Origin of the sequence: Kitasatospora sp. NPDC048194, from assembly GCF_043202455.1 — a bacterium.
In the GTDB taxonomy this organism is placed as follows: domain Bacteria; phylum Actinomycetota; class Actinomycetes; order Streptomycetales; family Streptomycetaceae; genus Kitasatospora.
On record NZ_JBIDAK010000035.1, the window covers coordinates 1 to 56398 of the forward strand.

Consider the following 56398-nt stretch of genomic DNA (forward strand, 5'->3'; position numbering starts at 1 on the left):
CACGCCAGTCACAAGGAACAGGGCAGCATGATCCGCCGCTACATCATCTGGCGGAACAACCACGCCGCCGACCAGCGCCTACGCGAAGTCGTCACTAGGGCGAACGTTGCCTGATGTGGCACTAGGCATCCTCCCGGGTGGCCAGGGCGAGGGTGGAGCCGTGGCGGCCCTTGCGGACCATGAGCTGGGCCGGGATGCGGCTGCGCAGGTCGGCGACGTGGCTGACGATGCCGACCGCGCGGTCCCGTTCGCGCAGGCCGTCCAGGACGTCCATCACCTCCTCCAGGGTCTGCTCGTCCAGGGTGCCGAACCCCTCGTCGATGAACAGGGTGTCCAGCGGCATGCCGCCCGCCTCGTCGGTGACCACGTCGGCCAGGCCGAGGGCGAGGGAGAGCGAGGCGAAGAAGCTCTCGCCGCCGGAGAGGGTCGCGGTGTCCCGCTCGGTGCCCGTCCAGGCGTCGACCACCCGCAGGGCCAGACCGGACCGCTTGTTGCCGCCTCCCCGGTCGTCGCTGTGCACCAGGGTGTAGCGGCCGCCGGACATCCGGACCAGCCGGTCGCTGGCCGCCGCCGCCACCTGCTCCAACCGGGCCGCCAGGACGTACGACTCCAGACGCATCCGCAGCCGGTTCTCGGTCGAGGTGCCGGCGGCCAGCGCGGCGAGCCGGTTGATCCGCCCGTACCGCTCCAGTGCCGGGGCGAGGTCCGCGGCCAGGGCGGTCAGTTGCCGCCCGATCTCGGCCAGCGCGGCGCAGCGCTCCCGGGCCGCCGACCGGGCGGCGTGCGCCTGGCCGAGCCGCTCCGTGGCGGCGCCGAGCGCGGCAGCGGCGGCGGAGAGGTCGACCGGCGGACGGGCGGCGGCCTCGGCCAGCTCGGGCAGCGCCAGCTCGTGCCGTACGGCGGCCGACTCCGCGCGGTGCCGCTCCAACCGGGCCTCCAGCCGCTCGCGCTCCTCGCGCGGCAGCAGCACCGCGAGCGCCGCCGCGGCGTCCGGGAAGCCCGCCGCGGCGGCGGCCTTGGCGAGTTCCTCCGCGGCCTCCCCCAGCCGGGCCCGCGCCTCGGCGCAGGCCCGCGCGGCGGTGGCGGTGGCGGCCACCTCCTCGGTGAGCCGGGCCAGTGCAGCGGCCCGGTCGGCGACCGAGGCGGCGTCTCCCCGGGCCGCCGCCACCCTGGCGGTCAGCTCCCGCTGCTCGGCGTCCACCGCCTGCAGCCGGTCGGTGAGGACGGCGGCGCGCTCCTTGGCCTCGTGCAGTTCGTCCAGGCGACGGGCGCGGTCCTGGGCCAGCCGGCCGATCTCCTGCTCGACCCGGCCGAGCGCCTCCGCCTCGTGCAGCGCCGCGCGGTGCTCGTGCTCCACCTCGGCCAGCGCCTGCGCGAGCGCGTCCGCCTCCTCCGGCCCGGCGGCCCCGGCGGCGGTCGCCTCCCGGACCCGCAGCGCGGTCAGGGCCTGCTCGGCGGAGTCCCAGGCCTGCTCGGCGGCGGTCTGGGCGCGACGGGCCCGCTCCTCGTCCTCGGCGCTCACCCGCCCGACCGTCCCGGCCTCGGCGGGTGCCGGGTGCTCGGGCGAGCCGCAGACCCGGCAGGCCTCGCCCGCCCTCAGCTGCTCGGCCAGCTCGGCGGCCATGCCCGTCAGGCGGCGGTCCCGCAGGTCCAGGCTGTGCTCGCGGGCGTCCAGCGCGGCGGTGCGCAGCCCGGCGACCCGCGGCTCGGCGTCAGCGATCTCGGCGCGCAGGGCGTCGCGCTCCCTGGCCGCTTCCAGCCGGGCGGCCAACTCGGTGCGCCGGCCGTCGAGGCGCTCGACCCGGGCGGTCGCGGTGAGGGCCCGGGACTGCTGCTCCTCCAGCTGGCGCAGCTCGTCGTCGAACTCGGCCAGCCAGTCCTCGGCCTCCTCGGCCAGCTCCTCGGCGGCGCGCCGTTCCCGCGTCAACGAGCCAGCTTCTCCGGCGAGTTCCGTGCAGCGCCGCTCCTCGGCCCGGGCGGCCTCGAGGCGGACCACCTCGGCCCGCAGCCGCAGCTCGGCCTCGGCGAGCTCGGCGGCGGCGGACGCGGCGCCCGTGTCGGTACCGGACTCCGCCGGCCCGGTGCCGGCTCCAGCGCCCGTTGCGGGTCCGGCCGCTGCTGCTGCCTCCTTCTCGGTGCCGGTCCCGGTGCCGGTGCCCGTGCCGGTGCCGGTGCCGACTCCGGCGAGCCTGCGGCCCTCGGGGCCGAACCGGGCGAGCGCCTCCCGGCGCCGCCGCTCCGCCTCCCGGGCCCGCCCGAGCGCCTCGGCCGCGCTCTCCCGCAGCCGCAGCGCGGCCTCCACCCCGACGGCCTCCTGCGCGGCCGCCAGCCGCTGCCGGTCCCGGGCCGCGGCGGGCTCGAACGCGGCCAGCCGCTCCGCCTCGGCCAGCGCCTCACGGTGCCGGCGCTGGCGCCCGGCCAACTCCTCCGCGGCCTCCCGGCCCTGCTGGGCCTGCTGCTGCGCGGCCTCGGCGAGGGCGAGCGCGGACTCTGCGACGGCGAGCCGTTCGGCCGCCTCGCTGCGCAGCACCGCGGCCCAGCCGAGCACCCCGGTGGTCAGGTCGGCGTGGTCGTCCTCGGCCGGCACCCAGCCCTCGGCGGCCTCGGCGCCGGGCCCGGCCGCCTGCTCGGCCTTGCTGGCGAGGTCGCGCAGCCGGCGCCGACCGGCCTGGACGGCGGCCTCCTGGGAGCGCCGCTGCTCACCGAGCCAGGCCTCCACGTGGCCGTACCGCTCGGTGTCGAACAGCTGCCGCAGCAGCTTGGCGCGCTCCTCCGAGTCGGCCCGGAGGAAACGGGCGAAGTCGCCCTGCGGCAGCAGGACCACCTGGCAGAACTGCTCCCGGCTCATGCCGATCAGCCGGTGGATCTCCTCCCCGGCCTCCTGGTGGGACTTGCTGAGCGGCCGCCAGCCGGGCGAGCCCTCGCCCGTGTCGGCCGTCCATTCGCGCAGCAGGGTCTGCGGCCGCTCGACGGTGGTGCCGGTGCCGACCTTCTTCGGGCGGCGCTGCTCGGGCAGCCGGGTGATCTGCAGCCGTCGGCCGCCGAGCGTCAGCTCCAGCTCCACCTGCGTCAGCCGCTTCGGGTCCGCGTGGTCGCTGCGCAGCCGGTTGGCCCGGCGGGCGTTCGGCGTCTCGCCGTAGAGGGCGAAGCAGACCGCGTCCAGCACGCTGCTCTTGCCCGCGCCCGTCGCGCCGCGGAGCAGGAACAGCCCGCCGGCGGCGAGTGCGTCGAAGTCGACCGTCTCGGTGCCCGCGAACGGGCCGAAGGCGGTGACGGTGAGCCGGTGCAGCCTCATCGCGGCAGGTCCGCCTTCCGGTCGGCGCTCTCCCGGACGCGCTCGAAGCCCTGGCGCAGCCAGCCGAGCTCGTCGGGCGCCGGCTCGGCGCCGGGGCGGACGTGCCGCAGGAAGCCCTCGGCGATCTCGAGGTCGTCCCGGCCGCTGACCCGGGCCGCGTAGGACTCGGACGGCCCGGCCGCTCCCCCCTCAGGGTCGAAGAGGAGTTGGAGGGTGTGCGGGAAGCGGCGGCGCAGCTTCTCCATCGGCTCGCTCGGGCGGACCGCGTCGGTGAGCGTGGCCTGTACCCAGGACTGCTCGTGCTCGGCGTACCTCTCGTCGGTGAGCAGCGCCTCGAGCGTGTCGCGGAGGGTGGCGAGCGGGCGCGGGCGGGGGCAGTCGATCCGTTCGGCGGTCACGGATCCGTCGGCGGCGAGGTCGACCAGCCACATGGTCTTGCGCTGGTGGGCCTCGGAGAAGGAGTAGGCGAGCGGGGAGCCGCTGTAGCGCAGGTGGGGGGCGAGCGTCTGGCAGCCGTGCAGGTGGCCGAGCGCGGCGTAGTGGACGCCGTCGAACACCGAGGCGGGGACGGAGGCGACCCCGCCGACCGCGATGTCCCGCTCGCTGTCGCTCGCCGTGCCGCCGGTGACGAAGGCGTGCGCCAGCACCACGGCCCTGGTGCCCTCCGGACGCGTCGCCAGGTCGGCCCGGACCTGGTCCATCGCCGCGCCGAGCACCGCCGCGTGGCCTCCCTTGGCCAGCCCGAACCGCTCGCGCACCAGCGTGGGCTCCAGGTACGGCAGGCCGTACACCGCCACCGGCCCGTGCTCGTCCGCCAGCAGCACCGGCTCGGCGCACTCGCCGGGATCGGTGCGCAGGTGGATCCCGGCCCGCCCGATCAGCCCGGCGCCGACCCCGAGGCGGCGAGCCGAGTCGTGGTTCCCGCTGATGAAGACCGTCGGCACCCCGAGGTCCGCCAGCCGGTGCAGCACGTCGTCGAACAGGGCGACCGCCTCCAGGCCGGGCAGCGCCCGGTCGTACACGTCCCCGGCGACGAGCACGGCGTCCACGCCCTCGGACCGGACCACCGCCACCAGGTGGTCCAGGAAGGCGCGCTGGGCGTCGTGCAGGCTCTCCCGGTGGAAGGAGCGCCCGAGGTGCCAGTCGGAGGTATGCAGGAGTCGCATGGTCCTCGACCCTAGCGCCCGGCACCGACAATCCCGCCGGGACCGGTTGTCGCGCCGGTCACTCGGGTCCCGCAGGGGTGGGCGGTTCCGGAGTCGGAGAGCCGGCGGCCGGTCGGCCGAGGGGCCCGGGACCGTGCCGACCCGGTCGCGGACGGGCGGAAGCGGTCGAAATCAGTCGGAAGCGGGCCGGTTGCGGGCGGGAATCGCCAGGGTCGGTCGGCGGACGGCCAGCCCGAAGCGGGGGCGGCTGACCTCGTCCGATCACCAGGGGTGGATTGTCAGTGGCTCTGTGTATGTTCCGTGGCGTCGGCGACTCCGGGAGTCGGAGCCGGCGGCGTCCTCCGGTGCCGTCCGGCGCCGGGTTAGCGAACGGGAGGGAATCCATGACCGTACGGGAGTCGGTGTACGAGGTGCTGGCCGCGGCGGGGGTGCGCGGCGGTCCGACGCGGGCGCGGCGGGCGCTGCTGCTCAGCGGACGCAGGTCGGGGTCCGCGGTCGGCGCCCCGCCGGCCGGAGGTCCCGGCGGGGCGCCGCCGGGAGGTGGACGGCCGCCGGGCGGGCGGGCCGGTGGGGTCGGCGGGGCCGGGGCGCGCGGGCGGCGCGGCGGCCGGGCCCGGGGTGCGCCGCCGCAGCCGGTGGCGGTCGCGCTCGCCGCGGAAGCGGCGGACTTCGCCGGGCTGGCGAAGTACGGGATGTTCGGCGCGCTCGGGCACCAGGAGTACCTGCGCCGGGCGGAGCAGCAGCTGAGGGTCCTCCAGGGGCAGGGGCTGGAGGTGCATCTGAGGGTGTTGGAGGCGGGTGACTTCGAGGACTACTGCGCGGCGGTCGGGCTCGATCCCCGGACGGCCGCCGCCCGGGTCGCGTACGCGGGCGATCCCGAGCTGGCGGGGGAGCCGTTCGTCTACGCGGGGGAGCGGTTGGCGGAGCTGCTCCCGGTACTGCTGGACGATCACCGGGCGCGGGTGCGGATGTCCGTCGCCTGCGCGGCCCTGCTGGACGCGCTCGGCGACGACCCGGCCGGGCAGGCGCGGATGGCGGCGGTGATGCAGTACGTGACCTCCGTCTACCTGGCGCTCGCCGAGGGCGCGGGAGAGGGCTGCCACCTGCTGACGCTGCGGTGCCACGGCCCGGAGGACGGCGAGGAGCTCACCTCGGCGGTGGACGTCTGCGTGGAAGGGGGGCGTCTGCACCCGGCCGGGCGGGACACGGAGGCGTTCTGCGTCACGCTCGCGGCCGGTGTGGCCTCCGGTGGTGCGGGGGCGCTGCTGCTGCACGGCGATCCGTCGAGCGCGCGGCCGAGCGCAGGGCCGAGCGCACGGTCGAGCGCCGATCCGGAGGCGTCGGCGGCAGGCCCTCCCGAGGGGGCGCCGCCCGGCCCGGTGGCGGACCGGGCGCCGGCGGCGTTGGGGCCGCTGGGGCCGTTGGTGCGCGGGTGGGCCCTCGCCGACGGGCGGCTGCGGCCGATGACCGCCCATGAGGTGTTCGACGAGCTGGCCGACGACGCGGCGCGCGGGCTGCCGTTCCCGCCGGGGGTGGTGCCGCGGCCGGGGTTCCCGGTGCCGGGCTTCCGGGAGGCCGGTGAAGGAGGTGGGCCGCTGGGGTGATCAGGGTGGTCGCGGCCTCCGCATCCGCCATGCGGCGCTGGGGACTGTTCATCGACCGCCTGTTCGGGGAAGATTCGGAGAAGATCAACAGCAGGAGCGTGCGGTACCCCACGCCGCCGCTCCGGCCGCTCCGCTCCGAACCGTGCTCCGCAGGTCCGGCGAGCCCGACAGCGAGAGGGGGGACGCACGGCATGGGCCGGATCGAGTTCACGGCGGAGGTCGCCGAGCTGCTCGGGAAGGTGCGGCGGCGTCCCACCGCGGGCTGGCCGTGGCGGCCCGGTGAGCAGGTGCCGGAGGGCCTGCCGGTGAAGCAGTCCTGGGGCTGGCTGTTCGCCCCGGACGGGCGGGTGCTGACCCTGGTGAACCCGCGGGACGGGATCTGCTCGCTGCCCGGCGGCTCGCTGGAGCCGGAGGACGACGGGGACCCTGCCGCGGCCCTGGCCCGCGAGGCGAACGAGGAGGCCCAGGCCGTCATCGGCCGCCCCTACTACCTCGGCTACCTCTACGACCGGGTCGGATCGGCCAACGGCGGTCACGAGTGCGCCCGGGTCCGGATGGCGGCGGCGCTGCGCTCGGTCGGCCCGAGTGCGGCCGACCCGGCCTCGGGCCGGCACTACCGGCGGCTGCTGGTCGCACCGGGGCTGGCGGTCGAGCTGCTGGGGTGGGGCGCGCCCGGACTGCGCCAGGCCCGGTCGGCGGTCGCCACCGCCGTCCGCTGGCTCGGTGTGCCCGCTGCCGCGAACGAGACGATCGAGGAGCTGCCGGTCGAGGGCTGCACGGTCTTCCCCGGGACGGTGTACCCCGGAGGCGGCCGGTCGGCGGGGGGCTGATCTCACCGGCGGGCCGGCCGACCGTCCGCTGAGCCGCGGCTCCGGACGGGGCGGAGGGCAGAGTCGCACTCGGGCCTGCCGTTCGCCTTGAGCCGCTCCGTGCCTGCCTGCCTGCCTGCCTGCCTGCTCTGCCTGCGTGCCTTCCTGCCCGCCCGCCTGCCTGCTCGCCCTGCCCCGCCCGGCGCCCGGACCCGCTTCCTGCCCAGCCTCGCCCGAGCCGCTTCCTGCCCCGGCAGCCCGTCCATGGCCGCTGATCAACGTTCCCCGGCGGCAGAGGATTTCGCTCCCCCGACTCGGCCGCGCTCCGGCCGCGCGTCAGTCGTGGGCTGACCGCCGACTGACGCTGCGCTGACTCATCGGATTTTCTCATCTACACGCGATGATCGACGGGCGTCGACATACACCATCGCCCACCTGGGTGAACTCACGCTCCGTCGGGCTCAGTTCACTTCTGCGCTATCGGACGGGCCGTCAATGTCTTTGGCATGAGCGCTTCCGCGTTCAGCTACTGCCTGGTATCCCTCTCTGTGACCCAGGTCATACCAGGAGGTGCAATGCTCCGCCCCGCCCGCGCCCTCTCCGTCGCCGCCACAGCGGCTCTCCTCTCCATGACGACGCTCATCACGGCGTCATCCGCCCACGCGGCCGGCGTCAACTACGTCGCTCTCGGGGACTCCTACTCGGCCGGTGTCGGTGCCGGCAGCTACCTGAGCGACAGCGGTAGCTGCAAACGCAGCACCAACGCCTACGCCTACCTCTGGAAGAACGCCCACAAGCCGTCGTCCTTCACCTTCGCGGCCTGTTCGGGTGCGAGAACCGGTGACGTCCTCAACAGCCAGATCTCCGTCCTGAACTCCGGCACCACGCTGGTCAGCCTCACGATCGGCGGCAACGACGCCGGCTTCGCCGACACCATGAAGACCTGCGTGCTGGGCTCGGACAGCGACTGCCTGAGCGCCGTCAACGCGGGCAAGGACTACGCCCTCAACACCCTGCCCGCGCAGCTGGACCGGGTGTACTCCGCGATCCACGCCAAGGCGCCCAACGCCCACGTCGTGGTGCTGGGCTACCCGCACCTGTACAAGGTGGGCGGCTCCTGCATCTTCGGCATCGGCGACACCAAGCGCGCCGCCATCAACGCCGCCGCGGACACGCTGGACGGCGTCATCGCCAAGCGGGTCGCCAACGCGGGCTTCACCTTCGGCGACGTGCGGAGTGCTTTCACCGACCACGAGATCTGCGGCTCCTCGAGCACCTGGCTGCACAGCACCACGCTGCCGGTGGACGAGAGCTACCACCCGAACGCGGCCGGTCAGGCCAGCGGCTACCTCCCGGTCTTCAGCCGCTCCTGAACCGAGCCCGTAGCACGGTGACGCTCCGCCAGGCGATCCGGCCGCCCGGTACCGGTGCCGGTGGCGGTACCGGTGCCGGTACCGATGCCGTCCGTACGGTGTCCGGCCGCCGCCTGGAAGATCCACTTCGTGACCCACATCACCAGGAGGTGCAATGCTCCGCCCTGCTCGTGCTCTGTCCGTCGCTGCGACAGCCGCACTCCTCGCGCTGACGACGCTCTTCACGGCGTCGTCCGCCCACGCGGCCGGGATCAACTACGTGGCGCTCGGGGACTCCTACTCGGCCGGTGTCGGTGCCGGCAGCTACCTGAGCGACAGCGGTAGCTGCAAGCGCAGCACCAACGCCTACGCCTACCTGTGGAAGAACGCGAACGCCCCGTCCTCCTTCTCCTTCGTCGCCTGTTCCGGTGCGAGAACCGGTGACGTCCTCAACAGCCAGATCTCGGCCCTGAACTCCGGCACCACGCTGGTCAGCCTCACGATCGGCGGCAACGACGCCGGTTTCTCCAGCACCATGCAGACCTGCGTACTGGGCTCCGACAGCGACTGCCTGAGCGCCGTCAGCACGGCCGAGTCCTACGCCCGCAACACCCTGCCCGGCCAGTTGGACCAGGTGTACTCCGCGATCCGGGCCAAGGCGCCGAACGCCCACGTCGTGGTGCTGGGCTACCCGCACCTGTACAAGGTGGGCGGCTCCTGCATCTTCGGCATCGGCGACACCAAGCGCGCCGCCATCAACGAGGCCGCGGACACGCTGGACGGCGTCATCGCCAAGCGGGTCGCCAACGCCGGCTTCACCTTCGGGGACGTCCGCGACGCGTTCTCCGGTCACGAGATCTGCGGCTCGCTGGACACCTGGCTGCACAGCACCACCCTGCCGATCGACGAGAGCTACCACCCCAACGCGGCCGGCCAGTCCGGCGGCTACCTGCCGGTCTTCAGCCGCTCCTGAGGGGCCGGCTCCAGCGCTCCGCCGGCTGAGCGTCCGTGACAGCGGTGGCGCCGCCGTCCCCTCCCTCGTGCTGGGGGGGGGGGCGGCGGCGCAGCCGTGTCAGGCGTTCGGCAGGGCGGGCCGGACCGGAGGGAACGGGATGCCGGCGAGGGCCGGCAGGAGTTCGGCCTCCTCGTAGTCGAGGTGCGCCTCCAGCTCGGCCGACATCCGGTCCAGCTCGGTCCGGAGCAGTTCGGGCTCGCTGACCGCGCTCCCGGCCAACAGCGCCACCAGCTCCTCCTTGATCCGTCCGATCGCCCGGTGCTGCTCACCGAGCCGTTCCAGCACGGCGACCAGCTCGGGATGGCTGCGCGCGAGGGCCGGGAAGATCGCGGCGTCCTCGCCGGTGTGGTGGTGCGTCAGTCCCTGGCAGAACGCCAGGCAGTGCTGCCGCAGTTGCAGCCCCAGCCCCGCCGGACGGCCGGGGGAGTGGACTCGGGCCTCCGCCCGGACGTGGTGCAACTGGGCACGCAGCCAGGTGTGCGCCTCCAACAGCTTGTCGGCGAGGCTGTGCACCTCGCGGGGTGCGCCGGCCGGCGGCTCGGGCCGTTCCAGGACGACCACGGGCAACTCGCGTTCGGTGTGGGCCTGGTAGTCGCCGTAGCCGGGCGCCTGCCGGACGATCTCGGCGAACAGCCTCTCCCGGTGGGCGCCTTCGGCGGGGACGGCGATCGCGTCGAAGGTTTCGGAGCCGAGCTCGACGCGGGAGACGGGATGGGCCAGCAGGTTGCGGTACCACCGGGGGTGTTCCGGGGCCCCGGCCGCCGAGGCGACGACCAGCAGCAGCCCCTCGGCCCGGACGTAGCCGAGCGGGACGGTGTGAGGACGCCCGCTGCGCGCGCCGGTGGTGGTCAGCAGCAGCAGGTCACCGCCCTCGAAGGGGCCGCCGACCCGGCCGCCGTTGGCGCGGAACTCGTCGATGACCTTGCGGTTGAAGGAATGGGCGGGGTTGGACGACATGGGCATGGGTGTGTGGTGGAGTCTCCGGAGATTTCGGGGGAGTCGCGGCCACACGCGGTACCACGCGGCAATGGGCGGACACCGCGGTGACCGCCTGGGTCAGATCAGGGCAGCGGAGCAAGTACTCATCGCGCATCGTCCCCTGGGAAATCAGGTGCTGGCTCGGCTGCCGGCCGGCCCACTGCTCTGTGGCCGACGCCGCGCTGCACGCCCCCATTAGAGCCACGCCGTGGTCCTGCTGTCAACGACCAAGATCGTTGGCGAGCAGGGTGCGGGCGTGTCACGAAGGCGTGCAGCGAGGGTGTGCAGCGCGGGTGTGCCACGAACGCGTGCCGCGCGGGCGTGCCGTGAGGGGTGTGCCAGCGTGCCACGAGGGCGTGCGGCGCAGCGGCCGGCTGGGTGCCCGTCAGCGCAGGTAGTCCGTCAGCCCCGCCGGCCTGAGACCGGCGGCGTCCGCGGCGGCGAGGGCACGTGCCAGGTCGGTGGCGAGGGTGTCGGTCCAGTGCATCAGCACCACGTCGCCCGGCTGCAGCGGGCCGGGGTGCCAGACGGCGGAGGCGCCCCAGCTGAAGTCGGCGTCGGCGGTCAACACCGTGCGGATGCCGCAGTCGGCCGCGGCCTGCAGGGTGTCGGTATTCCAGGCGAAGGACGGCGGACGGAACACCACGGGCGCCGTGCCGAACAGGCGGGTCATCGCGTCGCGGGCGTCGCAGATCTCGACCTGCTGCTGGTCCGGCGGAAGCTTGCTGAGGTCGGAGTGGGAGACGCTGTGGTCCTGGATCGAGGACCCCGGCACGGCGGTGACCCGCCTGAAGAAGTCCGGGTCGCCGCCGGCCGGCATCGGCAGCGGGAAGGCGGTGATCGGCAGGTGGTGGTCGGCGATGAACCGCTCCGCCTCCGGGTTGCGCTGCCAGCCGTCGTCCACGGTGAAGAACACGACCTTGTCCTCGGTCGGGATCGAGCCCCGCGCGACCGCGGGTGCCGGCGCCGGGCCGTCCACCCGCACGTCGTCCACCGAGAACGGCCCCTGCTGGTACCAGCCGTGCACGTACAGCCGGATGCTGCGGGCGTCCGGCCCGGTGGTGAAGCGGGTGGTCAGCTGCTGCCAGCCGCCGCCGGTGGTCTCGGTCCAGGCGGGGGCGACGTCCCGGCCGGTGCCGGTCGCGCCCAGGTGGACGAAGTCGCCGCGCACCCAGGCCGAGGCGGTGTACGTGGTGTCCGGTTGGACGGAGACGGTCTGCGCGCACTCCCCGGTGGAGTCCTCGCCGGCGGGGGTGACGGTGAGCGCTGAGCCCCCGGAACGGGGGGCGGTGGTGGTGACGGCCGCCTCGGCCGGTCCGCCGGTGCAGTTCCACCCCGGGATGCTGCCCCAGTCGGCGAGGTTGGGGGAGGGCAGCTCGAACCCGGGGTTGGTGGCCAGGTTGACGGTCTGCCCGGTCTGCCCGGTCTGGCCAGTCTGGCCGTTCTGACCATTCTGCCCGTTCTGCCCGGTCTGCCGGGCCGGATCGCCGGTGGCTGCGGAGGCCGCCGGGACGGCGACGGCGGCGAACAGGACGGCGGAGGCGGCCAGCGCGGACAGGCGCGTGGACATCGACACGTGAGGACTCCAGCGGGTGGGGCACGCCCGTGGGGAGGGCGTGAGCGGAATCGGGACCGTGGGACTTCCCGGAGGGACGGGAACGAGCTGTGCCGGTGCGCCGCACGCGGACCGGAGAGCAACAATGGACTGGACCAATGAGCCCGTCAAGGGATCGCTCGGTGGACCGTCCGGCCGCGGCTCAGTCATCGCCCCTGTCCGGGCACTGCATAAGACGCAACGTCAGAGCAGTTCGAGCCGCGGATAGTTCAGGGCGAGAGGTACAACTCCTCGATGTCGGAGGCGTAGTGCTGGGTAATCGCCGCCCGCCGCAGCTTGAGCGAAGGTGTCAGCAGCCCCTGCTCCTGGCTGAACTCCCGTGGCAGCAGCCGGAACGCGCGGATCGACTCGGCCCGAGACACGGCCGTGTTCGCCGCGGCCACCGCCCGCTGGATCTCGGTGTGCAACTGCTCGTCCGCGAGCACCGCCCAGGAGTCCAGCTGCTCCCGCCCGTGGGTCTTCAACCAGTGCGCCAACGCGGCCGGGTCGAGCGTGATCAGCGCCGCCACGTACGGACGGTCGTCGCCCACCACCAGGCACTGGGAGACCAGCGGATGCGCCTCGACCCGCTCCTCCAACGCCGCCGGCGCGAGGTTCTTCCCGCTGCTGGTGACGATCAGGTCCTTCTTGCGCCCGGTGATGGTCAGGTAGCCGTCCTCGTCCAGCCGGCCGAGGTCGCCGGTGGCGAACCAGCCGTCGACCAGCGATTCCGCCGTGCACCGGGGGTGGTTGAGGTAGCCGCCGAAGACCGACCCGCCGCGCACCCACACCTCGCCGTCGTCGGCGATCGCCACGGAGGCGCCCGGCAGCGGCTTCCCGACGGTGCCGAGCTTCTGCCGTCCGGCCGGATTGGCGGTGATCGCGGCCGTGGTCTCGGTCAGTCCGTAGCCCTCGTACAGCTGGAGCCCGGCGCCGGTGAAGAACAGTCCCAACTCACGGCGCAGCGAGGAGCCGCCGCACATCACGCTGCGCACCTGGCCGCCGAGCACGGCGCGCAGCCGGGGGTAGACCGTCCGCTCGTAGGCGAGGTGGCGCAGCCGCAGTCCCGCGCCCGGGCCCGGGCCGCGGCCGAAGGCCTTCTGCTCCCGTCCGGTCGCCCAGTCGACGGCCACCTGCCGCGCCTGCTCGAAGAGTTCGCCCCGGCCGGTCTCCTCGGCGGTCCGCCGGGCCTGTTGGAAGATCTTCTCGAAGACATAGGGCACGGCGTGCAGGAAGGTCGGCTGGAAGGTCTTCAGTGCGGGCAGCAGCGCGTCGGTGGAGACCTCGGGGATGTGGCCGATCCGGAAGCCGCCGCGGATCGCCGCGACCTGCACGGCCCGCCCGTAGACGTGCGCGAGGGGCAGGAAGAGCAGGGTCGCGGGCTGGCCGCCGCCGGTGTCCCGGAAGACGTCACCCCACCCGGTGAGCAGCGCGTCGGCCTCTGCGGCCAGGTTTCCGTGGGTGATCAGGCAGCCCTTGGGGCGGCCGGTGGTGCCGGAGGTGTAGACGACGGTGGCGATGTTGGCGGCCGCGACGGCGAGCCGCTGGCGGTGCACCAGCGCGACGGGGACGTCCCGGCCGTCCTCGGTGATCGCCGCGACGCAGTCGCGGTCCAGCTGCCAGATGCCGGTGAGGTCGGGCAGTGCGTCGCAGACCGCGCCGACGGTCATCGCGGCGTCCTCGTCCTCGACCAGACAGGCCACCGCCTGGGTCTCGGCGAGGATCCAGCGCACCTGTTCGGGCGCGGAGGTGGGGTAGACCGGCACGGTGATGGCACCGATCGACCAGAGCGCGTAGTCGAACAGCGTCCACTCGTAGCGGGTGCGGGACATCAGGGCGACCCGGTCGCCGTAGCGCACGCCTCGGGTCAGCAGACCCTTGGCGAGGCCGAGGACCTCGTCGCGGAACTGCCGCGCGGTGACGTCCTCCCACCGCCCGTCGGCGGCGCGCCGGGACAGCTGGACCAGGTGGGGCGTGCGCTCGGCGGTGTCGTACAGGGAGTCGGCGAGTCCTCCGGCGGCCTCGCGCCCGGGCGGGGCGGGGGTGGTGAACTCGCGCACAGTCCTCCCCAGTTCGCGTCTCGCGGCGCTGTCTGCCGGACCCGGTCGGCGGGCGCCGGAGTGGCGGCGCCCGGTCGCGCGGGTGGAGCGAAACTATCGGATCGTCCTGTCACTGCCCAGGGTTGTGGCGGGGACGCGACGAGATCGGCACGGCTGCGCTCGAGCGGTGTCGTGATCGGGGAGACGGGGAGGAGGAACCGGGGGAGGCGGGACGGAGGCCGAGGGGACCGGAGGGGCGAAGCGACGGGAACCGGGGCCGGGGAGCCGGTGGAACGGGTCGCGAGCCGGGAGCTGCCCAAGGGCCGGGGGCCGGGAGCTGCCCCCGAGTCGGGAGCGGGAGCTGCCACGGGCGGCCTCTGACGTGTCCTGGGCAAGGTGAGGACGCGGGTGGTTCGACCCTCGAACGTGTGGTCACGGCGTAGTAGAGTCTCGCAGACCCGCGGCCGGGAGCCCTCCGCAGCTTCCTTCCCATACCTTCGCAAAGTCCGTCCGAGCCCCTCCCTCCGCGCCAAACCGAACCGTCCGAGCCCGCCCGATCCCCGACCCGACCCGACCCGGCCCCGCCCCGACCCGGCCGGATCCTCCGCAGTCCCCGCCTGCCCGGCACCTGCCGCCTCCCCCGGCTCCCCGCTCACCCCGCCCTCCGTTCCCCGCTCGCCCCGCCCTCCGCTCCCCGCTCCCCGTCCGCGCCTGGCACTTCCCGACCGAGGACTCCATGCGTCTGCGCAGCAGCTCGATCCGCGCGAAGATCATCGCGCTGCTCCTGGTGCCCATCGTCGCCCTCACGGCCCTGTGGGTGTACGCGACGCTCGCCACCACCGGGGACGCCCTCGACCAGCTGGCGATCAGTCGTACGTACAAGGAGTACGGGCCGGCCGTCGACCAGTACGCGAGCGACCTGCAGGACGAGCGCCGGGCCGCCGTGCAGCGCCTGGCCGACCCGAACTCGCCGGTCGCCCGGGACGCCTTCGAGCACGCCAAGGCCGCCACCGACCGAAGCCTCGCGGTCCTGCGGCAGAAGAAGGACAGCGCCCGGGGGGAGCTCTCCGCCGCCCAGCGGGCCCGCCTGGTGCAGATCACCGCCGCCGCCGACCAGATCGCCCCGCTGCGGGCCCAGGTCGGCCGCCTGGCGCTGAACTGGGAGTTCGCGCTCGGGCAGTACAGCGACCTGGTCCGGCCGGTGTTCGGCTTCCGATCCGCCTACGTGGCCCGGCAGAGCGGGCAACTCCCGCGTCAGGGAACCATCCTGATCGAGCTGGTGCGCGCCCGCGAGTACCTCTCGCAGGAGGACGCGGCCATGGAGGGCCTGCGCACCGGCACCGGCAAGCCCACCGCCGAGCAGTACCAGGCCGCACTGGACGCCCTGCACAACCAGCAGGCGCTGTTCACCGTCTACATCGCCGAACTCGAACCCGCCGACCAGGCCGACTACATCGCCCTGCGCGGTGGCGAGGCCTGGGGCGCGCTGGCCCGCGCCGAGGCGGACTTCGTGGGCGCCGGCGGCCCCGACCGGGTCGTGCAGGCCCTCAACGGCGACAACTGGCGCCAGACCGCCGACCGCTCCCTCGGCGATCTCGCCTCGATCGACGCCAGGATCGCCGCCGGGCTGGACGACCGTGGACGGTCCACGGCGATCGCGGCGCTCTGGCGCGGCGGCATCGCCGGCGGGATCGCCCTGGTCGCCGTCGTGCTGACCATCATGATCTCCTTCCGGATCGGTCGCGGCCTGGCCCGCGAACTGATCGGCCTGCGCAACGCGGCCAACGAGCTGGCCAGCACCCGACTGCCGTCCGTGATGCTGCGACTGCGCCGCGGCGAGCCGGTGGACGTGGCCGCCGAGGTGCCGGAACTGCACTTCGGCCAGGCGGAGATCGGCCAGGTCGGCCAGGCCATCAACGCCGTCCAGCGGGCCGCCGTGGAGGCCGCCGTGGAACAGGCGGAACTGCGGCGCGGCGTGTCGGCGGTCTTCGTCAACCTGGCCCGGCGCAGCCAGGTGCTGCTGCACCGGCAGCTGACCCTGCTCGACACCATGGAGCGCCGCACCGAGGACCCGAGGGAGCTAGAGGACCTGTTCAAGGTCGACCACCTCACCACCCGCATGCGCCGGCACGCCGAAGGCCTGATCATCCTGGCCGGCGGCTCGCCCGGACGCGCCTGGCGCAAGCCGGTGCGGATGGTGGACGTGGTCCGCGCGGCCGTCGGCGAGGTCGAGGACTACGCCCGGGTGATCGTCCGGCCCTTCCCCGGCACCGGTCTGCTCGGCAGCGCCGTCGCCGACGTGACCCACCTGGTCGCCGAACTCGTCGAGAACGCCGCGGTGTTCTCGCCACCGGCCACCCAGGTCACCGTCCAGGGCGAGGTGGTCGCGCACGGCTTCGCCCTGGAGATCGACGACCGCGGGCTCGGGCTGAGCGAGCAGCTGCTCGCCGAGATCAACGAACGCCTGGCCGTGGAGCAGGAGTTCGACCTGGCAGACACCGACCGGCTGGGACTGTTCGTGGTGAGCCGGCTCGCCCGCCGCCACGGCATCCGGGTCCACCTGCGGCCCTCGCCGTACGGGGGGACGACGGCCGTGGTGCTGATCCCGCGCGAGCTGCTGGCGGAGGCGCCGGACGGCCTGCCGGAACCGCCGGCCCAGCCGTCCGGGGCGGCTGCGCCGGGCCGGGTGCCGAGGCGGGCGGCGGGGCGGCGCGGGCGAGACCTGGTCTCGGTGCCGGGCACGGCCGAGGCGGCGCGTACGGCCACTGCGGCAGCCACCACCGGTACGGGTGGCACGGGTGGTACCGGTGGCACGGGTGGTCGGCACCGGGTCTCCGGAGGACCGCGCCCGTCCGCGCCCGAAGCGGGGCGTACGGCCAACGGGCTGCCGCGCCGGGCAGCGCGGACCAAGGGCGGTCCGGTCCTGGTGCCCGCGCCCGCGCCGGACGGCGAGGACGCTCCCGGCACGGGGCGCCACCGGAGGGACGCGGCGGTGTCTGGCGGCCTCTCCGCGGTGGACGGCAGGCTGACGGCCTCGCCGGAGGACGGCGCGCCCCCGGCCGCGGAGCCCGCAGCCGGCACTCCCGGCACTCCCGGCACGGCCGGCACCCTCGGGACCGTCGGCACCCTCGGGACCGCCGGCACCCTCGGGACCGCCGCCCCAGGGGACGGCGCAGCGGCGGCCGGAGCAGCGGCGCAGGCGGCGCCCCGGACGCCGGGCGGTCTGCCCCGGCGCGTCCGGCAGGCGAACCTCGCGCCGCAGCTGAGGGAGCAGGCGAAGGAGCGGCTGCGTGCCGCGGCCGGGTCCGAGGACCACGACACCCGGCGCACCCGGGCGACGGCCGGTCCGGCCGGTGCGGGGGACCTGACGGAGCCCCGGGAGCGCTCGCCCGAGGAGGCCCGCGCCGCCTTCGCCTCGTTCCAGCGCGGCTTCACCCGCGGCCGCGGCTCCACCGGTCCGGCCGATCGAGCCGCCCGGTCGCACACGGCCGAGGACCGAACCACCGAGGGCGGTACCCCGCAGGACGCGACGGCGCAGGGCCGTACCCCGCAGGACGCGACCGCGCAGGATCGTTCCAGCGCCTCGGACGCCCGCTTCAGGGCCGTCCCCAGGTGGCAGCCGCCGGACCCGTCCCTGCGGGCCATCAGCCCCGCGCCCGCCCCGGCGGCGCTGCCCGCACCCGCCCCCGAGGACGCCGAGCGCGCGCGGCTCGCCCGCAGGACGCCGGACGGGCAGCCGGTCCGGCCGAACCCGGGGCCCGCCTCGCCCGTGCCGCCCGTGGCACCCGGGGGGTCAGCGGCACCCGGAACGACCGCAGCACCGGCACCACCTGCAGCATCGGCACTTCCAGCACCATCAGCACCACCGGCATCACCCGCCCCAGCGGAAGGAACTGAATCATGACCACTTCGACGCAGCCGTCCGGCGACCTCAACTGGCTCCTGGACGACCTGGTGGGGCGCGTCGCGGCCCTTCGGCACGCGGTGATCCTCTCCAGCGACGGGCTGGCCACCGGCGCCTCCCGCGACCTGGACCGGGAGGACGCCGAGCACCTCGCCGCCGTCGCGGCCGGGTTCCACAGCCTGGCCAAGGGCGCCGGCGGCCACTTCAAGGTCGGCGGGGTCCGGCAGACCATGGTCGAGCTGGACGAGGCCTTCCTGTTCATCACCGCCGCCGGTGACGGCAGCTGTCTGGCCGTGCTCAGCGAGGCCGAGGCGGACATCGGCCAGATCGCCTACGAGATGGCCCTGCTGGTCAAGCGGGTCGGCGAGCACATGGCCGCCGAGCCGCGCACCGAAACCGCCGCGCCGAGGAGCTGAGCGGCCCGATGGCGGATCCGAAGGCGAACGGGCCGGAGCACCTCCGGGCGCTCGACGGCCCGGAGGCGCCCGACGGCCCGGAGGCGCCCGGCGGATCGGAGGCGTTCGACAGCCCGGAGGGGATCGGCAGCGCGGAGGCGCCCGGCGGCCCCCAGGTGTCGGTGGGCCCAGCCGGGCCCACCGACGGGGAACGGACGGCCCCGGACGAGCCCGAGGTCGACCTGTTCCGGCCGCGCACCTCGGTCGACGACCGCTGGTTCGACGACGAGGCGGGCCCGGTGGTGCGGCTCTTCGCGATGACCAGGGGCCGCACCCGTCCGGTCGAGGAGGGCCTGTTCGACCTGATCTCGCTCGTCACCGCCAAGGACCCCGGGCCGGACGCGGGGGCCGTGCCCGCGCACGTCCTCGACCCCGAGCACCAGACCCTGCTGGCCTGGTGCCGCCACGAGCCGCTGTCCGTGGCCGAACTCGGCTCCTACACCGACCTGCCGGTCAGCGTCGTACGCGTGCTGCTCGGCGACCTCTACGACGCCGACCTGATCAGCGTCACCCGACCCGTTCCGCTCGCCGAGCTGCCCGACGAGCGCCTGCTGCGAGACGTGATCAATGGACTCCGTGCGCTCTGACCCCAACCCCGCGAGCGCGCGCCCGGCGCGGCGGGGGAACGCCGACGACCCGCAGTGGCGCGGAGGTCCGGCCGTCGCGGTGAAGATCCTGGTCGCGGGCGGGTTCGGCGCGGGCAAGACCACGCTGGTCGGCGCGGTCAGCGAGATCCGCCCGCTGCGCACCGAGGAGGAGCTCAGCGAACTGGGCCGCCCGGTGGACGACACCTCGGGCGTCGAGGCGAAGCGCACCACCACGGTGGCCATGGACTTCGGCCGGATCGACCTGCGGCCCGGACTCGCGCTCTACCTGTTCGGCACCCCGGGGCAGGACCGGTTCTGGTTCGTCTGGGACGAGTTGGCGCGCGGGGCGCTCGGCGCCGTGGTGCTCGCGGACACCCGCCGGCTGGCCGACTGCTTCCCCTCGGTCGACTTCTTCGAGCAGCGCGGCATCCCGTTCGTGGTCGCCGTCAACTGCTTCGAGGGCAGCGAGCTCTTCGCCCCGGAGGAGGTCCGGGACGCGCTCGACCTCGACCCGGGGATCCCGGTGCTGCTGTGTGACGCGCGGTTGCGGGAGGACGGCAAGGACCTGCTGGTCGCCCTGGTCGAGCACGCTGCCGCCCGCCGAGCGGCCGCCGCCCGGGCCTGACCGCCGGAGGATTCCGCTGGTCAGGGCGGCTCAGCCCGTCCAGCGTCTCATTCCGTCGTCCGCATTCCGGACGATCGGCGTACTGAAGGTTGCCTGGACGGGCTCGGGCATGGAAGGCTCTGGTGATGAAGGCCGCCCCGGTCATGCCACCGGGAGGGTCGGAAACCTCCCGTTCGTACGGGAGTTGCCGACCGGTGTCGGCCGTCGAGGCGTCGTCGCACAGGACGAAGGGGAGGGCGACAGGGATGACCATCGGTCAGCACCGCACCGCCGCCGTGCCCCGCCCCGTCATGCCGGTGCTCACCGTCCGCCGCTACATCGACCAGGCGCTGATCTGCAGCGCCTGTTGTCGCTGACGGCCCCTTCCCGCCCCGGTACGTCCCCCGGCGGCACCGGCCGTCCGGCCGCCGCCCGACGCACCGTCGGTCCCTGTCGATCCCGTCGATTCCCGTCGATTCCCGTCGATCCCGTCGACCAGGCCGTGACGGACCGCCCACCCGGCGCGTCCACGGCCGACCAACCGGCCCCGCCTCGCGGAGAGAACTACCAGTGAACATCGTCTGCCCCAGCCCAGCCCCCGGCATCGCCGGCCGCACCCGTCCGACCGGGCCGGCCGTCGCGATGTGCGCGGGCCCTCGGACCGGACGGTGGAACGGGCGCGCGCGTCGCGCCGCGGACAGCCGACGGAGCCGTCTCGACCTCGAGCCGTTCTGGCCGTCCCGGCAGCCGCACCTGTTCGATCAGACGTGTCCGGGCTCGCCCAGCGCGTCCCGGCTCTCCACCCGCTGAACCGGTTCCACCCGGTCCGGCGACGGCGGTACGCCCGGTCGACGCGCAGACGACTCCACCCCGTCCGTCACGCGCGAAATGAGCGGCACACCATGTCTTCTTCCTCCACGGCCACCCTGCCCCTGCCCACCGCGACCCCGCACCTGCGCGCGGTCCGCTCCGTTCCCACCGGTCGCGGCGTCGCCACCGTCGCGTCCGTCCCCTCCAGGTCCGCCGTCCCGACGATCGCACCCGTTCCGTCGGCCGGCACCGCAGCACCGGTCGCGCCAGTCGCGCCGGTGGCGCCGACCGTCGGGCCGGCCGGGACGCTCGTACCTTCGGCGCCGGCCTCGCTGCTGGCCGCACTGCCCGAGGGCGCGACCGTCGTCGCCGCCCTGCCGCAGGGCTCGCTGCCGCAGGGCCTCCTCGCCCAGTACCCGCAGGCCGGGGACGGGGCGGGCCACCCGATGGTCGGCTACCTCGTCCTGGTGCCGGCCGAGAGCCCGGCGGCTCCCCCTGCTGGGAGCGGTGGAACGGCCGTCCCAGGCGGCGTCTCGCACGCCGGTCGGTCGGTCCGCCCGGCCGGGCGCGGGATCACCGTCGACACCGAGCGGCGCAACGCCTACGTCGACGGGCGGCTGCTCGACCTCACGTACCTCGAGTTCGAGCTGCTGGCCCACCTGACCGAGCACCCCCAGCGCGTGCACACCCGGGACCACCTGGTCTCGGCGGTCTGGGGCTACGGCCACGTCGGGGACGGACGCACCGTCGACGTGCACGTCGCCCGACTGCGCCGCAAGCTCGGTGCGGCCTACCGCGACACGATCGTGACGGTCCGTCGGGTGGGCTACAAGTACACCCCGGCCAACTGACCCGCGCTCCGCGGAGCCCGAGGAGACGGCCGGCGGCCAACGGCTGACGGGCTCGACGGATCCCAGGACCCGCCGAGCCCGTCAGTCGTCAGCGCCAGGGCCGCGGTCAGGGCCGGCCATCGGCTGCCGCCCCTCGGGTCCCGGTCTCCCGGGTCCTGGCGCGCGGCCCGGGTCAGCGGCTCAGGCGGTCGATCTCCGCCAGTTCCTCCTCCGTCAGCGGCCCGCCGGCCAGCGCCGCGAGGTTCTGGTCCAGTTGGGCCACGCTGCTCGCCCCGATGATCACCGAGACGACCCGCGGGTCCCGCAGCACCCAGCACAGCGCCAGCTGCGCCAGGGACTGCCCGCGCCCCTCGGCGACCTTGTTCAGCGCGCGCAGCTGCTCCAGCTTCGGGCCGGTCAGCGCCTCCTCGGTCAGGAACTTCCCGACCGACATCCGCGACCCGGCCGGCACCTCGCCGGACAGGTAGCGGTCCGTCAGCAGACCCTGGGCGAGCGGGGAGTAGGCGATCAGGCTGGTCTGGGTGTCGCCCACCGCGTCCAGCACGCCGCCGTCCTCGACGGACCGGTCGAGGATCGAGTACGCGGACTGGTTCATCAGTACCGGCGTGCCCAGCTCGCGCAGGATCGCCACCGCCTTCCGGTGCTGCTCCGCCGGGTAGTTGGAGATCGCCGCGTACAGCGCCCGGCCCGAGCGCACCGCGCTGTCCAGCGCGCCCATCGTCTCCTCGATCGGAGTCTCCGGGTCGTAGCGGTGCGAGTAGAAGACGTCGACGTAGTCCAGCCCCATCCGCTCCAGGGACTGGTCCAGGCTGGCCAGCAGGTACTTGCGGCTGCCGCCGTTGCCGTACGGGCCGGGCCACATGTCCCAGCCGGCCTTGGTCGCGATGAACATCTCGTCCCGGTACGGGCGGAAGTCCTGCGCGAACAGGTAGCCGAAGTTGCGCTCCGCGCTGCCGTACGGCGGACCGTAGTTGTTCGCGAGGTCGAAGTGGGTGACGCCCCGGTCGAAGGCCCGGCGCAGCACCGCCCGCTGCACCTCCAGCGGCTGGGCGTCGCCGAAGTTGTGCCAGAGGCCGAGCGAGACGGCGGGCAGCTGCACGCCGCTGCGGCCGGCCTTCCGGTAGGTCATCGAGGCGTAGCGGTCGTCCGAGGCGAGGTAGCTCATGCCGGACATCCTGCCAGCCCTCGGCGGCCGATCAAGTCCTTCCTCCGGCCGGTTGCCCGAGCGGCCCGGCACCCGGCCGGCCCGGCGACCAGCCGACCACCCGACCGGTCCGCCCGAGCCGGCACCCGCCCGCGCTGCGACCGCCCCGGCCGCGACCGCCGTTCTGTACCTGGGTGGTGCCTACGCGCGGTGGGCGCCTGGCACCGTCCGTGACGTGACCGGCGCCACCGTCCACAAGCGGAATGCGACTGCGCACCACGGGGGATGACGGACCGTCGAGGGGCCGTGGCCGCCGGGGGGCGGCGCACGGCCCTCGGTCTTCCGGTTCCCGGCACCGAGGAGCGGTGAATCCCTGGCATTCTGTACCTACTGGTGTGTACAGTGATCGGCATGAGCACTCAGGAACGCCTCATCGAGAGCACCCAGGCCCTCCTCTGGGAGCGGGGGTACGTCGGCACCAGCCCCAAGGCCATCCAGCAGCGCTCCGGGGTCGGCCAGGGCAGCATGTACCACCACTTCACCGGCAAGCCGGACCTCGCCGCCGCCGCCCTGCGCCGCAGCGCGGAGCAGATGCGCGGCATCGCCGAGGCCGACCTCACCGCCCCCGGCACCGCGTTCGACCGCATCGCCGGGTACCTGCACCGGGACCGCGAGGTGCTGCGCGGCTGCCGGATCGGCCGGATGGCCCAGGACCCGGACGTCATCGCCGACCCGCAGCTGCGCGCACCGGTCGAGGAGACCTTCGACTGGCTGCGCGGCCGGATCGCCGAGCTGATCGCCGAGGGCCAGGCGGGCGGCGAGTTCGCTCCGGGCCTCGACCCGGCGGACACCGCCGCCGCGGTGGTCGCCGTCGTCCAGGGCGGCTACGTGCTGGCCCGCGCCGCGAACAGCGCCGAGCCCTTCGAGCAGGCCGTCCGCGGCGCCCTCGGGCTGCTCGCCGCGCACCGCCGGCCCTGACCGGCGCAGGGCGGCCCGCCCGCGGGCCTGCCACCGCCCCGGTCCGGACGACCCGGGCGAATTTTCTCCCCGGCACCCCCGACACGTCCCGAAGCCCCGAGGAGCCCGCCGTGCACGCCATGCAGTACGAGATCCCCCTCCCCGCCGACTACGACATGGGCATCATCCACAAGCGCGTCGCCGACAAGGGCCACCTGCTCGACGCCTACCCCGGGCTCGGCCTGAAGGCCTACCTGGTTCGCGAGCGCGGCCGGGACGGCTCGCCGGCCAACCAGTACTCGCCGTTCTACCTGTGGAACACCTCGGCGGGGATGAACTCCTTCCTCTGGGGCCCGGGCTTCCGGGGCCTGAGCGCCGACTTCGGCCGCCCCGTCGTCCGCCACTGGCTGGGTGCCGGACTGGTGCGGAACGCCGACGCCGGAGCGGCCGCGCCGACCAGCGCCACCCGCACCACCGAGCGGCTCCCCGAGTCCGTCGACCCGGCCGAGGCCGTCGAGCGGGCGCTCGCCGAGCTTCCCGGCCACCCGGGCCTCCACACGGCCGCCGTCGCCGTGGACCCGAGCCGGTGGGAGCTGCTCCGGTTCGCCCTCTGGCGCGGCCCGGCTCCCGAGGACGAGCCCGGCACCCGCTACCAGGTGCTGCACCTGTCCTGCCCCGAACTCGACCGGCTGCCGACCGGCCGCCACTGGTGAAAGGACCCGTCCCCACCGTGATGCCCACCGCCCAGGCCACCTCCACGGGCGCCGCCGACCCCGCGCCCGCCGACCCCGCGCCCGCCGACCCCGCCCCGGCCGACCTCGTCCCCGCCGACCTCACGCCCGCGACCCTCGACCGCGACGCCGGTTACGCCCTGCTCGCCGAACTCGCCGGCCCCGTCGCCACCGCCACCCTGGGCGGCCTGGACGGCCTCGCTCCCGGCTTCCCCGACTGGATCGTCACCAGCCTCTTCGGCGGCACCTACCAGCGCCCCGGCCTCTCCCTGCGGGACCGCCAGATCGCCAACCTCGCCGCCCTCACCGCCCTCGGCGGGGTCGAACCGCAGCTCGCCGACCACGTGCGCAACAGCCTGCGGATCGGGATGACGGAGCAGGAGATCACCGAGGTGCTCGTCCACCTCGCTCCCTACGTCGGCGTCCCCAGGACCCTGGCCGGCCTGCGCGTCGCCACCGCGACCTTCGCGGCGGCGGCCGACACCCCCGGAGAGGACGAGGCATGACGACCCCGGCCGCCACCACCCGCAGGGTACGGACCGTCCTCGGCGACCTCGACCCGGCCGAGCTGGGCGTCACCGACGCCCACGACCACCTCTTCATCCGCAGCCCCCGGTTCCCCGGCCAGGAGCTGGACGACCCGGCCGCCGCCGAGGAGGTCCTGCGCGCCTACGCCGCCGCGGGCGGCCGCACCCTCGTCCAGTGGACGCCGTGGGGCATGGGCCGGGGCGCGGGCTCCCTCGCCGCGCTGTCCCGGGCGGCCGGCGTCCACGTCGTCGCCGCCACCGGTGCGCACCAGACGGCCCACTACGCCCCGGGCCGCTTCCCGGACCTCGGCGACCGCCCCGTCGAGCGCCCCGCCCCGTACGCGGACCTCGCCGCACGCTTCGTCACCGAGCTCGCCACCGGACTCCCCGACGCGCCCGACGGCGTCCGGCCGGGCCTGATCAAACTCGCCGACGACGCGGGCCCGCTCACCCGGCACACCCGCTGGACGATGGCCGCCGCGGCCGAGGCGCACCACGCCACCGGGTCCCCGATCGCCGTCCACCTCGAACCCGACGGTGACCCGCACGGCGTCGTGCACCGGCTCTCCGGACGGCACGGCGTCCGCCCCGACCGGATCGTCCTCGGCCACCTCACCCGCTTCACCGACCGGGCACTGCACCGCAGCCTGGCCGCCGAGGGCGTCTTCCTCGCCCTGGACAGCCCCTCCCGGATCGGGCACCCCGGCGACCTCCAGGCCTTCGACGTGATCGCCGACCTGGTCGAGGCGGGCTACGGCGACCGGCTGCTGCTCGGCGCCGACACCACCACCCGGACGGCCCGCGAGACCGGCGGACCAGCACGGCTGCTCACCGACCTGGCTCCGCGGCTGGCCCGCAGCTTCGGGCCCGAGCTGCCCGAACGGCTCCTGGTCGCCAACCCGGCCGCCGCCCTGGCCGTCGACTGGCGCACCCCCTGATGACGCCAGGGCGGCACCCTCTCCTGTGGCCGGGTCCGCCCGGCGGGGTTTGAATCCCAGTAGCCCCACCGGACCACCGGACCACGCCCCCGAGAGGCCGCCCTGACGATGCACCCGTGGCTCGCGCCCGCCCGGCTCGCCGTCGCCACCCTCCTGGCCGTCGCGCTCTGCTTCTCCGGCTACCACGCGGCGACCGACGGCACGGGCGTGGTGAACTTCCTCAGCTACTTCACCAACCTCAGCAACCTGGCCGGGATGGCCGTCCTGGGCTACGGCGGCTGGGCCGGACTGACCGGCCGCCGGCCCGTCCCGGACGCGGTGCGCGGGGCGGTGGTGCTGTACCTGGCGATCACCGGTCTGACCTACGGGACGCTGCTGGCGAACTACCCCGCGCCGACGGTCGTCCCCTGGGTGGCGGACGTGGTCCATCGCGCCGTCCCGCTCGCGGTGCTCGCCGACTGGCTGATCGACCCGCCCCTGCGGAGCGTGCGACCGCGGGTGGTGCTGGGCTGGCTGGCGTTCCCGCTGGTCTACCTGGCGTACACGCTGACCCGCGGCCACGCCGTGGACTGGTACCCGTACCCGTTCCTCGACCCGGCCCGGCACGGCGGCTACCGCCGGATCGCGGGGGCGTGCGTCCTCATGGCGGCCGCCCTGCTGCTGGTCGGGGCCGCCGTCGCGGCGGTCGGCAACGCCCTGGCCGCCCACCGCGACGCCCGCCGGGGCGTGGCGCCCCCGGGCCGCCACGCCCGGGCCGGGTGAGCCGCCCGCCGACCGGGCACGGCGGAGGGCGCAGCAGCCGCCGCTCCGGCCGGCACCGCCGATGACCACCGGCGGGTCCGGTGCCGCACGGGGGACGGCACAGGACCCGCCGGGTCGGCCGGATCCGCCGACCGGTCGCGGTCCGGCGGAGTACGCCGGGTCCGCCGGACCGGGTCACATGTGGGTGCCGCCGTCGATGCGCAGCTCGGTGCCGGTGACGAAGGCGCCGTCGTCGGAGGCCAGCATGGCGATCACACCGGCCACCGTCTCCGGGCCCGCGAAGCCCTGGCCGAGGGCGGGGGAGAGCTTGGCGAGCAGACCGAAGTCGGCGTCGGCGGGCAGGCCGGGGTTGTTGGTCATGCCGCTGTCGATGCTGCCCGGCGCGACGCAGACCGCGCGCAGGCCCTGCTTGGAGTACTCCGAGGCGATCGCGTGGGTGAAGGACTGGATGCCGCCCTTGGTCGCGGCGTAGGCGGCCATGTAGGGGTGGGCGAAGCTCGCGGAGGTGGAGCTGAAGTTGACCACCACGCCCCGACCGGTGGCGAGCAGCGCGGGGAGCGCCTCGCGGGTCATCAGGAAGGTGCCGGTCAGGTTCACCGCGAGGAGCCGGTTCCAGAACTCCAGGGTGGTCCGGTGGGTGTGCGAGGAGCGGAGGATCCCGGCCGCGTTGACCAGGACGTCCAGGCCGCCCAGGACCGCGATCGCCTCGGCCGTGCCGGCCACCACGGCCGTCTCGTCCGCGATGTCCAGGACCTGGACGGTCAGCCGGTCGGCCGTGCCGTCGGCGGTCGCACGGTCCAGCGTCCTCTTCAGGCCCTCCTCGTCGATGTCGACGGCGACGACCTTCCCGCCCTCGGCGAGGATCCGGTGGACGGTCGCCTGGCCGATGCCAGAGCCGCCGCCGGTGATCAGGACGTTCCGTCCGCTGAAGCGCTCCATGGTGGTACTCCGTTCGTTCCCGGTCGCCCGACTCGTTCTCGGCCGTTCGACCTCTTCCGGCACGTTACGCCTTTATGGCATGACGTGCCAAGAAGTCGTGACGTGTCAGGATGGCGTGGTGTGCCGCAGGAGTGATCGACTGCGTACCCTGACCCTTGTGACCGGACGCCCTTCGCTGACCCAGCGCCGCCGTGACGCCACCCGGCTGGAGATCGCCCGTACCGCCGCCGCGCTCTTCGCCGGGCAGGGGGCCGAGGCGACCACCGCCGAGGAGATCGCCCTCGCCGCCGGCATCTCGCTGCGCACCTTCTACCGCTACTTCTCCGTCAAGGAGGACGCCGTGGCGCCGCTGCTGGCGGCGGGCGGACAGCGCTGGGTGGACCTGCTGGCGGACAGCGCGGCGGACCTGCCGCTGCGCGAAGCGCTGGAGCGCTCGGCGGTGGCGTCGCTGACCCCGGCCGACGACGCCGCGGTGGAGGCCATGCACTGGACGCGCAGTCTGCTGCGCGATCCGCGGTTGGAGGGCACCTGGCAGCGGGTCCACGCGGGGGCGGAGGAGCGACTGCGGGCGGTGCTGGCCGAGCGCTGTCCGGCGGGCACCGACCCGCTGGAGCTCCGGCTGGCCGCGGCAGCGGCGACGGCCGCGATCCGGGTGGCGCTGGAGCAGTGGGCGTCCTCCGACGCGCCCGCCGCCGGGCCGGGCTCCCCGCAGGACCTCGGCGCCCGCTGCATGCGGGAGCTCACGGCGGGGCTGCGGCTCTGGGACCGGGTGGGCGGCGAGTAGCCGGGGATCGGGCACGCTCTCCGCCCCGCTCACCCGCCGTCGCTCACCCGCCGTTCGAACACCGCGCTCCGGACCCCCGCCCCGCCCCGTGCCCCCTCCGCCTCCCTGACTGTCGGCCAGGCACCAGCTTTCTCCCAGCTCCCGCTAGGGTTGGTCCTCGCACGCCCCGGTGGGGGAACCGGGGGGACCTCCTCGGATGTCCTGGACGGAGGGGCGCGGAGTTCGAGGCGTGGGAGCAAGTAGAACATGGGTCTGACGAGCCACAAGGTGCTGGCGCTGGCCGTAGTGATCGCCGTCGTGATGATGGCCGGCACGGTCTGGTTGTGGCCCAGACTCGCCAGGAAGACCTGGCAGGCGGTGTGCGGCCGGATCGGCGCGCTGCTCGCCACCCAGCTCGCCGTCCTCGCCGCGCTCGGCCTCGTCGCCAACAACTACTTCGCCTTCTACAGCAGTTGGGACGACCTCCTGGGGACGGGCAGCACCGGCCCGGTAGTGATCCACAACAAGGCGGACGCCTCCGGCCGCCTCCTGGTCGACACCGTCGGCCGGGCCTCGGTCAAGGGCGGGGGAGCGGTGGGCCGTGAGCCCGCCCAGTCCGGCGAGATCCGCAAGGTGCGGATCGACGGCAGGCTCAGCCGACTCTCCACCGAGGGGTACGTCTACCTACCGCCCCAGTACTTCCAGCCCGAGTACGCGCAGAAGCAGTTCCCGGCGGTGATCGTCAGCACCGGCTTCCCAGGGATAGCCGAGAACCTGATCACCCGGTTCAACTACCCGGGAGCCGCGCTCAAGCTGCTGCAGGAGGGCCGGATGCAGCCGACCGTCATGGTCCTGATGCGCCCCTCGCCCGCGCTGCCGCAGGACACCGAGTGCGAGGACATCCCGGGTGGCGCCCAGTCCGACACCTACTTCAGCAAGGACGTCCCCTCGGCGATCCAGGCGAGCTTCCGGGTCTCCACCGACCCGCAGGCCTGGGCCTTCATGGGCAACTCGACCGGCGGCTACTGCGCGCTCAAGCTGGCCATGCGCCACCCCGACGTCTTTCCGACGGCCGTCGCCCTCTCCGCCTACTACGAAGCCGCCGACGACCCGACCACCGGGGACCTCTTCGGCGGCAGCAAGCAGCGCCGCCAGGAGGCCGACCTGCTCTGGCGGCTGAGGAACCTGCCCCAGCCGGGGATCTCCGTACTGCTGGCCGGCACCAAGAAGGGCGACGGCAACTACCGGCAGGACACCGAGGCGTTCATCGACGCGGTGCACGACCCGATGAAGGTCTCGTACAGCATGCTGGAGCACGGCGGCCACAACTTCGAGACCTGGAGCGCGCTGCTGCCGTCCTCGCTGGAGTGGCTGTCCGCCCACCTCAAGGTGCCGGGCCAGGCCGTCTGACGCCGGGGGGCGGAAAACCCGAAGCCGGGGGGGGGGGGGGGGGGGGGGGGGGGGGGGGGGGGGGGGGGGGGGGGGGGGCGGGGCCGCGCGCGCGCCCCCCCCCCCCCCCCCCCCCCCCGCGCGCCGCCCCCCCCGGGGGCCCCCCGGCGCCGGCCCGGGGGGCCCCGGCCCCCCCCGGCCCCCCCCGGGGGGGGCGGGGGGGGCCCCCCCCCGCGGCCCCCCCCCCCCCCCCCCCCCCCGGCGCGTCTCAGGCCAGCCGCTCCAGCGTCCCGGTGTGCAGCTGCCCGACCCGGCCGCCCTCGCCCTCGAAGGTCCAGAAGGCCCGCACGGTCAGCTGGTTGAGGTCCATCACGTGGCTGACGGTGATCCCGCTCTGCTCCGTCCAACTGACGAAGTAGACCTCCGGGGCCACCTCGGCGACGTGCAGCAGCACGTCCTCCCACTGGCCCGCCGACTCGCCGAGGCCCTCCCAGCGCAGCCGCTTGCCGTCGGCCGAGTAGGTGTTGCGGAAGGCCGCGCCGTTGTCGGCCCGGAAGAGGTAGGTGCGGCCGGCGAAGGCGGGCAGGGGGGCGGTCATGGTGGGGCGGGACCTCTTTTCGATGGGCTCACGGCCTCATGGCTCATGGGGCGGACACTTGTGCACGGCGTAAAACGTCAGGACTCCAATTTATCCGACCGGTCCGACTCGGGCGTCCCGCGCCGCGACACCGTCCGCTTCCGGCCAAGGAGCGCCGAGCCGGCGCCGTGCGGTACGGCCGCCCCACCGGCCCGGCCGATCAGCGCGATCGGCCAACCCTTCCGCCACCCAGCGTCGTTGATCGACACCACTGTGAGCTGTGCGACAACCGGCTCGATGGAGTTGTCCGTTCACGGAGCACCTGCCTAGCCTGCAACGGGTCGTCCGCCCCCGCGGACCCCGCCGCCGGGACGCCGAGTCCTGTCCACCCGCCGGCGGGCAGCCGAGCACGACAGCGGACGGGAGCGGGGGAACCAAGGTCAGCGCCCGGCCCGTGCGCTCTCGCGCGCGGGCCCGGCTAGGGGTGAAGCCGCTCCCCGGGCGGCCGGGCAACTGCAGCCCGAATCCGACAGCTCACCTCGCAGGCGTCGCAGAGGACTCCCATGCACCAGCCTGCCCGTGGGCGCCGCGCGCCCCGCCACGCCCGTCCGTCCCACCGCGGTCGCAACGCCGCGCTCGCCGCCACCGGCGCGCTCGCCATCAGCGGCGCCGGCCTGCTCGGACTGCCGTCCGTGAGCGGCGCCCAGGCCGCCACCGGCCCGACCGTCACCCAGGACCGGCTCGCCCCCGCCGCCATGGTCGCGGGCAAGGCCGCCACCGCCTCGCTCGGCCTGCACTCCTCGTCCTGCTTCACCGCCAAGACCGTCGGCGTCGGCGTGCGCGACGCCCGCGGGACCAACCTCGACTTCCCCGGCAACGCCACCAACGTGCAGATCTGCCCGAGCGGGTTCACCTACACCAGCGGCGCCCGCACCCTGGCCGCCGGGACGTACACCGAGTTCGGCTTCTGGCAGGACCTGGGCGGCGCCTGGCACAACCTGCCCTCGCAGCAGCTGGTGGTCTCCGCCTCCGGTACCGCGACGCCGAGCCCGGCCCCCACGACCACCCCCTCGCCGACGACCACCCCGTCGCCCACCACGACTCCGAGCCCGACGAGCACCCCGACGGCGACCCCGTCCAGCCCGAGCGCCACCGCGAGCCCGAGCACCCCGGCGCCGTCCTCCCCGGTCGCCGGCAAGTCGCTGACCTGGTCGGACGAGTTCAACGGCTCGATCAGCTGGGGCCAGCGCTGGGTCGGCGACAAGAGCACCTCGTACAAGTACGGCAACCACAACCCGGACGACAACAAGCTCGACTGGCTGAACAAGACCAACGTCAGCGTCGCCAACGGGGTCGCCACCTTCACCGCCGCCCCCGGCGGGCCCACCCTGGAGAACGGCAAGCAGTCCTGGAACACCGGCTTCCTGACCACCGAGGGCTCCAGCGAGGGCTTCCAGGTCAAGACCGGTGACTACGCCGAGACCCGGGTCAAGCTGCCCTCCGGCACCGGCGCCTGGCCGGCCCTGTGGACCTGGAAGAACGGCAACGGGGAGATCGACTCCTTCGAGTACCACCCCGACAACCCGAACCTGCTGGAGCTGACCAACCACGTCAACCCCGGCAACCCGAAGTACTACACCGACGCGAGCGCCATCGCGAAGGACCAGTGGGTCACCATCGGCACCTACTACGGCGCCACCTCGGTCGACTGGTACGTCAACGGCGTCAAGGTCTTCTCGGACGGCAAGGGCGTCGGCGCGAACTGGTCCGCGTACCTGATCCTCAACCTCTCGGTGTGCGCCGGCCAGTACCACCCGGCGCCGCAGGGGACCACGCCGATCACCATGGCCGCCGACTACGTGCGCGTCTACCGCTGAGTGCCCGGTCGCGGGGGGGGGGGGGGGGGGGGGGGCCCGCCCCCCCCCCCCCCCCCCCCCCCCCCACCCCCGGATCCGGCCGCTCTCAGGAACCGGCGGCCGGGTCCGCCACGCGGACGGCGAACGGCTCCCGGTCGTTGCGTCCGTTCCGGTCGTCCGCACTGCGCACGGCGACCGACCCGCCGGTCAGCGTGCCCGGGGGCAGGTCGCGGGAGAGGCGCACCGGGACGAGCGCGGTCGCGCTGCGCCCCTCCTTCAGTCCGGGCCCGAAGACGCAGCGCACCTGGTGCCCGACGGCCGTGCAGTCCTCGGGGAAGTACGGCGGCTCGGGCGTCACCCCGTCCGGCAGGGTGACGGTGACGGTGAACGGCGAGGCCGTGGTGTCCGGGCCCTGGTTCGCGACGAAGGCGTGGACCGTGGTGGTGCCGCCGGGCGGAGCGGCGTCCGGGTCGAGCCGGATCACCTCCAGGTCGGACCTGGACGGCACGGCGGCGGGGCGCTTCGGTGCCGGTTGCGCGTCCGGCCGGGGGCCGGACCGATCGGCCCAGGACGGTCCGGCGGCCAGCACCGGGACGGTGCAGACCGCCGCCACGCCCGCCACGGCCGCCGTCCACCAGTGGGCCCGGCCGGTCCTCGATCCGTGCCGGCGTCCGGTACGCCCGTGCCCGTGCTGCCCGTGTTCCCTCACTGCTCACCGCTCCTCGCGCTCCGGCCGCCCGCGCCGTCGCCGGCGGCGCCCGCACCAGGGTGGCGCAGCGCCGGCCGCCGGACCGGCGCAACCCGCCCGCCCGTCCGCCGAACGGGGGAGTCCGCGGGTGCGGGAGGCGGGGTGTCCACCTCCCGCTGCGCGAGCCGCCGTTGACGCCACGTCAGGGGGCGAGGACCTGCCCCAGCCGGGCCGCGATCTGGTGCATCACCGGCACCAGCGAGGAGGCTCCGGCCTGCTCCTCCAGCGCCCGGATCCGGGCCTCCGGGCCGGACACCGAGAGCGCGGTGGGCGTCGGCGCGCCCGGGACGGCCAGTGCGATGCAGCGGACGCCGATCTCCTGCTCCTGGTCGTCGACCACGTAGCCGCGCTCGCGCGCCTCGGCGAGCTGGTCCAGCAGCTCCTGCGGGTCGGTGACCGTGTACTCGGTGTGCGCGGGCAGCGGGTTGGGCCCGAGTATCGCGCGCGCCTCGTCCTCCGGGAGCTGGGCGAGCAGTGCCTTGCCGACGCCGGTGCAGTGCGGCTGCACCCGCCGGCCCACCTCGGTGAACATCCGCATCGAGCGCCGCGACTGCACCTGTCCGACGTACACCACCTCGCCGCCCTCCAGCACCGCCAGGTTGGCGGTCTCGCCGGTGGCCTCCATGAGCTCGGCCAGGTACGGGCGGGCCCAGCTGCCGAGCAGGCGGCCGGCCGTCTCGCCGAGGCGGATCAGCCGGGGGCCGAGGGTGTAGCGACGCGCGGTGTCCTGGCGGACATAGCCCTGTTGGACGAGGGTACGAACCAGTCGGTGGATGGTCGGCATCGGGAGGCCGGAACTGGTGGAGAGCTCGCTGAGCGTGGCCACGCCGCCGGAGTCGGCCAGCGCCTCCAGGAGTTGGAAGGCTCGCTCGACGGACTGCACGCCGCCGCTCGCGCGGTCGGAGCCTGTCGTCGATGCTGTGTCGGGGGTCGCAACCACCGGCGTTCCCTTCGCTGTCGGGGAGGAGTAGAGTCCCGGCGACCTCTTCAACAAACCGTTGAAATTCTGTATCGCGGAAACTACTCTCCACCTTACAGAATCGAACTCGCCGACAGGCGGGTATCGATCGAGGAAGTTCCCGAGGAAGTTCCCACCGGAACTCCCTTCGCCAGGCTCAACCGTCTTAGGAGTGTCCTGCTCATGGCTGCAGATCAGGGGCCCTCCCCCAGCCTCCGGCCGGGGGTACCCCCAATCGCCTCCTCTCCCGCCGCTCCGGTTGTCACCGTCGCCGGTCCGCGCGTCCACCGGGCGGAGGAGGTGCTCACTCCGGAGGCGGTCGCCTTCGTCGTCGGCCTCCATCGCGCCTTCGAGGGCCGCCGGCAGGAGCTCCTGGCCAGGCGGAGGAGCAGGCGCGCCGAGATCGCCCGCACCGGCACGCTGGACTTCCTCCCGGAGACGGCCGACGTCCGGGCCGGGGACTGGAAGGTCGCCGAGGCGCCGCGCGCCCTCCAGGACCGCCGGGTCGAGATCACCGGGCCCACCGACCGGAAGATGGTCATCAACGCCCTCAACTCCGGGGCCCGGGTCTGGCTCGCCGACTTCGAGGACGCCACCTCCCCGACCTGGGAGAACGTCGTCAGCGGCCAGGTCAACCTGATCGACGCCTTCGAGGGCCGGATCGACTTCACCAGCGAGGCCGGCAAGGCCTACACCCTCAAGCCCGCCGCCGAACTCGCCACCGTCGTGGTCCGCCCGCGCGGCTGGCACCTGGACGAGAACCACCTGCTGGTCGACGGCGTCCCGGTGGCCGGCGCGTTCGTCGACTTCGGCCTGTACTTCTTCCACAACGCCGCGCGGCTGCTCGCCAGGGGCGCCGAGGACCCCAACTCCGGCCCGTACTTCTACCTGCCGAAGACCGAGAGCCACCTCGAGGCCCGGCTGTGGAACGACGTGTTCACCCACGCCCAGGCCGAGTTGGGCATCCCGTACGGCACCGTCCGCGCCACCGTGCTGATCGAGACCATCACCGCCGCCTTCGAGATGGACGAGATCCTCTACGAACTGCGCGACCACGCGGCCGGCCTCAACGCGGGGCGCTGGGACTACCTGTTCTCGATCGTCAAGAACTTCCGCGACGCCGGCGAGCACTACATCCTGCCGGACCGCAACAGCGTCACCATGGCCTCGCCGTTCATGGCTGCCTACACCCGGCTGCTGGTGCAGACCTGCCACCGGCGCGGCGCCCACGCGATCGGCGGCATGGCCGCGTTCATCCCCAGCCGCAAGGACCCCGAGGTCAACGCCGCCGCGCTGGAGAAGGTCAAGGCGGACAAGGACCGCGAGGCCGGCAACGGCTTCGACGGCTCCTGGGTCGCCCACCCGGACCTGGTGCCGGTCGCCCGCGCCTCCTTCGACGCCGTGCTGGGCGAGCGCCCCCACCAGAAGGACAACCCGGGGCCGTCCGAGCCGGTCACCGCGGCCGAACTGCTCGACATCGCGGGCGCGGGCGGCACCTGCACCCACGCCGGGCTGCACAACGCCGTCCAGGTCGGCATCCGCTACATCGAGGCGTGGCTGCGCGGGCTCGGCGCGGTCGGCATCTTCAACATGATGGAGGACGCCGCCACCGCCGAGATCTCCCGCTCGCAGATCTGGCAGTGGATCCACAACGGGGTCGTGCTGTCCGACACCGGCGAGAAGGCCACCGCCGAGCTGGTCCGCACCCTGGTCGCCGCGGAACTGGCCGAACTCCGCACCGAGCTGGGCACCGAGGCCTACGACGCCGGCCGCTGGCGCGAGGCCGCCAGGCTCTTCGAACAGGTCGCCCTGGCCGAGGAATTCGCGGACTTCCTGACCCTCCCCGCGCTTCCCCTGCTGGGCTGAGCACCAATCTATCCGCCGGGGCCACTGCTGCCGCCTGCCGGGCTGTAGCAGTCGCGCCGCCCCTTTGCTCCGTTCCGTACGGCGACGAAATCCACCTGTCCTCTTCGTCGCCGTGCGGAACGGTCCTTTGGCACGCCCTTCTCCAGGCCCTGTGGCGGCGGCCTTCCACGGTCTCCGCGCCCGCAGCGGCCCTTCTGCCACGCTTTTCAACCCTCGTGAGGAGTCACATCCATGGCGCGCGTCTTCTTCAACGGTCAGGCGATGGTCGGCGGACCGTTCCACGGCAAGGTCGCCGACGCCCTGATCGGCCCGGCCCGGACCGCCCCCGGGTACCGGTTCTTCTCCATCGACCACAGCGGCGGGACGGACGTCTGCCCGGGCCTGCTGGCCGATCCGGCCGTCGACACCGCGATCGAAGGGGAGCTGTACGACATCAGCCTGGAGCGCCTGCGGGACGACATCCTGCCCGGGGAGCCGAGGGAGCTGGAACTCGGTGTGATCGAGCTGGAGGACGGCTCCGCGTGCCTGTCCATGCTGCTCGCCCGGGGCGAGCTGGAGCGCGGCGTGCACCGCGAGATCACCCACCACGGCGGCTGGCGCGCCTACCTGGCCACGCTCGGGCGCACCGCCTGACGGGCGTACCGTGTCTGACGGGCGTACCGCCTGAGGCGCAGGGCCGCCACCGCCCACAGCGGTCAGGCGGCCCCGCAGCCCGCAGCCCGCTGCCGTCCGCGACCGCCCCGCCCCGCTCCGCCCCTGCCTCCGCCCCCGCCCCTGGGCACGCTACGGCCCCGAACCCTCGCCGTGGGTTCGGGGCCGCAGTTCCGCCTGCCCTGCCGGGCCTGCGGAGTCCGGGTGACGCACCGTCCCTGGGCGCGCCCCGGAGTCATTCGGGTGCGGTGGCCGGGCCGGACTCGCGACCGGCCCGGCCACCCGTCAGACCGGCCGGGAGGCGAGCTCCTTGGCCGCACGGGCGCAGGCGCGGGCGATCCGGTCCTCGTTGACGGCGGTCAGCCGGCCCTTCTCGACCACGGCGTTGCCGTTGACGAACAGCACCGCCAGCGGGGGCAGCGCGCCGAAGGTGAGGGCGGCGACCGGGTCGGCGATCGAGGAGTGCATGATCCCGTCGATCTTCCACAGCGCCAGGTCGGCGAGCTTGCCGACCTCGATCGAGCCGATCTCGTTCTGGCGCCCGAGCACCCGGGCCCCGCCCATGGTGCCCAGCCGCAGCGCCTGGCGCCCGGTGAGCGCGGTGGGGTAGCCGTGCAGGCGGTTGATCAGCAGCGCGTTGCGCAGCTCCGTGCCCAGCTCGCCGGACTCGTTGGAGGCGGTGCCGTCGACGCCGAGCCCGACCGGTACGCCGGCCTTGAGCATGTCCGGCACCCGGGCGATCCCGGCGGCCAGGCGGGCGTTCGAGGAGGGGCAGTGCGCCACGCCGGTGCCGGTCTCGGCGAACTTGGCGATGTCGGAGTCGTTCATGTGGACGCAGTGCGCCATCCAGACGTCCTCGCCGAGCCAGCCGACCGACTCGAAGTAGTCGGTCGGCCCCATCCCGAACAGCTCCTTGCAGAACTGCTCCTCCTCGGCCGTCTCCGAGCCGTGGGTGTGCAGCCGGACGCCCTTGCGGCGGGCGAGTTCGGCGGACTGGCGCAGCAGGTCGGTGGAGACCGAGAACGGCGAGCACGGCGCGATGGCGACGTGCAGCATCGAGCCGAAGGAGGCGTCGTGGTAGCGGTCCACGGCGGCCTCGGAGGCGGCCAGGATGTCGTCCAGCTCCTCGACCGCGTGGTCCGGCGGCAGGCCGCCGTCCTTCTTGCTGCGGTCCATCGAGCCGCGCAGCGCGGTGAAGCGCAGGCCGAGCTCCTGGACGGCCTCGATGGAGGCGCCGAGGATGTCGCCGCCGTCCCGGGGGAAGACGTAGTGGTGGTCCGAGGCGGTGGTGCAGCCGGACTTGAGGAGGGCGGCGGCCGAGCCCTGGCTGGCGGCGTGCACGAGCTCGTCGTCGATCCGCGCCCAGGTCGGGTAGAGGGCGACCAGCCAGTCGAACAGGATGTCGTCCTGGGCGAGGCCGCGGGTGATCCACTGGTAGAAGTGGTGGTGGGTGTTGACCAGGCCGGGAGTGAGCAGGTGGCCCTCGCCGTTGATCCGGCGCACCACGTTGTCCAGCCACGCCGGGGCGGGGCCGTCGCCGACGGATTCGATCGTGTTGCCGAGGATGACCACGTGGCCGCGGGCGTACTCGGTGTCGGCGGCGTCGACGGTGGCGATCGCGACGTTCTCGATCACGATCCGCTGGTCGGCGGGCGGGGGCTGGACTGCCATGGTTTCACTCCTATGGGGGAGGGCCGGGAGGGGCGTGCACCGTGCGGTGCGCGCCCCTCCCGGACCGGTCAGGACGGTGTCGCCGTCGGCACCGTCGCGCCGGAGGTCTGGCCGGATCCGGACCGGCGGGGGGCTCCGACGTGGTGGAAGAGCAGGTTGAGCAGGACGGCCATCACGCAGCCGGCCGAGATCCCCGAGTGCATCAGGGTCCGGACGGCCTCCGGGAAGGAGTCGTAGAAGGCCGGCACCGCGATCGGGATGATGCCGACCCCGAGGGAGACCGACACCAGGATGGTGTTGGAGCTGGACTCCATGCCGGCCTCCGCGAGGGTGCGGATCCCGCTCGCCGCGACCGTGCCGAACAGCACGATCCCGGCGCCGCCGAGGACGGGCTGCGGCACCAGGGAGACGACCGAACCGAGCACCGGGAACAGCCCCAGCAGGATCAGGATGCCTCCGCCGGCCGCGACCACGAACCGGCTGCGGATCTTCGTCAGCGCCACCAGCCCGATGTTCTGGGCGAAGGCACTGGCGGCGAAGCCGTTGAAGACGGGGCTGAGCGCGGTGGCCAGTCCGTCGGCCCGCAGGCCGGCGGCGAGCGTGGGCTCGTCGGCCTCGCGGTCGACGATCTTGCCGAGCGCGAGCATGTCGGCGGTGGACTCGGTCATCGAGACCACCATGACGATGCAGAGCGAGGCGATCGCGGCAGCGTCGAACATCGGCGCGCCGAAGTGGAACGGGGAGGGGAGGGCGAAGACCTTCGCCTCCTTGACCGCGCCGAAGTCGGCGAGCCCCAGCGGGAAGGCGATCAGGGTGCCGAACGCCAGTCCGACGAGCAGGGACAGCTGCTGCCAGAAGCCGCGCAGCAGCCGGTTGCAGAGCACCACCGCGGCGAGGGTGAGCGCGGCGAGGCCGATGGCCCGCATGGAGCCGAATCCGGGGGCGCTCGGCGAGCCGCCGCGCGCCCAGTTCACCGCCACCGGGAGCAGGGACACCCCGATGAGGGTGATCACGGTGCCCTGGACGACCGGAGGGAAGAACCGGATGAGCTTGCAGAAGTACGGCGCCGCGAGGAAGCACAGGACCCCCGCGACGATCACCGCTCCGAAGATCACCGGGAGGGCGTCCTTCGGTCCGTGTTCCTTGGCGATGGCGATCATGGGCGCGACACCCGCGAACGAGACGCCGTTCACGAACGGCAGTCGCGCACCGATCCGCCAGACGCCGAGGGTCTGGAGCAGGGTGGCCAGTCCGGCGGTGAACAGGCTGGCCGAGATGAGCAGGGCGAGGTCGGCGGGTGAGAGCCCGACGCCGGCGCCGACGATGAGCGGGGGTGCGACGACTCCCGCGTACATCGCGGCGACGTGCTGGAGACCGGTGGAGAACAGCTTCACCGGGGGCAACACCTCGTCCACGGGGTGGGTACCGGACCCGGACGGCTTGCCGGGGAGGCCTTGTGACGTGCCGTCCGGGCCTGGTGTTCTTGCTGGGGTGGAACCGCCGTCTGTACTACTGGTGCTGCTGGGTGCCATGTCGAGCCCCTCTTGTGCCCGTGGCTCCCGGCGCGCCCGTGGCGCTGGAGACCTCCCGAGGGCGGGACGGCGGAGCAAGGATCCCTCGGGACGCTTCTCCAGTGCCCCGGGCCGGCCGCCGCGAGGCGAACACGAACTCCGGTGGGTGGGGGTGGAGAAACAGGTGGTGCATGGAACTGCGGGTACTGCTCGTGGTGCCGGCGGTGCGCTCGCCCGGACTCGACCGGCCCGTCGGGGGCCGGTGGGTGCGGCGACTCCGGGCGGAGTCCTTGCGGTCGGGCGGGGAGGTCAGACGACCGGGATGACCGGGACGACGCCCTCGCGGTGCACGGTGCCCTCGATCAGGCCGTACATGCGGTCCGCGGCGTAGTAGACCTCGTTCTCGTTCTTGAGGCCGAAGGGCTCCAGGTCGACGAGGAAGTGGTGCTTGTTGGGCAGCTCGAGGCGTACCTCGTCCACCTCGGCGCGGTTGTTGAGGACCCGGGTGCCCATCGAGTGCAGGGTCTGCTGCAGCGAGTAGGAGTAGGTCTCGGCGAACGCCTCCAGCAGGTGCCGCTTCACGTGGGTGTAGGAGCGGTTCCAGTTGGGCTGGGCCTCGCCGTCGCGGCCGCTGTAGCCGTACTTCCAGCGGGCGGTGACCTGGGTGGCGAGGATGCGGTCGTACGCCTCCTGCAGGGTGGTGTAGCGGTCCTTGATGTAGCCCCAGAACTCCGAGTTGGTGGAGTTCATGACGATGAGGTCCTTCAGGCCGGAGATGACCTGGACCTTCTCGCCGTCGTAGACCACCTCGGTGGTGCGGGTCTCCTGGCCGTTGCGGACGAAGGAGTGGCCGACCTCCTCCGAGCCGATGAAGCGGGCCGAGTTGTCCGGCGTCTTGATCCGGTCCCAGGCGTACTCCTCGATCCGGATCCGGGCGCTGTGCACGACGCCGCGCTCGGTGTCGTCGACGAAGTGCCGGGCCAGCACGATGCCGAAGGCCTCGGCCGACTCGATCCCGTACTCCTTGGCGAAGGCGTAGACGGTGTTCTTGGTGGTGTCGGTGGGAAGGCAGTTGGCGTTGGACCCGGTGAGGTGGACGTCCTCGAACTCGCCCTGGAGGGAGACCGAGACGTTGAGGTCCTTGATCTCGTGGCGGGTGGAGTCGCGGTAGACCCGGACGATGCGGTTCTCCGCCTTGCCGTACTGGTTCTGACCGAGCACGTGGGCCATGACAGGCTCCTAAGCTTCCAGGTCGGTCTACTAGCTTCCGCGGTAGACCGAGTATCCGAACGGGTTCAGCAGCAGCGGCACGTGGTAGTGGTGCTGCGCGGGCGCGACCGTGAAGACGATCGAGACCTCGGGGAAGAACGGCGGCTCCGCGGACTTGAGCGCGTAGTACGCGCCGGTGTCGAAGAGCAGCCGGACGACCGAGCCCGCCTCCACGGCCGGGAGGTCCTTGACCCGGCCGTCGGAGTCCGTGGCGGAGGTGCCGAGCACCTGCCAGCCACCCTCGGTGTGCAGTGCGAGCTCGACCGGGACGCCCTCGGCCGGGCGGCCGAGGCTGGTGTCGAGCACGTGGGTGGAGATGCCAGTCATGGGTGAGGTGACCTTACTGATGGCAGAGGTGATGGTGCGTCGGTCGCCGGGAAGGAGGCGACGACGCGGCGACCGGCCGGCGTGCACCGGTCCGCGAGGCATTCTTGACGATGCGTCAGTTGCCGTCGAGGAGGCGGTTGAGCCGGATGTCGTTGATCTTGCGCAGTTCGCCCCGGACGATCTCCGCCTCGGTGGCCGGGTCGTTGGGGTGGCGCTCCCGCAGGGCGGCGAGCATGGTGGCCGCGGTGCGGCCGGTCGCGCAGATCAGGAACACGTGGCCGAACTTCGCCTCGTAGGCGGCGTTGGCCTCGCGCAGTTCGTCGAGGAGCGCCTGGTCCACGCCCTGGATGCCGGCCTGCTCGCGCTCGGAGGTGGCGTCGCCCGCCTTGGGCTGTCCGATCCGGGCGTGGCCGGCCATCGCGTCGCGCAGGTCCGCGTCGGTCAGCTCGGCCATCGCCGCCGCGTTGGCGGCGAGCAGGGCCTCACGGCTGGACCAGGGGCCGGCCGCCGCGACGGCGGCGGCCCAGCGGGGGCTGGAGCAGACGTCCAGCAGGATGTCCTCCAGCTCGGCGGCATCGGCCGCGGCCAGGGACTCGAGGGCGTGGGGGTGGTTGGTCACGAGTGGACCTCCTGAAGAGTGGTGCCACCCGGAAAAGCTAGATCGACCCCACCCAGCCGTCAACAGTTTGTTGAACGGTTGGTGGTTACGTTTTGAACCGACCCGCGATGCCGGGCCCTTTCGTGTGCGATTCGCCAAGTGTGCCCCGCCCCGGGGCGATCCACACTGTCCGGGGGCGGGGTCACTCGCTCGGAGGGCCGCCTTCTCGTCGAGGGGGCCGCCCGCCCTCAGGAGGGCTTCGTGCCGTCCTGGCGGTTGAGGTAGTTGTACACCGTGAAGCGGCTGACGCCGAGCGCCGAGGCGACCGTCTCGACGCCGTGGCGGACGGTGAAGGCGCCGCGCTCCTCCAGGAGGGCGACGACCCGCTGCTTCTCCCAGCGGTCCAGCTCGGCCAGCGGCCGGCCGTCGAACTGGCGGGCCATCTCGGCCAGCAGCCGGTCCAGCGCGCTGCTCAGGTGCGGCAGCCGGACGGCCAGGGCCGGGGTGCCCTCCCACTCCAGGACGACGTCCTCGGACTTCGCCTCGTCCAGCGGGACGGGCGTCGCGCCGACCGCGTCCAGCAGCGGCTTGACCGCCGCGGCGAGCGGGTGATCCACGTGCTCGGTCACGGCGTACCGCCCTCCTCGCCCAAGACGCTGACCTGGACGGAGATCCGGGTCGCTCCGGAGTCCAGGGTCTCCCGCAGTAGCCGGGTCACCGCGGCGAGGACCTGCTCGGCCTCGCCCTCGGCGCCGGTCCCGAAGGGGCCGACGGACACGTCCAGGCCGGCCTCGTCGACGACCTTGCGGGCCGCGGCGGCGTGCTCGGGGAACGTGTCCAGTTCGAACGGTTCTGTCGTGAACTCCACCATCAATCGCACGTCCTCACTGTATCGAGCGGGGGTGGCGGCGGGCAGGGCCTGGGTGATCGAACAGCCGCTAGCCCGGCCGGCGGGCCCGACCCGGCGGCTTCAACAAAATGTTGCGGCACCCTTGACACCCGCTCGCCGGGCCGGAGATGCTTCCACCACACAGAATCCCTCTTCCGGATCGTGGAAGTTGCGGATGAAGGAAGAGAGAGTGAGAGGTGATGGACGTGACGGCGGCTGCCAAGCACGGCTTCACGGTCAACCTGTCGATCCTGTTCAGCGAACTCCCGCTGCTGGAACGCCCCGCCGCGGCCGCCGCGGCCGGCTTCACGGCGGCCGAGCTCTGGTGGCCCTTCGGCACCGAGCACGAGCCGTCCCGGGCCGAACTGGACGCGCTGCGCAAGGCCTTCAGCGATGCGGGGGTCCGGCTCACCGGCCTCAACTTCCTGGACGACCTGACCCAGGGCGCCCGCGGTACCGTCTCGGTGCCCTCCGAGAAGGAGCGGTTCCGGGCCAACGTCCCCGTCGCCGCCGAGCTCGCCTCCTCGCTCGGTGCCACCGCGCTCAACGCGCTGTACGGCAACCGGGTCGAGGGCGTCGACCCGGCCGAGCAGGACGCCCTGGCGCTGGAGAACCTGGTGCTCGCCGCCCGGGCCGCGCACGGGATCGGCGCCGTCCTGCTGATCGAGGCGCTCAACCGGACCGAGTCCCCGGACTACCCGCTGGTCTCCGCCGTCGCCGCGGTCGAGGTGGTCGACAGGGTCAACGCCGCGACCGGCCTGGGGAACGCGAAGTTCCTCTGCGACCTGTACCACCTGGCCATGAACGGCGAGGACCTCGCGGCGGTCATCGACACCCACGCCGACCGGATCGGCCACGTGCAGATCGCCGACAACCCGGGCCGCAACGAGCCCGGCACCGGCGGGCTGGACTTCGAGGACCTGTTCGCCCGGCTCAGCGCCGCCGGCTACACCGGCTCGATCGGTCTGGAGTACCGCCCCTCCACCGGCGTCAGCGCCGACAGCTTCGGCTGGCTGCCGCGCGAGCTGCGCGCCGCCCGGTAGCGCCGCCCGGTCGCGCGGTCCGCCCGCACCGACCGGCAGTCCGGCCCGCCCGCGCCGCCCGGCGAGCCACCACCCACCCCGCACACGTAAGGAACTCGACGCGATGAGCGCCTCCCGCAAGATTGCCTTCGTCGGCCTCGGCATCATGGGCAAGCCCATGGCCGTCAACCTGGTCAAGGCCGGCCACCAGGTGACCGGCTTCGACCTCTCCCAGGCGTCGATCGACGCCGTCGTCGCGGCCGGCGGCCAGGGCGCCGCCAGCATCGCGGACGCGGTGAAGGACGCCGAGGTCGTCATCACCATGGTCCCGGCCGACCCGCACGTCGAGGCGGTCATCCTCGGCGAGGGCGGCGTCCTGGAGAACGTCAAGGCCGGGACCCTGGTGATCGACATGTCCTCGATCACCCCGCAGACCTCGATCAAGGTCGGCAAGGCCGCCCAGGAGAAGGGCGTGCGCGCCCTGGACGCCCCGGTCTCCGGCGGCGAGGCCGGCGCGATCGAGGCAGTGCTGTCGATCATGGTCGGCGGCGCGGCGGAGGACTTCGCCGAGGCCAAGCCGCTGTTCGACGCGCTCGGCACCACGGTCGTCCACGTCGGCCCCGCCGGCGCCGGCCAGACCGTCAAGGCCGCCAACCAGCTGATCGTCGCGGTCAACATCCAGGTGCTCGCCGAAGCCGTGGTGTTCCTGGAGAACGCCGGTGTCGACCTCGCCGCCGCGCTCGACGTGCTCGGCGGCGGCCTGGCAGGCTCCACCGTGCTCAACCGCAAGAAGGCGAACATGCTCAACCGCGAGTTCGCCCCCGGCTTCCGGATCGACCTGCACCACAAGGACATGGGCATCGTCACCGACGCCGCCCGCGCCGTGGGCGCCGCGCTGCCGGTCGGCGCCGTGGTGGCCCAGCTGGTCGCCTCCGCCCGGGCCAACGGCGACGGCTCGCTCGACCACTCGGCGCTGCTGCGCGGCGTCGAGCGGCTCTCCGGCCGCGAGGTCAAGTAGCACCCCCGGGGGCTCCCCGAGCGGAGCCCCCGGCCCTGAACTCCTCCTGGCGGCGTGTACCTGATCCGGTCGTGCCCGCGCCGCCAGGAGGCCAGACCCGACCGGCGTGCGGGCCGGGGCTCATCCGCCCGCCCGCCGGTCGACCCAGCCGGTGACGCGCCACCCTCCCCCGGGGGCACTTCGGTCGTGCCACGCGCGTCGCCCGGCCCCCTCCCCGCCGAGGGGAGCCCCTCGTACGTCGGAAGCGGGACGAGGGGAACGGCGGGGAGGGGGTCGCACCGCCGTCCGGGTGGTGGCCGCACCGCCACCACCCGGGCGGGGGTCGCCCCCCACCCGGGGGCCCTGGCGCCCCCGGGCCACCGGACCGATGCTTGACGAACCACCGCGGACCCCGTACGGAAGTGAGGACCACGCCATGCCCCCCACCCCCCACCAGGGCCATGTGGTCGTAGCTCCGGACAAGTTCAAGGGCACCCTGGAGGGTGCCGAGGTCGCCGCCCGGATCGCCGCGGGCATCCGCCGCGCCGCGCCCGGCACCGAGGTGCGCGAGCTGCCCGTCGCCGACGGCGGCGAGGGCACCCTGGCCGCCGCGCTCGCCGCCGGATTCACCCGGGTCCCGGCCAAGGTGGCCGGGCCGACCGGCCTGCCGGTGGACGCCGCGCTGGCCGTCCGCGACGACACCGCCGTGGTCGAGCTCGCCCAGGCCTCCGGACTCGCCCGGCTGCCCGGCGGCCGGACGGCCCCGCTGGTGGCCGGCTCCTACGGCGTCGGACAGCTGATCGGCCGGGCCGTCTCCCTGGGCGCCAAGCGGATCGTGCTCGGCCTCGGCGGCAGCGCCGGCACCGACGGCGGCGCCGGCATGGTGCAGGCGCTCGGGGTGCGCCTGCTGGACGCCGACGGCACCGAACTGCCCCCCGGCGGGGCCGCGTTGCGCAGGCTCGAGCGGGTCGACCTCGGCCGGCTGGCCGAGCTGCTGACCGGGGTCGAGCTGGTGGTGGCCTGCGACGTGGACAACCCGCTGCTCGGGCCGCGCGGCGCCGCCGCCGTTTACGGCCCGCAGAAGGGCGCCGACGGCGAGGACCTGGTGGTGCTGGAGGCGGGCCTGGCCCGCTTCGCGGACCAGGTCGCCGCGGCCACCGGCCGGGACCTGCGGGAGGCCCCCGGCGCCGGGGCCGCGGGCGGGGTGGGCTTCGCGGCCCTCGCCCTGCTCGGCGCCACCATGCGACCCGGTATCGAGCTCCTGCTCGAACTGCTGGGTTTCGACGAGGCCGTGCGTGGGGCACGCCTCGTCGTGACCGGCGAGGGCTGCCTGGACGCTCAGACGCTCCACGGCAAGGCCCCCGCCGGAGTCGCCGCGGCGGCCGCCCGGGCGGGGGTTCGGGTGGCTGCCGTGGCCGGCCGGTTGGAGCTCTCCGAGCCCGAGTGGCGCGCGGCCGGGTTCACCGCCGCGGTCGCGCTCACCGACCTGGCCGAGCAGCCGGGGGAGAGCCTGACCAGGGCCGGCGAGCTGGCCGAGGTCGCGGGGGAGCGCCTGGCCGGGGAGATGCTGGCGGGCTGAGCCCTCGTACGTTCCTCCATTGACGTTTTGTTGAAGGCAGGCCTAGGCTCCGGGCAATCCTTCGCCTCCACCCGTGTTCCACCACCCCCAACTCCCAGGTTTCGGAGGTCTCCCATGCCTTTCAGCCAGCCGTCGGTGATCCGATCCCGCCGGGCCGTGCTGCCCGACGGCGAGCGTCCCGCGGACGTGCTGATCCGGGACGGGAGGATCGAGCAGGTCGCCGAGTACGGATCGCTTCCGGTCGGCGACGGCGAACTCGTCGACCTCGGCGACACCGCCCTGCTGCCCGGCCTGGTCGACACCCACGTGCACGTCAACGAGCCCGGCCGCACCGAGTGGGAGGGCTTCGCCACCGCCACCCGGGCCGCCGCGGCCGGCGGCGTCACCACGATCATCGACATGCCGCTCAACTCCGTGCCGCCCACCACCACGGCGGACGGGCTGGCCGTCAAGCGGAAGACCGCCGAGGGCCAGGCCTGGGTCGACCTGGGCTTCTGGGGCGGCGCCGTCCCCGGCAACGTTCCCGACCTCGAACCGCTCCACCGCGAGGGCGTGTTCGGCTTCAAGAGCTTCCTCTCCCCCTCCGGCGTGGACGAGTTCCCGCACGTCGAGGGCGCCGACCTGGAGGCCGCGCTGGCCGAGCAGGCCCGCCTCGGCGCGCTGGCGATCATCCACGCCGAGGACGCCGCCGTGCTGGCCGCCGCGCCGCAGCGGCCCGGCGCCGACTACCGGGACTTCCTCGCCTCCCGCCCGGCCGACGCGGAGACCGCGGCCGTCGCCCACCTGCTCGACACGGCCCGCCGCACCGGCGCCCGGGTGCACATCCTGCACGTCTCCTCGGCGGCCGTGCTGCCGCTGCTGCGCCGGGCCCGGGAGGACGGCGTCCAGGTGACGGCCGAGACCTGCCCGCACTACCTGACGCTCGCGGCCGAGGAGGTGCCGGACGGCGACACCGCGTTCAAGTGCTGCCCGCCGATCCGCGACGAGGCCAACCGGGACGCGCTCTGGCAGGCCCTGGCCGCCGGGGAGTTCATCGCCGTCGTCTCCGACCACTCGCCGTCCACCCCGGACCTCAAGCTGCTGCCGGAGTACGGCGGGAGCGGCGACTTCGCGGCCGCCTGGGGCGGCATCGCCTCGCTGCAGCTGGGCCTGCCGGCGATCTGGACCGAGGCCCGACGCCGCGGTCACACCCTGGCCGACGTGGTGCGCTGGATGTCCGCCGGACCGGCCGAACTGGTCGGCCTCACCGGCACCAAGGGCGCCATCGCGCCGGGCCGCGACGCCGACCTGGTCGCCTTCGACCCCGACGGTGAGTTCGCGGTCCACCCCGCCGAGTTGCACCACCGCAATCCGGTCACGCCGTACGCGGGGAGGACGCTGACCGGCGCCGTGCGCACCACCTGGCTGCGCGGCCGCGCGGTGGACACCGGCGGGCTGCCCTTCGGCCGCCAGCTGACCCGGCCCGCCGACTCCCGTACCGACAACGCTTCCTGAACCGACACCGTCTCCCGAGGAGAGTCAGTGACCACTGCCGACACCCCGAGCGCTCCTTTCACCGAGCTGGTCAACCTGGCCTCCCGGCTGCTCGGCGCGGGCGTCGTCGCCACCAACGAGGACACCTTCGCGGACGCGGAGAACCTGCTGGTCGCCAAGCCCGCCGAGTTCCGTCCGCACACCTTCGGCCACAAGGGCCAGATCATGGACGGCTGGGAGTCCAAGCGCCGGCGCGGCGTCTCCGCCGACCAGCCGCACCCCACCGACCAGGACCACGACTGGGCGATCGTCCGGCTCGGCGTCGGCGGCGTGATCCGCGGCCTGATCGTCGACACCGCGCACTTCACCGGCAACTACCCGGAGAGCGCCTCGGTCGAGGCCGCCTCCGTCCCCGGGCACCCCTCGCCCGAGGAGCTCCAGGACGCCGAGTGGACGGTCATCCTGCCGCGCACCCCGCTCCGGGGCGACACTGCCCACGAGTTCACCGTCCAGGACGGCACCCGTTACACCCACGTACGGCTGAACATCTTCCCGGACGGCGGCGTCGCCCGGCTCCGGGTGCACGGCGAGGTGCTGCCCGACCCGCGCGAACTGGACGGCCTCACCTTCGACCTGGCCGCCCAGGAGTACGGCGGCGTCGCGGAGGCGGCCTCCGACCGCTACTTCTCCTCCCCGCACAACCTGAACGCTCCCGGCCGCGCCTCCGTCATGGGCGAGGGCTGGGAGACCCGGCGTCGGCGCGACAAGGCCAACGACTGGGTGCAGATCGCCCTGGCCGGGGGCGGCGAGGTCCTGGCCGCCGAGGTGGACACCACCCACTTCGTCGCCAACGCCCCCGGCTGGGCCGACCTGCTCGGCTTCGACGCCTCGGCCGGACAGGCTGCGCCTTCGCAGACACCGGCCGAGGGCGAGTGGTTCGAGATCCTGCCCCGCACCCGCCTCCAGCCCGACACCCGGCACCGGTTCCGGCTGGACGTGGGCCGCCCGGTGACCCACGTGCGGATGAACGTCTACCCGGACGGCGGCGTCGCCCGCCTCCGGCTCACCGGCCGCCTCACCGAGGCCGGCCGCGCGGCCCTCGCGCTGCGCTGGTTCAACGCCCTTCCCGCCGCCGAGGCCGCGGCCGCGCTCACCGAGGCCGGCCTGACCGCGGAGGAGGCCGCCGCGCTGGCCGCCGCCCGCCCGCTGGCGGACCCGGCCGCCGCCACCGCCGCGGTCGCCGACCTCCGGCCGGCCGACGGGCCCGACGGCGAGCACTCGGCCCGCCGCCGGTCGGCGCTCTGGCGCCTGCTCGGCGTCTGAGCCCGCCGCCCACCCCTCTCCACGCACCGCCTTTTCGACACCTGAAGGACCCTCCATGTCCAAGATCCTGACCACGGAGTCCGGCGCCCCGGTCGCCGACAACCAGAACTCGGCCTCGGCCGGTGAGTACGGTCCGCTGCTGATCCAGGACCAGCACCTGCTGGAGAAGCTGGCCCGGTTCAACCGCGAGCGCATCCCGGAGCGCGTCGTGCACGCCCGCGGCTCCGGCGCGTACGGCTACTTCGAGGTCACCGACGAGGTGTCGAAGTACACCCGGGCGGCGTTCCTGTCCGAGGTCGGCAAGCGCACCGAGGTCTTCCTGCGCTTCTCGACCGTGGCCGGCAACCTGGGCGCCAACGACGCGGTGCGCGACCCCCGCGGCTTCGCGGTGAAGTTCTACACCGAGGACGGCAACTACGACCTCGTCGGCAACAACACCCCGGTGTTCTTCATCAAGGACCCGATCAAGTTCCCCGACTTCATCCACTCCCAGAAGCGCGACCCGTACACCGGCGTGCAGGAGGCGGACAACGTCTGGGACTTCTGGGCGCACTCGCCGGCCTCGACCCACCAGATCACCTGGCTGTTCGGCGACCGCGGCATCCCCGCCTCGTACCGCCACATGAACGGCTACGGCTCGCACACCTACCAGTGGGTCAACGCCGAGGGCGAGGCCTACTGGGTGAAGTACCACTTCAAGACCAACCAGGGCATCCGCTGCCTGGACGGCGACCAGGCCGCCGAGGTGGTCGGCGCCGACGCCGACTCGCACCAGCGCGACCTGCACCAGGCCATCGAGCGCGGGGTGTTCCCGTCCTGGACGCTCTACGTCCAGCTGATGCCGGTCGCCGAGGCCGCGGACTACCGCTTCAACCCCTTCGACCTCACCAAGGTGTGGCCGCACGCCGACTACCCGCTGGTCAAGGTCGGCCGCCTGGTGCTCAACCGCAACCCGGAGAACGTCTTCGCCGAGGTCGAGCAGTCCGCGTTCTCGCCGAACAACTTCGTTCCCGGCATCGGGCCGTCCCCCGACAAGATGCTCCAGGGCCGCCTGTTCGCCTACGCCGACGCCCAGCGCTACCGCCTCGGCGTCAACCACACCCAGCTGCCGGTGAACGCCCCGCGCGCCACCGAGGCGAACAACTACGGCCGGGACGGCCTGATGGCCGTCAACAGCGCCGGCCGCGGCAAGAACTACGAGCCCAACTCCTACGACGGCCCGGCCCAGAGCGACGCCGCGCTCGCCGCCCCGGTCAGGGTGAGCGGCCACACCGGCACCTACACCACGCCGGCCCACACCAAGGACGACGACTTCTTCCAGGCCGGCGAGCTGTACCGGCTGATGTCGGAGGGCGAGAAGGCCCGGCTGATCAACAACATCGCGGGCTCCCTGGCGCAGGTGACCCGGGACGACGTGGTGGAGAAGAACCTGGCCCACTTCCACGCGGCCGACGCGGAGTACGGCGCCCGGCTCGCCGCCGCCGTCGCCAAGCTCCGCGCGGGCGACGAGGGCTGAGCCCCGGCCGGCGGCCGGGGACCGACTGACGCACCGACCCTTCCGCACCCTCACCGGCCGCCGGGGCCCGCACCCCGGCGGCCGCTCGACGGGCCCCTCCCCCCTGGGCAGTGGGGGAGGGGCCCGCGGGCGTCGTGCGGCCGGAGTCGTCCGGAGGTGTCCGGAGGTGTCCGGAGGTATCCGGAGTCGGCCCGAGTCGTCCGGTGGGACCGGAGTGGCGCCCGCCGGGGGTGCGCCGGCGCTCCCGTCACCGTCCGACCGGCAGCTGCTCCACGGAATGTTCACGGATATTCACGGACAGCAGTTGCCGGAGCCGCCGGGTGGATAGGCTGAGGCCTGCCCGCGGTCGCTCCGTGGGGGGACATCGGAAGGGGACGACATGTCGACACCAGCCCCGGGTCGTCACGCCGCGCTGGACCAGGGCCCGACCGGCCCGTTCACCTCCCTGCAGTACGCCCTCAGACTGCTGGAGGCCGTCGACCGGCACCCTGACGGCGCCACCCTGGTCGCGCTCGCCCGGGAGACCTCGCTCGGCCTGCCGACCGTCCGGCGGCTCGCCGAACTCCTGGAGATCGAGGGCTACCTCCAGTGCCAGGACGGCGGTTGGGTGCTCGGCGGCACCTTCGCCCTGCTCGGGCAGCACAACCGGGAGCAGCTGGTGAAGGCCAGGCTGAACCGCAAACTGGCCGAACTCCGGGACGAGTTGGGCGCTGCGGTGTACTTCGGCCGGTACCACGACGGGGAGTTGTCGGTCGAGGCGGTCTCGGCGGCCGACCACGCGCCCGCCGTGCAGGAGTGGGTGGACTTCCGCGCCACCGCGCACGCCAGCGCGATAGGCAAGTGCCTGCTCAGTCAGCTGGACGTGGACGGCCGGCGCGACCACCTCTCCCGGCACCCCGTCGCCCGGCTCACCTCCCGTACGGTCACCGACGCCGACCAGCTGATGCACCGGTTGGAGCGGCAGCCGGCCACCGTGCCGGTGCTGGACATCCAGGAGTACGCGCTCGGCACGGTGTGCGCGGCGGTGCCGATCACCGCGGGCACCACGGTCGGCTGCCTGGCCACCTCGATGCCGGTGGACAACATCCACAAGCTGAAGGCCGCCGCCGAGCTGCTGGCGGCCCGGGCGGCGCCGCTGATGCTGGCGATGGCGGTCTGAGGTCCCGAGCCGCACCCGCACCGCCGCACCCCGCACCGCCGCACCCGCACGGCCGCACCCCGCTCGACGGGCCCCGCCGGACACCGACCGTCCGGCGGGGCCCGCGTGCTTTCCGGCCCCGGGGGTTTCCGAGGGCGCCTCCCGGTGCACACCACTTATTAGACCCGATGTCGATAAGAGGCTCCGAAACCCTTGTCGCCGCCCCTACCGGCGAGTACGTTTCCCTGAGCCGAGCCGCCGCTCCCAGGTCAGGAGGGCCTGCCATGCCCCGATCCACCCCCGTCCCCGCCCTCGCCGCCCCCGCGGCGCGCGTGCACGACAGCCTCGTCCTGGAGCCCCGGGACGTCCGCTTCGACTGGACCGGACTGCCGCTGCACTGGATCCCGGACGAGCCGATGGCCACCCACGTCATCAACGTGCTGCACCTGCTGCTGCCCGAGGGCGAGCGCTGGTTCGTCAAGGTGTTCAAGGAGGCGCTGCCGCTCATCCGCGACGAGCAACTGCGCGAGGAGGTGCTCGGGTTCATCGGGCAGGAGGCCATCCACGCCGAGGCGCACCAGGAAGTCCTGGACCACCTCCTCGCCCAGGGCCTCGACCCGCGCCCGTACGTCCGGCAGATCGCCTGGCTGTTCCAGCGGGTCCTGGGCGACAAGCCCGGGCTGTCACCCGCCCGGCGCCGGGAGAACGTCATCGAGCGGGTCGCCTTCGTCGCGGCGATCGAGCACTTCACCGCATTCCTCGGCGACTGGGCCCTCAACTCCCCGGGCCTGGACCGGGCCGAGGCCGACCCGACGATGCTCGACCTGCTGCGCTGGCACGGCGCCGAGGAGGTCGAGCACCGCAGCGTCGCCTTCGACCTGATGGTCCACCTGGACCCGGGGTACCTGCGCCGGGTGCGCGGAATGCTGGTGTCCGGGCCGCTGCTCGTCCACCTCTGGGTGCGCGGCGCCCGCTTCCTGCTGGCCGCCGACCCGACGCTCCGGGGGCGGCTCAAGCCGACCTGGCGCGAGGCGGGGCGGATCGCCAGGCGCGGACTGCTGCCCGACCCGGTCCGGTCGATCCGCTCCGGCCTGCGCTACCTGCGGCCGGGCTACCACCCCACCCAGGAGGGCTCGTCCAGCCAGGCGCTGGGCTACCTCGCCACCTCCCCGGCCGCCCGCGCCGCCGCCGGGCGCTGAGGGCCCCACCCGACGACCGCGTCCCCGCCCCGCCTCTCCCAAGGACCCGCCCGGATGGACCTCCGCACCCCGCCGCCCGACCTCTACGGCCGCCCCCGCGCCGACGCCTTCATGCGCTTCCTCACCGCCTTCGGCGACCGCTACTCCCCGGCCCTCGGCGGCCCACTGCTGCGCCGCAGCCCCCGCCGCCCGTACAGCCGCCCCACCCCGCCGCTGCGACTGGTCGTCGCCGCCCGCCGGGACGTGGTCTCCGACGTCGTCGAGTTGGACCTCGCCGACCCCTCCGGCGGCCCGCTCCCGCCCTGGCAGCCCGGCGCCCACCTGCGCCTCGCCCTGCCCTCCGGCCGCGAGCGCCACTACTCGCTCACCGGCGACCCCGCCGACCGCCACCGCTACCGGATCGCCGTGCGCAGGCTGCCCGCAGGCGGCGGAGGCTCCGTCGAGATCCACGACACCCTCCACCCCGGCACCCGGCTCACCGCCCGCAGCCCGCGCAACGGCTTCGCCTTCTGCGCCGAGCCCGCCGTCCTGCTGCTCGCCGGCGGAATCGGCATCACCCCGCTCCTGCCGATGGCCCGGGAGGCTCGGCGCCACGGCCTGGACTGGCGCCTCGTGCACGTCGGACGCAGCGCCGACACCCTTCCCTACGCGGACGAGCTGCGCGCCCTCGACCCGCACCGCGTCGTGCTGCGCACCGACGACGAGCACGGCGGCGTCCCCACCGGCGCCGAACTGCTCGCCCACGCCCCGCGCGGCGCCGCCGTCTACTGCTGCGGCCCGGCCCCGATGCTGGCCGCCGTCCAGCGGGCACTGGACGGCTCCCACGCGTCCGCCCTGCACTTCGAACGCTTCGGCGCCGCCCCGATCACCGACGGACGGCCCTTCGCCGTCCGGATCGGCGCCGACGGCCCGACCCTGGACGTCCCCGCCGACCGCTCCGCGCTGGACGTGCTGCGCGAGACCCGCCCGGACCTCCCGTACTCCTGCCACCAGGGCTTCTGCGGCACCTGCGAGGTCCGCCTGCTGTCCGGCGCGGCCGACCACCGGGACCGCCGCCTCACCCCCGAACAGCGCGCCGCCGGCGCCCTGCTGCCCTGCGTCTCCCGGGCCGCCGAGGGCGAGACCCTCGTGCTCGACCTGTAGAAGGAGTCCTGCCATGGCGAAAGCGACCCCCGCCTTCCGCTACACCGAGCGCGATCTCGCCCGCTTCCGCGAGACCCAGCAACTCGCCTACCACTGCGCCGAGGAGGTCGCCGCCTGGATCGAACCGGGCGTCACCGAGCGGCAGACCACCGCCGAGCTGCGCCGCCGCCTGGTCGCCGCCGGGGTGCAGGACTTCTTCCACGTCCCCTTCGCCTGGTTCGGCGACCGCACCGCCTTCCGGCACTTCCACACCCCGCTGCAGTTCTTCGCCGGCAACCGCCGCCTGGCGGAGGGCATGCCGTACGTGCTGGACTGCGCGCCCGTCGTGGACGGCTACACCGCCGACATCGGCTACGGCGGGAAGGTCGGCGAGAACCGGGTGTGGGACCGCCTGGCCGCCGACCTCCGGGTCTACCGCGAACTGATCCTCGCCGAGGTGCGCGCCCGCAAGCCGCTCGCCGAGGTGTACGCGGCCGTGGACGCCCAGCTCGCCGCGCACGGCTACGACAACCGCCACCAGGTCTACCCGGGCCGGGTGATCGGCCACCAGGTCACCCGCGCCACCGCCCGCGGTCCGGCCGGGGTGAACGTCCTCGGCTTCGGCGTGCGCACCCTCCAGACCCTCGGCCGCGAACTCGTCACCGAGCGCCTGCACGGCCGCTCACCGCTGTGGGCGGACGGCCGGTCGTCCCGGCACGCGCCCACTCCGGGCCTGTGGGCGGTCGAGCCGCACATCGCCTTCCGCGGCGTGGGCATCAAGTTCGAGGAACTGCTGGTCGTCACCGAGGACGACGCCCACTGGCTCGATGACGACCTCCCGCACGTCCGCCGCTGGACCGCCACCGACGACTCGGCCACCATCGAGCCTGCCGACACCCGGTCGGCCACCGCCGGACGGGCGGACACCCAGTCGACCGACGACGGGCCGGCCCACGACGGGCCGACCCCCCAGGAGGCCACCCGATGACGACCCCGACCCGCCGCCGGACCGTCCACTCCGGCGGCCTCCCGCTCGCCGTCTTCGAGCAGGGCGACCCGGACGCCCCGACCGTCCTCCTGGTGCACGGCTACCCGGACACCCACGCCGTCTGGGACGACGTCGCCGCCGACCTCGCCCGCGACCACCACGTGGTCCGCTACGACGTGCGCGGCGCCGGCGAGTCCGGCGTGCCCGCCGACCGGGACGGCTACCGGCTGGAGCAGCTCGCGGCCGATCTGTTCGCCGTCGCCGACGCGGTCAGCCCGGAGCGCCCGGTGCACCTGCTCGCCCACGACTGGGGTTCGATCCAGTCCTGGGAGGCCGTCACCGCGCCCGGCGCCGAGCGCAGGATCGCCTCGTACACCACCATCTCCGGGCCGTCCCTGGACCACACGGGCCACTGGCTGCGCCACCGGCTGCGCCGCCCCACCCCGCGCCACCTCCGACAGCTGCTCCACCAGGGCCTGCACTCCTGGTACATCACGGCCTTCCACCTGCCCTACCTCGCCCCCGCCGTCTGGCGCCTGGGCCTCGCCCGGGCCTGGCCGCGGGTGCTGCGCGACCTGGAGGGCGTCACCCCGCGCGCCGACCACCCGCAACCCACCCTGCGCCGCGACGCGGTCCGGGGCATCGAGCTGTACCGCGCCAACTTCCGCCCGACGATGGGCAGTCCGCGCGAGCGGCCGACGGAGGTGCCGGTCCAGCTGATCACCCTCACCCGGGACCGCTACGTCGGCACCCACCTCTTCGAGGGCCTGGAGCGCTGGGTGCCCAGGCTGACCCGGCGCACCCTGCACGCCGGCCACTGGTCGGCGCTGCTGGAGAAGGGGGCCGTGGTGGCCGGGATGGTCCGCGAGTTCACCGCCCGCATCGAGACCGGGGCCGCCGGCGGGGCCCGGACCGCCGAGGGCGACGGCCGGCTGGTGGTCGTCACCGGCGGCGGCAGCGGCATCGGACGGGCCACCGCCCTGGCCTTCGCCGAGGACGGCGCCGAGGTGGTGGTCTGCGACCTCGACCTCGCGGCCGCCGAGCGCACCGCCGAACTCGCCTCGCTGATCGGCCCGCCCGCGCACGCCTACCGGGTGGACGTCTCCGACGGCGCCGCGCTGGACGCCTTCGCGCAGACCGTCGCCGCCGAGCACGGCGTGCCGGACGTGCTGGTCAACAACGCCGGCATCGGCCACTCCGGGACCTTCCTGCAGACCACCGAGAAGGAGTGGCAGCGCGTCCTGGACGTCAACCTCTGGGGGGTCATCCACGGCTGCCGCGCCTTCGGCACCCTGATGGCCGACCGCGGCCAGGGCGGCCACATCGTCAACGTCTCCTCGGCCGCCGCCTACCTCCCGGCCAAGGCCCTCACCGCCTACGCCACCAGCAAGGCCGCGGTGTTCATGCTCTCCGACTGCCTGCGCGCCGAGTTCGTCGGCCACGGCATCGGCGTCTCGACCATCTGCCCGGGCATCGTCAACACCAACATCACCCGCACCTCCACCTTCTCCGCGACCACCGCCGCCGAGCAGGCCGCCAAGCAGGCCCGGGCCGCCAGGCTCTACGCCCGCCGCGGCTTCCCGCCCGAGAAGGTCGCCGCGGCGATCGTCACCGCCGTGCGGACCGGCAAGGCCGTTGTCCCGGTCACCCCCGAGGCCAAGGCCGCCCGACTGCTCTCCCGGCTCAGCCCCGGCCTGCTGCGACTGGCGGCGCGCCTGAACGTGACCTGACGCCACCCGCCCCCGGCGGCGCCGGGACCCCTGCCGACGCAGGGGTCCCAGCCGTCCCGACGACCCCGCCGGCACCGGGCGTTGCAGCTTCCTGCCAATCCGCTCGGAGCCGGTGGGGGCCGCCCCTAGGCTTACCGGCAGGTAACTCACGAGGGGAACAGGGACTGTGAAGAAGCG

At 74.0% G+C, this 56398-nt stretch carries 48 protein-coding genes, 1 pseudogene and 1 riboswitch (1 of these 50 cut by a window edge); of the genes and pseudogenes, 32 read left to right on the plus strand and 17 right to left on the minus strand.

Annotated elements, in window-relative coordinates:
- A pseudogene (locus ACGF07_RS29915) lies at nt 1-114 on the plus strand (transposase); the annotation flags it as partial.
- Between the two features lie 7 nt (nt 115-121).
- Here the strand turns inward: ACGF07_RS29915 and ACGF07_RS29920 are convergent.
- A complete protein-coding gene (locus tag ACGF07_RS29920; RefSeq protein ID WP_392903742.1) occupies nt 122-3295 on the minus strand; it encodes an AAA family ATPase in 3174 nt (1057 codons plus the stop codon).
- A complete protein-coding gene (locus ACGF07_RS29925; protein ID WP_392903745.1) occupies nt 3292-4461 on the minus strand; it encodes an exonuclease SbcCD subunit D in 1170 nt (389 codons plus the stop codon). Before ACGF07_RS29925 ends, ACGF07_RS29920 begins: the two co-directional genes overlap by 4 nt.
- 383 nt (nt 4462-4844) lie before the next feature.
- On the opposite strand from ACGF07_RS29925, the gene ACGF07_RS29930 reads away from it, so the two are divergent.
- The 4 genes from ACGF07_RS29930 to ACGF07_RS29945 all read left to right on the plus strand — a co-directional run bounded on the left by ACGF07_RS29930 (nt 4845) and on the right by ACGF07_RS29945 (nt 9199).
- Complete coding sequence (locus ACGF07_RS29930) at nt 4845-6065, plus strand: hypothetical protein (protein ID WP_392903747.1); 1221 nt, start codon at nt 4845-4847, stop codon at nt 6063-6065.
- Nucleotides 6066-6256: 191 nt separating this feature from the next.
- Nucleotides 6257-6895, plus strand: coding sequence for an NUDIX domain-containing protein (locus tag ACGF07_RS29935; RefSeq protein WP_392903750.1), 639 nt, complete (start codon nt 6257-6259; stop codon nt 6893-6895).
- A 554-nt stretch (nt 6896-7449) separates the two neighbouring features.
- Nucleotides 7450-8247: an SGNH/GDSL hydrolase family protein gene (locus tag ACGF07_RS29940; RefSeq protein WP_392903753.1), complete on the plus strand. Its 798-nt coding sequence runs from the start codon at nt 7450-7452 to the stop codon at nt 8245-8247.
- Between the two features lie 154 nt (nt 8248-8401).
- Nucleotides 8402-9199, plus strand: a complete 798-nt coding sequence (locus ACGF07_RS29945) for an SGNH/GDSL hydrolase family protein (protein ID WP_350743602.1) — start codon at nt 8402-8404, stop codon at nt 9197-9199.
- Nucleotides 9200-9298: 99 nt separating this feature from the next.
- Here the strand turns inward: ACGF07_RS29945 and ACGF07_RS29950 are convergent, their stop codons facing one another.
- The 3 genes from ACGF07_RS29950 to ACGF07_RS29960 all read right to left on the minus strand — a co-directional run bounded on the left by ACGF07_RS29950 (nt 9299) and on the right by ACGF07_RS29960 (nt 13873).
- Complete coding sequence (locus tag ACGF07_RS29950) at nt 9299-10198, minus strand: nitroreductase/quinone reductase family protein (RefSeq protein ID WP_392903757.1); 900 nt, start codon at nt 10196-10198, stop codon at nt 9299-9301.
- A 406-nt stretch (nt 10199-10604) separates the two neighbouring features.
- The gene (locus tag ACGF07_RS29955; RefSeq protein ID WP_392903850.1) at nt 10605-11789 is read right to left on the minus strand and encodes a polysaccharide deacetylase family protein; all 1185 of its coding nucleotides are present in this window, start codon (nt 11787-11789) and stop codon (nt 10605-10607) included.
- A gap of 254 nt (nt 11790-12043) precedes the next feature.
- Nucleotides 12044-13873: an AMP-dependent synthetase/ligase gene (locus tag ACGF07_RS29960; RefSeq protein ID WP_392903759.1), complete on the minus strand. Its 1830-nt coding sequence runs from the start codon at nt 13871-13873 to the stop codon at nt 12044-12046.
- Nucleotides 13874-14588: 715 nt separating this feature from the next.
- Between ACGF07_RS29960 and ACGF07_RS29965 the strand changes: the two genes are divergently transcribed.
- The 5 genes from ACGF07_RS29965 (at nt 14589) to ACGF07_RS29985 (ending at nt 21063) form a co-directional block, all read left to right on the plus strand.
- Nucleotides 14589-17756, plus strand: coding sequence for a nitrate- and nitrite sensing domain-containing protein (locus tag ACGF07_RS29965; protein ID WP_392903761.1), 3168 nt, complete (start codon nt 14589-14591; stop codon nt 17754-17756).
- Nucleotides 17753-18172, plus strand: a complete 420-nt coding sequence (locus tag ACGF07_RS29970) for a roadblock/LC7 domain-containing protein (RefSeq protein ID WP_350743610.1) — start codon at nt 17753-17755, stop codon at nt 18170-18172. The genes ACGF07_RS29965 and ACGF07_RS29970 overlap by 4 nt, the downstream gene beginning before the upstream one ends.
- Before the next feature lie 8 nt (nt 18173-18180).
- Nucleotides 18181-18798 carry a DUF742 domain-containing protein gene (locus ACGF07_RS29975; RefSeq protein ID WP_392903763.1) on the plus strand — a complete coding sequence of 206 codons (618 nt, stop codon included), beginning with the start codon at nt 18181-18183 and terminating at the stop codon, nt 18796-18798.
- Nucleotides 18779-19423 (plus strand): ATP/GTP-binding protein, encoded by a 645-nt coding sequence (locus tag ACGF07_RS29980; RefSeq protein ID WP_392903765.1) that lies wholly within the window; start codon nt 18779-18781, stop codon nt 19421-19423. The genes ACGF07_RS29975 and ACGF07_RS29980 overlap by 20 nt, the downstream gene beginning before the upstream one ends.
- Nucleotides 19424-20304: 881 nt before the next feature.
- Nucleotides 20305-21063 (plus strand): winged helix-turn-helix domain-containing protein, encoded by a 759-nt coding sequence (locus ACGF07_RS29985; RefSeq protein WP_392903767.1) that lies wholly within the window; start codon nt 20305-20307, stop codon nt 21061-21063.
- Between the two features lie 172 nt (nt 21064-21235).
- Here the strand turns inward: ACGF07_RS29985 and ACGF07_RS29990 are convergent, their stop codons facing one another.
- Entirely contained in the window at nt 21236-22228 is a 993-nt protein-coding gene (locus ACGF07_RS29990) for an aldo/keto reductase (protein ID WP_392903770.1), read from the minus strand.
- Between the two features lie 390 nt (nt 22229-22618).
- Here ACGF07_RS29990 and ACGF07_RS29995 point away from each other — a divergent pair, with 390 nt between their 5' ends.
- From ACGF07_RS29995 to ACGF07_RS30015, 5 genes are all read left to right on the plus strand, one after another.
- The gene (locus ACGF07_RS29995) at nt 22619-23185 is read left to right on the plus strand and encodes a TetR/AcrR family transcriptional regulator (protein WP_392903772.1); all 567 of its coding nucleotides are present in this window, start codon (nt 22619-22621) and stop codon (nt 23183-23185) included.
- Nucleotides 23186-23295: 110 nt separating this feature from the next.
- Nucleotides 23296-23877, plus strand: a complete 582-nt coding sequence (locus ACGF07_RS30000) for a DUF4865 family protein (protein ID WP_392903774.1) — start codon at nt 23296-23298, stop codon at nt 23875-23877.
- A 20-nt stretch (nt 23878-23897) separates the two neighbouring features.
- Nucleotides 23898-24401 (plus strand): carboxymuconolactone decarboxylase family protein, encoded by a 504-nt coding sequence (locus tag ACGF07_RS30005; protein ID WP_392903777.1) that lies wholly within the window; start codon nt 23898-23900, stop codon nt 24399-24401.
- Nucleotides 24398-25360, plus strand: coding sequence for a phosphotriesterase (locus ACGF07_RS30010; RefSeq protein WP_392903779.1), 963 nt, complete (start codon nt 24398-24400; stop codon nt 25358-25360). The genes ACGF07_RS30005 and ACGF07_RS30010 overlap by 4 nt, the downstream gene beginning before the upstream one ends.
- A gap of 108 nt (nt 25361-25468) precedes the next feature.
- Nucleotides 25469-26122, plus strand: coding sequence for a Pr6Pr family membrane protein (locus tag ACGF07_RS30015; protein WP_350743620.1), 654 nt, complete (start codon nt 25469-25471; stop codon nt 26120-26122).
- Between the two features lie 174 nt (nt 26123-26296).
- Here ACGF07_RS30015 and ACGF07_RS30020 read toward each other — a convergent pair whose 3' ends face one another.
- Complete coding sequence (locus tag ACGF07_RS30020) at nt 26297-27061, minus strand: SDR family NAD(P)-dependent oxidoreductase (RefSeq protein WP_392903781.1); 765 nt, start codon at nt 27059-27061, stop codon at nt 26297-26299.
- Between the two features lie 157 nt (nt 27062-27218).
- Between ACGF07_RS30020 and ACGF07_RS30025 the strand changes: the two genes are divergently transcribed.
- Nucleotides 27219-27845, plus strand: a complete 627-nt coding sequence (locus ACGF07_RS30025; RefSeq protein ID WP_392903784.1) for a TetR family transcriptional regulator — start codon at nt 27219-27221, stop codon at nt 27843-27845.
- Between the two features lie 246 nt (nt 27846-28091).
- Complete coding sequence (locus ACGF07_RS30030; protein ID WP_392903787.1) at nt 28092-29234, plus strand: alpha/beta hydrolase; 1143 nt, start codon at nt 28092-28094, stop codon at nt 29232-29234.
- Between the two features lie 247 nt (nt 29235-29481).
- Here ACGF07_RS30030 and ACGF07_RS30035 read toward each other — a convergent pair whose 3' ends face one another.
- Entirely contained in the window at nt 29482-29811 is a 330-nt protein-coding gene (locus tag ACGF07_RS30035) for a MoaF N-terminal domain-containing protein (protein ID WP_350750246.1), read from the minus strand.
- A 419-nt stretch (nt 29812-30230) separates the two neighbouring features.
- A riboswitch (cyclic di-AMP (ydaO/yuaA leader) is annotated at nt 30231-30351 on the plus strand.
- Between the two features lie 2 nt (nt 30352-30353).
- Between ACGF07_RS30035 and ACGF07_RS30040 the strand changes: the two genes are divergently transcribed.
- Nucleotides 30354-31667: a hypothetical protein gene (locus ACGF07_RS30040; protein WP_392903789.1), complete on the plus strand. Its 1314-nt coding sequence runs from the start codon at nt 30354-30356 to the stop codon at nt 31665-31667.
- An 85-nt stretch (nt 31668-31752) separates the two neighbouring features.
- On the opposite strand, the gene ACGF07_RS30045 is transcribed toward ACGF07_RS30040, so the two are convergent.
- Complete coding sequence (locus ACGF07_RS30045; protein ID WP_392903791.1) at nt 31753-32355, minus strand: hypothetical protein; 603 nt, start codon at nt 32353-32355, stop codon at nt 31753-31755.
- 181 nt (nt 32356-32536) lie between these two features.
- Nucleotides 32537-33334 (minus strand): IclR family transcriptional regulator, encoded by a 798-nt coding sequence (locus ACGF07_RS30050; RefSeq protein WP_350749836.1) that lies wholly within the window; start codon nt 33332-33334, stop codon nt 32537-32539.
- A gap of 201 nt (nt 33335-33535) precedes the next feature.
- Here ACGF07_RS30050 and aceB point away from each other — a divergent pair, with 201 nt between their 5' ends.
- Nucleotides 33536-35218 (plus strand): malate synthase A, encoded by a 1683-nt coding sequence (gene aceB, locus ACGF07_RS30055; RefSeq protein ID WP_392903793.1) that lies wholly within the window; start codon nt 33536-33538, stop codon nt 35216-35218.
- 231 nt (nt 35219-35449) lie between these two features.
- Entirely contained in the window at nt 35450-35851 is a 402-nt protein-coding gene (locus ACGF07_RS30060) for a gamma-glutamylcyclotransferase (protein ID WP_392903795.1), read from the plus strand.
- Between the two features lie 303 nt (nt 35852-36154).
- Here the strand turns inward: ACGF07_RS30060 and ACGF07_RS30065 are convergent, their stop codons facing one another.
- The 7 genes from ACGF07_RS30065 to ACGF07_RS30095 form a co-directional block, all read right to left on the minus strand.
- The gene (locus ACGF07_RS30065; protein ID WP_392903797.1) at nt 36155-37540 is read right to left on the minus strand and encodes an 8-oxoguanine deaminase; all 1386 of its coding nucleotides are present in this window, start codon (nt 37538-37540) and stop codon (nt 36155-36157) included.
- Between the two features lie 68 nt (nt 37541-37608).
- Nucleotides 37609-39072, minus strand: a complete 1464-nt coding sequence (locus ACGF07_RS30070) for a nucleobase:cation symporter-2 family protein (protein ID WP_392903799.1) — start codon at nt 39070-39072, stop codon at nt 37609-37611.
- Between the two features lie 288 nt (nt 39073-39360).
- Nucleotides 39361-40281, minus strand: coding sequence for a factor-independent urate hydroxylase (gene pucL, locus ACGF07_RS30075; RefSeq protein ID WP_350745875.1), 921 nt, complete (start codon nt 40279-40281; stop codon nt 39361-39363).
- Nucleotides 40282-40311: 30 nt separating this feature from the next.
- Nucleotides 40312-40647 (minus strand): hydroxyisourate hydrolase, encoded by a 336-nt coding sequence (gene uraH / locus ACGF07_RS30080; protein WP_350745877.1) that lies wholly within the window; start codon nt 40645-40647, stop codon nt 40312-40314.
- A gap of 115 nt (nt 40648-40762) precedes the next feature.
- Nucleotides 40763-41266 (minus strand): 2-oxo-4-hydroxy-4-carboxy-5-ureidoimidazoline decarboxylase, encoded by a 504-nt coding sequence (gene uraD / locus ACGF07_RS30085; RefSeq protein ID WP_392903802.1) that lies wholly within the window; start codon nt 41264-41266, stop codon nt 40763-40765.
- Between the two features lie 227 nt (nt 41267-41493).
- Nucleotides 41494-41874 carry a helix-turn-helix domain-containing protein gene (locus ACGF07_RS30090; RefSeq protein WP_350745883.1) on the minus strand — a complete coding sequence of 127 codons (381 nt, stop codon included), beginning with the start codon at nt 41872-41874 and terminating at the stop codon, nt 41494-41496.
- Complete coding sequence (locus ACGF07_RS30095; RefSeq protein WP_392903853.1) at nt 41871-42116, minus strand: thiamine-binding protein; 246 nt, start codon at nt 42114-42116, stop codon at nt 41871-41873. The genes ACGF07_RS30090 and ACGF07_RS30095 overlap by 4 nt, the downstream gene beginning before the upstream one ends.
- Before the next feature lie 218 nt (nt 42117-42334).
- Here ACGF07_RS30095 and ACGF07_RS30100 point away from each other — a divergent pair, with 218 nt between their 5' ends.
- The 12 genes from ACGF07_RS30100 to ACGF07_RS30155 all read left to right on the plus strand — a co-directional run.
- Nucleotides 42335-43177: a TIM barrel protein gene (locus ACGF07_RS30100; protein WP_392903804.1), complete on the plus strand. Its 843-nt coding sequence runs from the start codon at nt 42335-42337 to the stop codon at nt 43175-43177.
- 103 nt (nt 43178-43280) lie between these two features.
- Nucleotides 43281-44174: a 2-hydroxy-3-oxopropionate reductase gene (locus ACGF07_RS30105; protein ID WP_392903806.1), complete on the plus strand. Its 894-nt coding sequence runs from the start codon at nt 43281-43283 to the stop codon at nt 44172-44174.
- A gap of 415 nt (nt 44175-44589) precedes the next feature.
- Nucleotides 44590-45732: a glycerate kinase gene (locus tag ACGF07_RS30110; protein WP_392903809.1), complete on the plus strand. Its 1143-nt coding sequence runs from the start codon at nt 44590-44592 to the stop codon at nt 45730-45732.
- Nucleotides 45733-45846: 114 nt separating this feature from the next.
- The gene (gene allB / locus ACGF07_RS30115; RefSeq protein WP_350745895.1) at nt 45847-47226 is read left to right on the plus strand and encodes an allantoinase AllB; all 1380 of its coding nucleotides are present in this window, start codon (nt 45847-45849) and stop codon (nt 47224-47226) included.
- A gap of 27 nt (nt 47227-47253) precedes the next feature.
- Nucleotides 47254-48528 carry an allantoicase gene (gene alc / locus ACGF07_RS30120; RefSeq protein WP_392903812.1) on the plus strand — a complete coding sequence of 425 codons (1275 nt, stop codon included), beginning with the start codon at nt 47254-47256 and terminating at the stop codon, nt 48526-48528.
- Nucleotides 48529-48583: 55 nt separating this feature from the next.
- On the plus strand, nt 48584-50044 hold the full coding sequence (locus tag ACGF07_RS30125; RefSeq protein ID WP_392903815.1) for a catalase: 1461 nt from the start codon (nt 48584-48586) through the stop codon (nt 50042-50044).
- Nucleotides 50045-50423: 379 nt separating this feature from the next.
- Nucleotides 50424-51203, plus strand: coding sequence for an IclR family transcriptional regulator C-terminal domain-containing protein (locus ACGF07_RS30130; RefSeq protein ID WP_350749201.1), 780 nt, complete (start codon nt 50424-50426; stop codon nt 51201-51203).
- A gap of 263 nt (nt 51204-51466) precedes the next feature.
- Nucleotides 51467-52381, plus strand: a complete 915-nt coding sequence (locus ACGF07_RS30135; protein ID WP_392903816.1) for a metal-dependent hydrolase — start codon at nt 51467-51469, stop codon at nt 52379-52381.
- A gap of 54 nt (nt 52382-52435) precedes the next feature.
- The gene (locus ACGF07_RS30140; protein WP_350749206.1) at nt 52436-53524 is read left to right on the plus strand and encodes a PDR/VanB family oxidoreductase; all 1089 of its coding nucleotides are present in this window, start codon (nt 52436-52438) and stop codon (nt 53522-53524) included.
- Nucleotides 53525-53537: 13 nt separating this feature from the next.
- On the plus strand, nt 53538-54491 hold the full coding sequence (locus ACGF07_RS30145; protein WP_392903819.1) for a M24 family metallopeptidase: 954 nt from the start codon (nt 53538-53540) through the stop codon (nt 54489-54491).
- The gene (locus tag ACGF07_RS30150; RefSeq protein ID WP_392903821.1) at nt 54488-56221 is read left to right on the plus strand and encodes an SDR family oxidoreductase; all 1734 of its coding nucleotides are present in this window, start codon (nt 54488-54490) and stop codon (nt 56219-56221) included. Before ACGF07_RS30145 ends, ACGF07_RS30150 begins: the two co-directional genes overlap by 4 nt.
- Before the next feature lie 166 nt (nt 56222-56387).
- On the plus strand, nt 56388-56398 hold the 5' portion of the coding sequence (locus tag ACGF07_RS30155; RefSeq protein WP_392903824.1) for a hypothetical protein. The gene runs 682 nt beyond the window's last position; the window shows 11 of its 693 coding nt (coding positions 1-11); it begins with the start codon at nt 56388-56390; its stop codon lies beyond the right edge, outside the window.

Excerpts from the sequence above, each read along its gene's own strand:
- ACGF07_RS29920 (WP_392903742.1), bottom strand. The coding sequence starts at position 3,295 with ATGAGGCTGCACCGGCTCACCGTCACCGCCTTCGGCCCGTTCGCGGGC.
- ACGF07_RS29925 (WP_392903745.1), bottom strand. The coding sequence starts at position 4,461 with ATGCGACTCCTGCATACCTCCGACTGGCACCTCGGGCGCTCCTTCCAC.
- ACGF07_RS29930 (WP_392903747.1), top strand. The coding sequence starts at position 4,845 with ATGACCGTACGGGAGTCGGTGTACGAGGTGCTGGCCGCGGCGGGGGTG.
- ACGF07_RS29935 (WP_392903750.1), top strand. The coding sequence starts at position 6,257 with ATGGGCCGGATCGAGTTCACGGCGGAGGTCGCCGAGCTGCTCGGGAAG.
- ACGF07_RS29940 (WP_392903753.1), top strand. The coding sequence starts at position 7,450 with ATGCTCCGCCCCGCCCGCGCCCTCTCCGTCGCCGCCACAGCGGCTCTC.
- ACGF07_RS29945 (WP_350743602.1), top strand. The coding sequence starts at position 8,402 with ATGCTCCGCCCTGCTCGTGCTCTGTCCGTCGCTGCGACAGCCGCACTC.
- ACGF07_RS29950 (WP_392903757.1), bottom strand. The coding sequence starts at position 10,198 with ATGTCGTCCAACCCCGCCCATTCCTTCAACCGCAAGGTCATCGACGAG.
- ACGF07_RS29955 (WP_392903850.1), bottom strand. The coding sequence starts at position 11,789 with ATGTCCACGCGCCTGTCCGCGCTGGCCGCCTCCGCCGTCCTGTTCGCC.
- ACGF07_RS29965 (WP_392903761.1), top strand. The coding sequence starts at position 14,589 with ATGCGTCTGCGCAGCAGCTCGATCCGCGCGAAGATCATCGCGCTGCTC.
- ACGF07_RS29970 (WP_350743610.1), top strand. The coding sequence starts at position 17,753 with ATGACCACTTCGACGCAGCCGTCCGGCGACCTCAACTGGCTCCTGGAC.
- ACGF07_RS29975 (WP_392903763.1), top strand. The coding sequence starts at position 18,181 with ATGGCGGATCCGAAGGCGAACGGGCCGGAGCACCTCCGGGCGCTCGAC.
- ACGF07_RS29980 (WP_392903765.1), top strand. The coding sequence starts at position 18,779 with ATGGACTCCGTGCGCTCTGACCCCAACCCCGCGAGCGCGCGCCCGGCG.
- ACGF07_RS29985 (WP_392903767.1), top strand. The coding sequence starts at position 20,305 with ATGTCTTCTTCCTCCACGGCCACCCTGCCCCTGCCCACCGCGACCCCG.
- ACGF07_RS29990 (WP_392903770.1), bottom strand. The coding sequence starts at position 22,228 with ATGAGCTACCTCGCCTCGGACGACCGCTACGCCTCGATGACCTACCGG.
- ACGF07_RS29995 (WP_392903772.1), top strand. The coding sequence starts at position 22,619 with ATGAGCACTCAGGAACGCCTCATCGAGAGCACCCAGGCCCTCCTCTGG.
- ACGF07_RS30005 (WP_392903777.1), top strand. The coding sequence starts at position 23,898 with ATGCCCACCGCCCAGGCCACCTCCACGGGCGCCGCCGACCCCGCGCCC.
- ACGF07_RS30010 (WP_392903779.1), top strand. The coding sequence starts at position 24,398 with ATGACGACCCCGGCCGCCACCACCCGCAGGGTACGGACCGTCCTCGGC.
- ACGF07_RS30015 (WP_350743620.1), top strand. The coding sequence starts at position 25,469 with ATGCACCCGTGGCTCGCGCCCGCCCGGCTCGCCGTCGCCACCCTCCTG.
- ACGF07_RS30020 (WP_392903781.1), bottom strand. The coding sequence starts at position 27,061 with ATGGAGCGCTTCAGCGGACGGAACGTCCTGATCACCGGCGGCGGCTCT.
- ACGF07_RS30030 (WP_392903787.1), top strand. The coding sequence starts at position 28,092 with ATGGGTCTGACGAGCCACAAGGTGCTGGCGCTGGCCGTAGTGATCGCC.
- ACGF07_RS30035 (WP_350750246.1), bottom strand. The coding sequence starts at position 29,811 with ATGACCGCCCCCCTGCCCGCCTTCGCCGGCCGCACCTACCTCTTCCGG.
- ACGF07_RS30040 (WP_392903789.1), top strand. The coding sequence starts at position 30,354 with ATGCACCAGCCTGCCCGTGGGCGCCGCGCGCCCCGCCACGCCCGTCCG.
- aceB (WP_392903793.1), top strand. The coding sequence starts at position 33,536 with ATGGCTGCAGATCAGGGGCCCTCCCCCAGCCTCCGGCCGGGGGTACCC.
- ACGF07_RS30060 (WP_392903795.1), top strand. The coding sequence starts at position 35,450 with ATGGCGCGCGTCTTCTTCAACGGTCAGGCGATGGTCGGCGGACCGTTC.
- ACGF07_RS30065 (WP_392903797.1), bottom strand. The coding sequence starts at position 37,540 with ATGGCAGTCCAGCCCCCGCCCGCCGACCAGCGGATCGTGATCGAGAAC.
- ACGF07_RS30070 (WP_392903799.1), bottom strand. The coding sequence starts at position 39,072 with ATGGCACCCAGCAGCACCAGTAGTACAGACGGCGGTTCCACCCCAGCA.
- pucL (WP_350745875.1), bottom strand. The coding sequence starts at position 40,281 with ATGGCCCACGTGCTCGGTCAGAACCAGTACGGCAAGGCGGAGAACCGC.
- uraH (WP_350745877.1), bottom strand. The coding sequence starts at position 40,647 with ATGACTGGCATCTCCACCCACGTGCTCGACACCAGCCTCGGCCGCCCG.
- ACGF07_RS30095 (WP_392903853.1), bottom strand. The coding sequence starts at position 42,116 with ATGGTGGAGTTCACGACAGAACCGTTCGAACTGGACACGTTCCCCGAG.
- ACGF07_RS30100 (WP_392903804.1), top strand. The coding sequence starts at position 42,335 with ATGGACGTGACGGCGGCTGCCAAGCACGGCTTCACGGTCAACCTGTCG.
- ACGF07_RS30105 (WP_392903806.1), top strand. The coding sequence starts at position 43,281 with ATGAGCGCCTCCCGCAAGATTGCCTTCGTCGGCCTCGGCATCATGGGC.
- ACGF07_RS30110 (WP_392903809.1), top strand. The coding sequence starts at position 44,590 with ATGCCCCCCACCCCCCACCAGGGCCATGTGGTCGTAGCTCCGGACAAG.
- allB (WP_350745895.1), top strand. The coding sequence starts at position 45,847 with ATGCCTTTCAGCCAGCCGTCGGTGATCCGATCCCGCCGGGCCGTGCTG.
- ACGF07_RS30125 (WP_392903815.1), top strand. The coding sequence starts at position 48,584 with ATGTCCAAGATCCTGACCACGGAGTCCGGCGCCCCGGTCGCCGACAAC.
- ACGF07_RS30130 (WP_350749201.1), top strand. The coding sequence starts at position 50,424 with ATGTCGACACCAGCCCCGGGTCGTCACGCCGCGCTGGACCAGGGCCCG.
- ACGF07_RS30135 (WP_392903816.1), top strand. The coding sequence starts at position 51,467 with ATGCCCCGATCCACCCCCGTCCCCGCCCTCGCCGCCCCCGCGGCGCGC.
- ACGF07_RS30140 (WP_350749206.1), top strand. The coding sequence starts at position 52,436 with ATGGACCTCCGCACCCCGCCGCCCGACCTCTACGGCCGCCCCCGCGCC.
- ACGF07_RS30145 (WP_392903819.1), top strand. The coding sequence starts at position 53,538 with ATGGCGAAAGCGACCCCCGCCTTCCGCTACACCGAGCGCGATCTCGCC.
- ACGF07_RS30150 (WP_392903821.1), top strand. The coding sequence starts at position 54,488 with ATGACGACCCCGACCCGCCGCCGGACCGTCCACTCCGGCGGCCTCCCG.